Consider the following 57,671-nt stretch of genomic DNA (forward strand, 5'->3'; position numbering starts at 1 on the left):
CGTCGGTACGCATGCACTCTTTTCAGATAATGTTAAATTTCATAATCTAGCGTTAATCATTGTTGATGAGCAACATCGTTTTGGCGTACATCAGCGTTTATCGTTACGTGAAAAAGGCATTAGTAATGGTTTGGTTCCACACCAACTAACTATGACGGCGACACCGATCCCTCGAACATTGGCGATGACTGCTTATGCTGATTTAAGCGTGTCGGTTATTGATGAGTTACCACCGGGCAGAACACCGATTAAAACCGTTGCGTTAGCTGATACAAGACGCGATGAAATTATTCAACGCGTCTATAAAGCCTGTAAAGAGGAAGGACGCCAAGCTTATTGGGTTTGTACGTTGATTGAAGAGTCTGAAGTCTTAGAGTGCCAAGCTGCTGAAGATACTGCCAATGATTTACAACTCGCATTAACGGATTTAAGAATTGGTTTAGTGCATGGACGAATGAAAGCCGCTGAAAAACAATATGTAATGGATGCGTTTAAAGCGGGTGAATTAGATTTGTTAGTGGCGACAACGGTGATTGAAGTGGGCGTAGATGTGCCCAATTCAAGCTTAATGATCATCGAGAACCCAGAGCGTTTAGGGTTAGCACAGCTACATCAATTACGCGGACGAGTAGGGCGTGGAAAAGTGGCAAGTCATTGTGTTTTATTATACAAATATCCATTGTCAAAAACGGCGTTAAAACGGTTAAATGTATTACGTGAAAGTAATGATGGTTTTTATATTGCAGAACAAGATTTGGCGATTCGTGGGCCTGGTGAAGTATTAGGGACTAAGCAAACTGGAATAGCAGATATGAAAATTGCAGACTTATTAAGAGACCAAGCATTGATACCGCAAGTACAACAACTGGCACATACCTTGATACAAACACACCCAGAATACATCAGTCCTTTAGTGGAACGGTGGTTGGGGGACAAACCTGTGTATGCACAGGTCTGATAGGGATTAACTCAGAAAAAGGGGAGATATTACTTTTTTATCGTTCAGTGTATAAAAAATGATTGTTATACAAAAGCCAGTAATGTGACTGGCTTAGTGAATGGTTCATCTTATTTACAACCCTATTCCCGCTAAGGTAAATTCGGGTGGGCTGTCAAATAACACCTCCTGACGACTAGGTATTTCGCCTTTAATTAACCAAGTTGGAATATAATCAGATTCAAACTCTGGTACTTCTCCTGTTGTTTGGTAGTGAAGGGCTAATACGCCTAATAACCGCCTCAATAACATGGCTGACCCACGATAAAGCCCCATTGAATCTTTACCTACTGGCTCTCCAGGTTCTCGTGGTAATAAATCTGCATAATATTCATAGGATGCTTTAATGGCTTCTGTGGTTGCATCACTTAGGCTACTGCGCTGTAGTTTCCACATACTGGCCATTACACTGACAACTGAATACTCTAAAAAATGAAAACTAACTTCTGCTTCTATACTGGTGAGTTGCTCAATTTTACCGTGCTCTGCATATCGCATGACAGCTCTTAATGCGTCTGTTTGTTGTTGTTTGTCATGTGTATTTGAATAAAATAGCTTATAAAAATGAAAAAAGGCTTTATGAACCTCAAAGTTGCGATGGACTCCTGCCGCTTCATCTAAAAAATCGATGGGATAGGCCTGTAATTCATCTACAATAAACGACTCTTTACATAAGGTGGCCGCTATTGCCGCATCAAGCCATGTATGATCAGAGCTGTAGTGGTGTTTTCCTACGGGAGTTGGCGTTAATATAACAAGCTCACTAGCTAATTCCACCGGCGTTAATCTATTAGGGCTTAAATGCATCCGAAAATGCATACGGCCAAAATCAGTCGCCTGATAAAGCAGCCACATACAGTGTTTTTTGGGCCAATCTAACATCACTGCATCAGTAAATAAATCCCAATAATCGCTTAACATCAGTGGCGCGACACGTTGAATACGTTCCTCCGTAAATGCCTTTTTTGATCTTTTATTTGCACTATCAATGCTACTTAACAAGCGTTCACTATGCTGTTTTTTTTTATTTAACCAGTGGCGTTTATTATGATGTTGTGTGATATCCATGTTTTCTTAGCCTTATTGTGTGTTGATAGATTAAGCTAAAATACACATAGAGGGTTTAATTAAAGTCCTATCAACCTATTTTAGAATGGGATAGTTTTATTCTTTTTAGTTTTGTTATTTAATCAGATAAATTAAGTTCTTTTAGCTTACGAGTCAGGGTGTTTCTTCCCCAACCGAGTAGTTTAGCAGCTTCATGCTTTTTACCTTGAGTATGCTTTAAGGCACTTTGTAGCATTATTTTTTCAAACTCAGGTAATAACTGACCTAGAATATTGCTCTCGCCATTCTTGAGTTGTGCATCAGCCCATTTTTTTAAACTTTCTTGCCATATTACTGGCTCACCTTCTTGCTGTGGTGTTTCTTGTTCGCCTAATTCAGGTGGTAAGTCGCTGATATGAACTTCTTGACCACTAGACATGACGGTTAACCAACGGCAAATATTTTCTAATTGTCGAACGTTACCTGGCCATGGTAAATCACTAAGGTAATTGATCGTTGCTTTAGTCAGTACCTTACTTTCAACGGTTAACTCATTAGCAATGCTGTGTAAAAAGTGATTTGCTAGTAATGGTATATCTTCACGACGCTCTTTTAATGCAGGTAACTGTAAGCGAATGACATTTAAACGATGGAATAAATCCTCACGGAAATCACCACTGAGTACTTTCTTTTCTAAATTTTGATGAGTCGCTGCAATAATGCGTACATCAACTTTGATCGCTTGATGACCACCTACTCGATAGAATTGACCGTCTGCTAATACACGTAATAAACGCGTTTGTACGTCTAATGGCATATCACCGATTTCATCTAAAAAAAGTGTTCCGCCATCAGCTTGTTCAAATCGACCTTGTCGATTTGCGGCAGCACCTGTAAAAGCACCTTTTTCATGACCAAATAATTCTGCTTCTATCAATTCTTTAGGAATTGCAGCCATGTTTAGCGCGATAAATGTTTCGTTTTTACGTGGGCTATGTTTATGCAGTGCTTGAGCAACTAATTCTTTACCTGTACCTGATTGACCGTTAATTAATACGCTCATACTTGAGCGTGATAGACGACCAATGACTCTGAATACTTCTTGCATAGCGGGCGCTTCACCAATAATTTCTGGCGTTGCGATAGGTTGTTGAATTGGTTTTTTTTGTTGTTTTAATTCTTTACTATGGCTGATGGCACGTTTAATTAAATCTGTTGCTTCGTGAATATCAAAGGGTTTTGGTAAATATTCAAATGCACCACTTTGATAAGCATTAACTGCGCTATCTAAATCGGAGTGCGCTGTCATTATGATGATAGGAATTAATGGATAACGTTGATGGATTTTTTGCATTAACTCTAAACCATCAATACCAGGCATGCGCACATCTGAAATGATAATTTCAGGTTGCTCAATTAATAACTGTTGCCATAAGCATTCTGCATCAGGAAAACTTGCATATTCGATATTCTCTGCTTTTAACGTGCGTTCTAATACCCAACGAATGGCGTGGTCATCATCTACAATCCAAGCGGCCATTATAATTCCTTATTTTTTTTATTATTATGCATACATTAAAAATTAAATTGGTAAATAAACCGAAAACTCTGTGTGGCCTTTACAACTGTTGAACTCAATACGTCCATGATGTTGTTTAATCAATTCTTGTGCGATTGATAGCCCTAAACCAGTACCATCTTTTCGCCCCGTTACCATTGGATAAAATAATGTATTTCTAATATGCATTGGTATGCCTGGTCCGGTATCTATAATTTTAATTTCGGTTGCCAAGCGTTGCGGTAGTCCATTAATTGTTATTTGATTTGCAGTACGAGTACGTATTGTGATTGAGTGCTGTTCTGGCTGACTTTGTAATGCTTGTACTGCATTTTGAACAATATTTAAAAATGCTTGCTGTAATTGATCTGATTCCATTTCAAAATCTGGAATACTTGGATCATAATCAATATGAATTTTTACATTATCAGGTAAATCTAAGTTGACTAATTTACGGACGCTTTCTAATACTGAATGAATATTATGAATGCGTTTTTCACCTAGTTTTTGAGGCCCTAACAAACGATTTACTAATGCGCTTAATCTGTCGGCTTGCTCAATGATGATTTGTGTAAATTCTTTTAATTCTGGATCAGGTAATTCTGCTTCTAATAACTGAGCGGCACCACGTAATCCACCTAATGGGTTTTTAATTTCATGGGCTAATCCGCGTACTAATTCTTGTGCCGCTTTTTGTTGGTGCTCTTGATAATGAACTTGACTGATGCGTTTTTGTTGTTCGATACAACGCATTTCAATAATGATATATTGTGTCGATTTGTTATCTATATAACTGGCACTTAAATCAATTAATAATGGGTGACCGTCAATAAATAAAGTAACTTCATTTTCTGTAAAAGATGATTCTTCCAGTAGTAAGTTTTTAATCGACTCAGGTGAGAAGTGAAATTGTTCTGCAAGGGCGTGCAAGTTTTGACCATATAAACGTTGTTTACTTTGTGACAACAACTGCTCACTTGCAGGGTTCGCGTAGATTAGATTTAATGATGCATCTAACGCTACAAATGCAGTTTTAGCTTCTTCAAGAAAAGTAAAAATAAGATCGATACTAGGTTCTTTTGACATATTTTCTATAATCTACTTAATAACTGATATACGTTGTAAATGTATCGTAACAACTTGTGTTGTCGCTAATATGTTGTTTGCTTCGTCTAACAACTTGACTTGTATTTGGTGCGTACCACGGTCAACATTTAATGCACGAATCGTCGGTGATATCTGTGGTAAGCCTAATGATTGTCCATCTAAAAAAAGCTGTAAACGCTGGTTACTTTTCTTTTCTGGTGTTGTTTTTACATGGACTTCTAATGTGCCGTTATTGCTTCTTATTGCAATATCGTCTTTAGGTGTTGTTATTTCTGCTAAGTATTTAATAATCTCTTCTTTATTTCTATCCGTGTTATTTGCTCTATCAGGTTGTTGTTGAGGTGTTGATACTAAATTTTTATTCTTAACTATTATTTCAGCTGTACCTGGAGGTGCTGTGTCTGCAAAGTGACTTTTACCCTTTTCATCAACCCAATGATAAATTTTCGTTTCAGCAGAAGTTAAAGTCGCATAAAAACAAAGCAATATAGATAAAAAAAGTGAACACTTCATAATCAAAAACCTTAATATTAAAAAGCTCATTGTCGAACATATGAAAGGTTTAGACAATTAAAAACATACTGTAAACATGGTGGTTATATAAATATTAAACTTTTATCACTATATCAGGAGAGCAAAGGTTAATATTTTCTTTGTTAAAGAATATGAGTAAAACTATTACGGTTTTATATCGTTATAAATAATAAGGAGCAAGCAGTTACTCACTCCTTATTTAAGGTTATTTATTAATATTAATAACTATTTAATAAATAACATTTCAGAGTATTTAGGTAGAGGCCATAATTCATCTGCTACTAATAACTCAAGTGCATCAGCATGTTCACGAGCTTCACCCATTAATGGACAAATAATATCGGCGCTATGGCGCATATGAGCTTCTGTATCTGCAAAGTCATGTTTAGCAGTTTCAGTTTCAAGTTTCGCAACTGAAGCTAATAGACCATTAATATGTTCAGCGATTTGTTTTGCAATTGTTGAATCTAATTCAATACCTAGATCTAGCGTTGAAGCAGAAGCAAGCGTTAGCTCAGATACATAAGTGATCGCAGCTGGGTAGATTTTAGTTTTAGCAATGTCTATTACTAGTTTAGCTTCAACTTCAATCGCTAAGTTGTATTGTTCAGCATACACTTCGTAACGGCTTTCTAGTTCAACCGCAGTTAAAACACCTGTTTTTGTGAATAACTCAATAACTTCTTTAGATTTGAAAGCGGGTAATGCATCAGCAGTCGTAGGGATGTTTTGTAAACCACGTTCTTCAACAGCCGCTTTATGCCATTCTGAAGAATAACCGTCACCGCCAAATACAGCGTTACCGTGTAGTTCCATTAACTCTTTTAATACTGTGATAACAGCAGCTGTTTGATCTTGTGTTTTTAATGCAGCTTCTAACTTTTCAGCAATCCAGTTTAATGAATCAGCAAGCATTGTATTCATTGCAACTAATGGGCCTGATACAGATTGCTCAGAACCTACAGCACGGAATTCAAAACGGTTACCAGTGAATGCAAATGGAGACGTACGGTTACGGTCACCTGGATCGCGGTCAAAGTTAAGGATTTGAGAAAGACCAAGATCCATCTCCCCGCCTTGAGTACAAGTTGTTAGCTTACCTGTTTTGATCTCATCAAATACTTTCTCTAACTGGTCACCTAGGTAAACAGAAAGAATAGCCGGTGGAGCTTCATTGGCACCTAAACGATGGTCATTACCAGCAGAAGCAATAACCGCACGTAATAATGGACCATATTTATGTACACCACGAATAACGGCACCACAGAATAATAGGAACTGTAGGTTTTTATGAGGTGTTTTACCTGGGTCAAGTAAGTTACCTTGTGTGCTGTTACCAACAGACCAGTTAACGTGTTTACCTGAACCATTTACACCTGCGAATGGTTTTTCATGTAGTAGGCATAGGAAGCCGTGCTCTTTAGCCGTTTGCTTCATCATTGTCATTAGCAATTGTTGTTGATCTGCGCCTACGTTAGCTGCGCCGTAGTAAGGTGCAATTTCAAATTGTCCTGGTGCTACTTCGTTATGGTGTGTTTTAGCTGGGATACCTAACTTGTATAGTTTGTCTTCAAAATCTTGCATGAATACTTGTACACGTGCTGGTATTGCACCAAAGTAGTGATCATCAAACTGTTGACCTTTAGCTGGCGCTGCACCGAATAAAGTACGACCTGCTAGTAGTAAGTCTGGACGTGCATTTGCGAAGTTTTCATCAATTAAGAAATATTCTTGCTCAGGACCACAACTTGAATCTAATGCAGCAACTTCCTTTTCGCCCATTAATTTCAATACTTTTTGTGCCGCTTCATTCATTGCTGAATTTGAGCGAAGTAGTGGGATTTTTTTATCAAGCGCTTCACCAGTCCAAGACATGAAAACACTTGGAATCATTAATGTTGCACCATTTGCTGTTTGTTGAATATAAGCAGGGCTTGTTGGATCCCATGCTGTATAACCACGTGCAGCGTTAGTCATACGTAGGCTACCATTAGGGAAAGAAGAACCGTCTGGTTCACCTTTAATTAATAGACTACCAGTAAATTCATTGATCGCATTACCGTCAGAGTTTGTCAGAATAAAGGCATCGTGCTTTTCTGCGGTAATATTTGTCATTGGATAGAATACGTGAGAGAAAAACTTAGCGCCTTTTGCTAAAGCCCAATCTTTCATTGCAGCTGCAATGATATCAGCTGTTGCATTATCTAATGCTTCACCAGTCTTAACCGTTTTTTTAATTGCTTTAAATGCATTTTTTGATACCGCTTCTTCCATTTTAGCTAGATTGAATACATCAGTAGCCCAAATTTGATTTAGTGGTTCAGTTTGAGCGACCTCTTTTGGTGCACGGTTAGTAATTTGTTCAATTGCTTGAAGACGGACTTGATTTCCACTCATGTATTGCTCCTTGCTGCAGTAGTAGTACTGCTTGTTTAATAGTTTGGTTATTTTTATAGGATAATTATAAAAACATATGCTTGTAATAAGCAAAAAATAGGCCACTTTTATTTTTTGGTGTAAAGCAGTGAAAATGAAGGGGATAGAACGAAAAAAGGACCGCGTATGCGATCCTTTAGGAGTATTGGCTGTATTAAGTTTTTATATTATACGCTGTAGTATAAATCGAACTCTTTTGGATGCGTTGCTTGTGATACAGCTTGGCATTCCGCAGTTTTTAGCTCAATGAACGCATCAATAGCTTCATTTGAGAATACACCACCTTCAATAAGGAAGTCACGATCAGCGTCTAGTGCAGCAAGTGCTTCTTCAAAAGAAACAGCAACTTGTGGGATTGCATCAGCTTCTTCTTTAGGTAGGTCGTATAAATCTTTATCTAAAGAGTCACCAGGGTGGATCTTGTTTTTGATACCGTCAAGACCAGCCATCAACATTGCAGAGAAACCTAAGTAAGGGTTCATTGTTGGATCTGGGAAACGTACTTCAATACGTGCTGCGCGTGCAGTAGGTACAATTGGAATACGGATAGATGCAGAACGGTTACCAGCAGAGTATGCAAGCATTACTGGTGCTTCAAAACCTGGGATAAGACGCTTGTACGAGTTAGTTGACGCATTAGTGAATGCATTAAGCGCTTTAGCGTGCTTGATGATACCACCGATGTAATAAAGTGCCATTTCAGATAGGCCACCGTATTGGTCGCCTGAGAACAAGTTAACACCATCTTTACCTAAAGATTGGTGACAATGGTTACCAGAACCGTTATCGCCAACTAGTGGTTTAGGCATAAAGGTAGCAGTTTGACCGTATGCATGAGCAACGTTATGAACTACATACTTGTAAATTTGAATTTCATCTGCTTTCTCAACCATAGTATTGAAACGACAAGCGATTTCATTTTGGCCAGCAGTAGCAACTTCGTGGTGATGCGCTTCAACAACTAAGCCCATTTCTTCCATGATTAAACACATAGCAGAACGGATGTTTTGAGCTGAATCAACAGGTGCTACTGGGAAGTAACCGCCTTTGATACCTGGACGGTGACCCGTGTTACCTTCTTCATAAGAAGTACCTGAGTTCCAAGCCGCTTCTTTGGCATCTACTGAGTAGAATGCACCTGCAATGCTATTACCGTATTTAACGTCGTCAAATAGGAAAAATTCTGGTTCTGGACCAAATAAAACAGTATCAGCGATACCTGTTGAACGCATGTATGCTTCAGCACGTTTAGCAACTGAACGAGGGTCACGGTCGTAACCTAACATTGTTTTTGGTTCTAATACGTCACAACGTAAGTTTAACGTCGCATCGTCTGTAAATGGGTCCAGTACTGCTGTCGAAGGAACTGGCATAAGTACCATGTCAGAATCTTGAATGCCTTTCCAGCCAGCGATTGAAGAACCATCGAACATCTTACCTTCTTCAAAAAAGTCTTCAGTTACTTGGTGGTGTGGAACCGATACGTGTTGTTCTTTACCATGTGTATCAGTAAAGCGTAAATCAACGAATTTTACGTCTTGATCTTGAATAAGAGCGAGAACATCTTGAATTGTTTGTACAGACATGTTGTAGAACCTCATTTGACATCGAAAATTGTAGAGATGATAAAATAGAACTCATCAATGAAACTTACCATCAATCTAGATTTATTACACATTAAATTAGCTAATAATATGCCAAGTTAACAAAACCTATTATACCGAGGTTTTTGTTTTACGATATGGTGCAACATTTTATTTTTCGCACCAGCATGGTGCTTTGGTGCTCTTTTTTGGTGCCTCTGAAGGAAGGTGTCTGACTTAGCTCTATTTTTTCTTAGTTTTAAGCATTTAAGCTAACTGTGACAGACTTAAAACTTTCTATTTTTGAAATTATGTTTACAATGTGCGCACATTTGGCTATATCACTTTAAGTGCTTCCATAGTCTAAACCTTTTTGTACCAATTAAATAAAAATAGGACGTTTCTGTTTTTATTTAATTGGTATTTTTAATTAGTAGTTATTTTTGAGGCGCATCATGTCGTTAGATAAATTAAGAAATATAGCCATCATTGCTCACGTTGACCATGGTAAAACAACATTGGTTGATAAACTGTTAGAGCAGTCTGGTACTTTGGATTCACGTGGTGATAATGAAGAACGTGTAATGGATTCTAACGATCTTGAAAAAGAGCGTGGCATTACTATCCTTGCAAAAAATACAGCGATTGTATGGAATGATTACCATATCAATATCGTAGATACGCCTGGACATGCCGATTTCGGTGGTGAAGTAGAGCGTATTCTATCTATGGTAGACAGTGTTTGTCTTATCGTTGATGCAGTTGATGGTCCAATGCCACAAACTCGCTTTGTAACTCAAAAAGCATTTGCACACGGTCTCAAGCCAATTGTTGTTATCAATAAAATTGATAAGCCTGGTGCTCGTCCTGAATGGGTAATGGATCAAGTATTTGATTTATTTGACAACCTGGGCGCGACTGATGAGCAATTAGACTTCCAAGTTGTTTATGCTTCTGCATTAAACGGTTGGGCAAGTACTGATACGGACACTAAAAAAGATAACATGGAAGATTTATTCCAAACTATCGTTGATACTGTTGCTCCACCTGAAGCAGATCGCGATGGCGACTTCCAAATGCAAATCTCTCAACTTGATTACAACTCTTACGTAGGTGTTATTGGTGTTGGTCGTATTACACGTGGTCACGTTAAAGTAAATCAAGCGGTTACTATTATTGGTGCTGATGGTAAAGAACGTAAAGGTAAAGTAGGTCAAGTATTAGGTTACTTAGGTCTAGAACGTCATGATATTGAATACGGTCAAGCTGGTGACATTATTGCAATCAGTGGTTTAGGCGAACTTAAGATCTCTGACACTATCTGTGCACAAAACAATGTTGAAGCGATGACGCCATTAACTGTTGATGAACCAACGGTAACAATGACTTTCCAAGTAAACAACTCTCCATTCTGTGGTAAAGAAGGTAAATTCGTTACATCACGTAACATCCTTGACCGTTTGAATAAAGAGCTTGTGCACAACGTTGCGTTAAAAGTAGAAGAAACTGCCGATCCTGATAAATTCAAAGTATCTGGTCGTGGTGAGCTACATTTAGGTATCTTAATTGAAAACATGCGTCGTGAAGGTTTTGAGCTAGCAGTATCTCGTCCAGAAGTTATTGAAAAAATGATCGATGGTCAGTTACATGAGCCAATGGAAACATTGACAGTTGACTGTGAAGAAGAGCATCAAGGTTCTATCATGGAACAATTAGGTATCCGTAAAGCGGAACTAACTAACATGATCCCTGATGGTAAAGGTCGTGTACGTTTAGACTTTATGATTCCAAGTCGTGGTTTAATCGGTTTCCAAACTGAGTTCATGACAATCACATCTGGTTCTGGTCTTTTATACCATAGCTTTGATCATTACGGTCTACATAAAGGTGGTACAATTGGTCAACGTCAAAATGGTGTAATGGTTTGTAATCAAACTGGTAAAGCGGTTACATACTCACTATTCTTCTTACAAGATCGTGGTCGTTTATTCCTAGGTCATGCTACAGAAGTTTACGAAGGTCAAATCATCGGTATTCATAACCGTTCAAACGATTTAACAGTTAACTGTATTCGTGGTAAACAGCTTACTAACGTTCGTTCTTCTGGTACAGATGAAGCTCAAACACTTTCACCAGCAATCATTCTAACACTTGAACAAGCGCTTGAATTTATTGATGTTGATGAATTAGTAGAAGTAACGCCGTTAAGTATTCGTATCCGTAAGAAATTACTGGGTGAGAATGAACGTAAGCGTGCAGCTCGTCCATCTAAAGGTTAATTCGTTTTTTTAAACGATAAATAATCTATTATTAAGGTCTTACTTCGGTAAGGCCTTTTTTTTGTTTACGATTTACAGGTATAGTAATACCAATCACAATAAAGAGCTTATCTATTCTACTTGTTAAAAAAGCCCACTTCCTCGTTGTAAATTTCGTAAAGGGAACAGCCATTTACGTTAACTTACACCTCGAATTGAACTGTTTTTCCAGCGTGAAATTTAGATAACATATTTAATGTAATCGGTATAATACCAATAACACTTATCAACTGATCTATTTGATTGGTTAAAATAACTTATTTCATTATTGTAAGTTTCGTAAAGGAGACAACCATTTCCCTTAACTTACGGCTTAAACGAAGTCATTTTTCCGCGTGAAATTTAGATCGTTTAGCTAATGTAATTGGTATGAACATTCGGTAATAAACTTATTTAGGGATGCTATTTTGCAACTACAGCAGCAAGTTTTAGTAGAGAAAATAAAGCTATTTTATAACTACGGTATATTCTTATGGAAACGTAGTGAGGAAGATAATATTAAAGTGCCTGCGGGTCATCTTGCTTATGTAACCTTACTTTCAATCGTGCCTTGTCTTGCCGTTGTTTTTTATATGCTCTCTGCTTTTCCAATGTTCTCTGAGCTTAATAAAATCATTGAAAACCTTATCTATAATAACTTTGTGCCGACGGCTGGAGATGCGGTTAAAGAGCATATGACGGGGTTCATTGAAAATACTAAAAAAATGAGCATGATGGGGATCGCCTCATTAGTGGTGATTGCTTTATTATTGATTTCGACCATTGACCAAACCATTAATCGTATCTGGCGTTGTAATAATAAACGTTCACCTATACAAGCATTTACTATTTATTGGACCATTCTCAGTTTAGGCCCAATTATTATTGGTGGCAGTATTGCATTGAGCTCTTATATCTTTTCTATTGTAAAAACCGATGGCTTTTTATCAATCGGGCAGCAAGTACTCAGTTTTATGCCGTTTGTTTTTTCTTGGCTCGCTTTTGCTGGTGTTTATACCTTAGTGCCTCACCAAAGAGTGCGTTTACGTTATGCCATAATAGGTGGTTTTATTGCTGCTTTATTGTTTAGTTTAGCAACAGATTTATTTACTTTATATATTACTAATTTCCCATCACAACAGATTATTTATGGCGCATTAGCGGTCATCCCTATTATGTTTGTATGGATCTACTTTAGTTGGTTAATTGTATTAATTGGTGCTGAAGTAACGGCAACTTTAGATGAATTCTTTTATCCCGAAGCAGGGCTCGTTGAAGAACCTGAGGAAGTGTAATGATTGCGATGATTCAGCGTGTAACGAATGCCTCAGTCGTTGTTGAAGGTGATGCTGTTGGAAAGATTGACCATGGATTATTGGTTTTACTGGGTGTAGAAAAAGGCGACACCGATGCACAATGCAAGCGCTTAGCTGAGAAAGTGTTAGCGTATCGTATTTTTGCTGACCAGCAAGGTAAAATGAACCTTAATGTACAACAAGTTGCAGGTGACTTATTAGTTATTTCACAGTTTACGTTGGCTGCGGATACTAAAAAAGGTAATCGTCCCGGGTTCAGTAATGGTGCAGAGCCAATAGAAGCAAAACGACTTTATTTAGACTTCAGTGAGCAATGTCGATTGTTAGGTTGTCACGTTGAAAACGGTATTTTTGCAGCAGATATGCAAGTGACTTCAACGAATGATGGGCCGACAACTTTTTGGTTACAGGTTTAGAGGTTTCAATAATAAAAGTGAAATTACATCGGACTTATATTTAAGTGCGATGGCCTTTTTGATAAACACATTTAATGAAAGTTAGAACCAACGAGTGATCTCTGGTGTTGATGTTGAATTAGCGTCTCCAACCGTTGTGTCGCTTATATTTTCATCAAAATGAACGCCTGCACCTCCTGTTACATTTAAATAATTACTACGTAACGACCCAAAAATATCTCCCCCCCCTGATACGTTAATCGATGCTTTCGGCGCGTAAGCCGTAAAAGTGCTGTCATTACCGCCTGCAACACTTATTCCGTAATCGTTATTGCTGGCTGAGTCATAACCTGAATATATAATTGTTGAAATTTCATTATTACTGTTTACTGCAGTTGTCGACTCAAACTCATACTCTCCATCTCCATTTAAGTCGAGTACATTAATGATGGTACCATTACTTCCCATGTTAACTTCACTTTCTGTAATGATGGTTAATGATGCACCGTCCTCGACTTTAATACTTCCATTAAGCGAAGTGTCACCACTTAAATAGATAGTAACATCACTACCACTTTCAACTGTAAGGCTTCGATTCGCATTTGTGAAATTTTTTATATTTAATACATAGACAGATGTTTGCTCATCTAGAAAATCTACTGTTTCTACTTGAGCATCAACATCAACCCAATCTTTAACATTGTATGTTTCATCATATGCTTTTAACCCTGAATCACTAATAATATACTTATTTGTAGGGTAGCCAAAAGATATATCACTCGCCTCAACACTTGCTAAACTACCTATACCATCTACTGTATTATCAAATTCGTCGGCGAGACCTACAATATCACATTCTTGAGTGCCCACGTCATTGACATGGTCACTAGTCATCATTGTTGTACTTGAAAAAGTTGATGTATCTCTTGATGATGTAAGTGTGCCTCCATCATCACCACCATAAGTGATGTCTCCAGTAAAACTGCTATAGCCTATACTCACGTCACCATTTGAACTAATACTCTCAGTAATGTAGGAATTTCCTGTATAAGTATAAGAAACATCACCCGTTGCTTGAATGCTACCCGCTACGGATGCAGCTCCACTGTTTGCCACTGTGACATTGCCAGAGACCTGCGCGTCTCCATAAACATAACCATTGGAGATTGATAAATCTCCGTTGATAGATACATCACCACTGATTTTTGTTCCACCTGTTAGGTTTAATCCACTTGCATCTACATTTAATACAGTTACATCGCCCTTATTACCCGCATTATTTGCATCGTACTCGCCATTAAAGCTATCAACTTTACCTGCACCGCCTAAGGTTGCACCATCACAAGTGGTAATTGCGTTATTAAAAACGTTATTACCACTACCAGAAGCGAGTGAGATTGAAGCACGCATTTCGTATTGACCTTCGTAGTGAAAACCTGAGCTATTAATTGTTTTGATGTTGGCATCAGTTTCAACACTAACGGTATGACCAGAGTCATTCGTATTGCTTAATGTTGATGCCATCACATCATCAGATATACCCTGATTATCAGGATCAGAAAGCAGATTATAGGCTTTAGCAATCCCATTTTCTGATTGTAAGTGAGCATTCAGCTCTTTAGCATAATTACCTGCCATACGTTCTTGGTTCACATTTTCTTTCACGGTATCAAACACAATTAATCCACCTAGTAGTGAAATGACCATTACAGTCACCGCTGCAAAACCATCTTCAGAATGTTGTATTGTCGATGCTTTCATTTTTATATCCTTATACTTATTCACTACTAATTACTTAGGCCTAATATTTTTTGACGAAGAGCAAACATCATTTTTATTTCATCATTGGTACTTGATACGGTATTCGTGATTATTGATGGTGTAATTGTGACTTTTAATAGTTCACCAACTATCGAAAAACTTAATGCTTCAATATTGGATCCGATAGCACTAAAAGCTTCAACAGAGGTACTATCTATTTTTGTTGTACAAATAAGCTCATCGTTTTCTAAACTATAAGTTTCAGTATACTTTTCATTTAATCCTTTTTCTTCACCTCGACAATCAATAAATTTTTCATCTGTATCTAAATTATCTAAGTTAAACGTCAGAGTTAAAGTTGAACCGCCACTCATTTCATCAGCTCTATGTACTGCCCGACTAAAAGTCGAGTTGGTAAAACGCAATACTTCTTGTGTGTTTTCTAATTGTTGAGAATAAGAAGAAGTATTTTTTAAACTAGAGAATACAGTCGCTATACCCAGTATAAGGAGTAGAGACAGCGACATTGCAATCATTAACTCAATTAAACTAAACCCTGATTGTGAACCGAAATTTTTATTCATGACACCACCGGTGGGCAAAGCGTTGTATCAGCGCTGATATTTGGAAAAACAACTTCTACTTTCACTTCATTATCGGCATCAGTTAAGCGATTATCGCCCCATGCAATAGTGATGATCATTTCATTATCGAAAGAGGTAGGGGCAAAAGTACGTGTAAAACCATCTGCAAGAGCTAAATCATCTAATGCTTTTCCATTTTGAAACTCACACAGCGAAGCCCATATTTCCTCTACTGTATTACTGGCTTCAATGCTAGCTCGCGTATATTGGCTACTACTACGTGCGTATTGAAGGCTTTTAGTTTGTGTGTAAGCTAATCCTAATACAGAGATACTTGCGATAACAACCGCGATTAAAAGCTCTAGTAGTGTGAAACCTTGTTGTTTATTCTGACGATGCTTACGGTTGATTAATCGATTCATTAAGCACAATCTCCACTTTCTGAACTGATTTTAGTTTGACCACTACTGTAAATTACTAAACAGCGATATTCATCTTCCCAACTAAAAGCTATTTTATTTGTTTCAGCAAAACCAGTATTCTGAACTGTTATAGTTATTTCATCTGTACTGCCATCAGCTAAACCGATAGATACTTGATTTGTAGAAATAGTCATTGTTTTTAATGCTGAACTTGCACCTTGTTCTTTCAGTGTCCAAGTTCGTCGGCTATTTTCAGAGGTTAAAATAATTGATTCATGACGCTTAAGTGCCTCAGAACGGGTTAATTGGTAAATACTTTGTACTTGATTAACGGCGCTAGCCACACTGTTATCTTGAATAAGCTTAGTCCAGCTTGGCAATGCTATGGTTGCTAAGATAATAACAATGGCAACAGTAACCATTAATTCTATTAGCGTGAATCCTTTATTTGCATTTAATTTCATTTCCAACACCCTGATGTCGAAGGCGTTGTATCGCCACGGTAATCTAGAGTTAACGTACCGCAGTCATCGTTGGTTTGGCCACCTGTTGGTGTCGCCGAAATTGTAAACTCATCATCTTGTAATGTACTAAAAGCCAATGTGTAGTGTGTATTGCTATAGATGCCTACTGTTGCATTTGAGCCTGAATAAACGCCATTACGTGAATAATAACGTTCTAATTGCTGGCTCAATTCGATCATTGATTGCTGAGCTTCGTAACGATAGCTTTGTTGTATGGTATTTAAATACGAAGAATAGGCAACTTGAACCAAAATAGCGACGATAGCAATCGTTATTAATAGCTCTATTAATGTGAAACCTTGCTTATAACAACTAGTGTTATGACTATTTTTTTGAATGTTAAATGGGGAGCATTTCATCATATTTAATATACCGACTCACGTTGGAATGTTTTAATTTAATATTTGTAAAAATCAGAATGTATATATTAATGAGTATTTTAGCTTAGTATGTTAAATATACACAATACTATCGTTTTTTTATTAATGGACGAACACTTTTATTTTCACTGAACTTGTAGCATAGTGTTCAGTCTTAATTATTGACTTCCACCTACAATTGAAAGAGCTCATCTAATGCCGCCTATTAAGCCTATCTATCTATTATTTAATTGTGTTTGTTTATGCTTTTCTACGTTTCTACATGCTGCCCCTAATACATCACCTGAGTCCACTATGAAAAATTTTGAAATAGTTAATAATTCCATAATACAGAGTCCAAATGACACTCGAGAATACCAAGTGATTCGCCTTTCAAACGATCTGGAAGTATTACTCATTTCTGACCCCGATTTACAAAATAGTGCGGCTTCTTTATCTGTTCCTATTGGTAGCATGCACAACCCCGACTCTCAATTGGGCTTAGCACATTATTTAGAGCATATGTTATTTCTTGGCTCAGAAAAGTACCCTGTAATAAACGAATACAGTAAATTTATGAGCCAAAATGGTGGGTATACCAATGCTTATACTGCACAGGATGCAACGGTATATGGCTTTGAAGTCAATGATAGTGTATTTGGTGAAGCATTAGACAGATTAGGCGATGTGATGCATGCACCTCTATTAGATGAAAAATATGCAGATAAAGAACGACATACCGTTAATGCTGAAAATGAAACCTATGTTGATAATGACATGCGTAAATTATATGCATTACAACGCTATTCACTGAATCCTGAACATCCAATGGCTCGTTTTAGTACCGGTGATTTAACAACGCTTGTTGATAAGCCAGGAAGTGTTTTACAGCAAGAGTTAGAGTTGTTCTTTAAGCAACACTATTCCGCGAATACAATGAAGGTGGCCTTAACAAGTCCTCGTTCAATTGAAAATATGCAAAAAATAGCGGTGAAATATTTAACGCAAATTCCCAATAATAATGTCACTAAACCCGTCATAATGACACCGCTATTAACAGATAAGCAGTTAGCATTAGAAGTGCAAATGAAGCCCACTGCAGAGCTTAAGTTATTACAAGTTAACTTTTTAGTGCCTAGCGTTAAAGATGAATATATGTATCAGCCTGGTGGTTATATTAGCCGCTTATTAGGATCTGATCATAAAGGTGGTTTATCTGATTACTTACAAAAGCTTGGATTAGCTGAATCAGTTTCTGCTGGATTTTATGGTGCACACAGCGATCAGTATTCACAGTTTAGTATGACGTTTAAATTAACCAATAAAGGGTTAACTCAACAAGATACCGTTATTGCGAGTTTATTTGCTTATATCAACTTAATTAAAGAACAGGGAATTAACCAATTACAATATTCTGAGCAGAAGAAAAGCTTGGATAACTATTTTCAATTCCTTCCTAAGCAAGCCAGTTTTAACAATGTCATGTCTTTGGCTGCTAATATGCAAAATTACCCTTTACAAGATCTATTAGCTTATTCATATCGTTTAGATGGATTTAACCCTACGTTTATCACTCAATTAATGGATTATTTAACACCAGAAAATAGTCGATTATTTGTCGTATCGCCAAACGCAGTGGTTAATAAGGATATCCCATATTACGAAGGGAAGTATTCACAAGCAAAAATTAAAAAGTCACGTTTACAACTATGGCTTAATAAAGCAAAAACAATTCAACCAAAGTTGATTTTGCCTGTTCGTAATGAATGGTTACCTGAGAATTTGGTACTTGTTGAACAAGAAAAAAATAAAAAGGCAATACAACTTGTAAAAGAATCAGGTCTCTCTGTTTGGTTCAAACAAAGCCAACTAAAAGAACCTAAAGGCATCTATAAGCTACAGCTTAATAATGACCTTAATGACCAAAACCCAGCTGCTAGAGTGAAAATGAATCTGTTATTAGATATTTTACAAAAGCAATTAGCAGAACTAAGTTTTGTCACTCAAGAAGCAGGGTTAGGGTTCTCCATTAGCAGCAGTGATGGTTTACTGATTAGCACAAGTGGTTATAGCGATAAACAGAGCAAATTATTATTGATGTTATTAACACACATCGAAAATATGACGTTTGATGAACAATCCTTGAGACTGGCGAAACAAGAATTAACACGTCGCTTAAATAACCAATCTAAAAGTAAAGCGATGGATTTAGGGTTAGGTGGTTTTAGAAAAGTTATTCGCCAGCCATCTTGGTCTGATCAAACTTTATTAGCACAGATTGATGGTGTAACAAGTGATGATTTGAGCGAATTAACAAAACAGATATTCTCAACATCTAGTTTACGCTTATTAGCCTTAGGTAATTTTTCCACATTAGATGTTTTGCAGTTAACAGCAAAGCTTAAAGTTAAAGTGAAAATTCAACCTAATGCTTTTTATACGACGAAACGCTTGCACGCAGATCCTCAGCAGGGGGCTTTAAATTATGTCCGTGAATCTGAGTTAGAAGATGATGCGTTAGTGAGTCTTTATTTAGCCAAGAACCAAGACATTATTTCATTAGCTAAAGCTGAATTACTTAATAAATTACTTAAGCCTGCTTTTTATGATCAAATACGTACACAAGAGCAATTAACGTACTCTCCCTTTACAGCAACAGTACAAGTAGATAAAAGTGTTGGTTTTGGTCTCTTCACGCAAAGTCCTGCGGTTGGAAGTGCGACACTATATGAACGCTTCCAAGTATTTTTGGATAATTTTAAAATGACTTTAGCGGAAACAAAAGAAAGCGATTTTGATGAAATAAAAAAAGCGCATATTGCTAATTATCTCGCTAAGCCAAGCAACCTTGGTACTGAGTTTTCTTATTTAACCGGTGAATGGATGAGTAACAAAGAAAACATTGATACTAAATTAGAACATGTTGCTAGATTGAAGTCTGTTTCACTAAAACAAGTACAACAGTATTACACTGACTTATTCTTTAATGATCAGCAAACACAGCAAATAATCGTGCAAGTGAAGGGGAAAAAGTTCAGCGAAGAAAAGCCTTTAATGTTAACACCTCAAGTATCGATCTCAAATGTAGATCAATTACCTAAGCGATAAAAAAACGCTACCAAGTAATACAAAATAATATAAAGCGCTACAGAATAAAAAGCATTGATATTTGATTGAATATCAATGCTTTTTTATTTTAATTTTTCTGATCTTACCCCTCTGGCTTAACGTAATGTTTTTAGGCATTATTCCGTTTACTTTATTTTTCCTAATCTAAAAGTTAGGATAATAATGTTACTTAGTTCTCATTTTTAAATTTTGTTAATGAAGTAATATTATGTGTGAAATTAAGAAAGCATATCGCCACATTAGACTTTCGTAAATCGTAAAAAGGATAAACATTATGAATAAATTGCTACTCACTGCTGCGATTGCATTGACAGTGCCCATGACTGTACATGCAAAAAGTGAATTCGTAGAAGGAGATGCAACACTAGCTGGTGAAGCTGAATTAGGTGCCTCTTTAACGACAGGTAATACTGATACATCGTCATTTAAAGCGAGCCTTGCATTGAAGCAAGAATTGGGTAATTGGGAAAATGAATATGTATTTCAAGGCTTATATAAAGAAGATGAAGATGAAGTAACAGCAAAACGTTTCTATGCTGGATTACAAGGTAACTATCAAATTGATGATACGAGTTATTTGTTTGCCAATACTGGTTATGAAAGAGACCCATTTACTGGTTACGACTTTACTTCGATAACTGCTGTTGGTTATGGCCATCACTTTATTGAGAATGAAACAATGTCTTTAAATGCAGAAATTGGTCCTGGTTATATTTACCAAAAATTGGATGATGATTCTGCTGAAACTGAAGGCGAAAACTATGATAGTAGTGCAGTCGCTCACTTTGTTATTGATTTTCAAACTAAGATTAGTGATTCTGCTAAATTTCAGCAAAAGTTTGTTGCTGATTGGGGAAGTAAGTTAGATGGTCGTTCTGAAACGTCATTATCGACCAAGATTATTGGTGCATTATCTATGAAATTTGCCGTTGTTGTTCGTTATAACAGTAAACCGTTGGATGAGAAAAAAAGCACAGATACGGCAACGAATATGACGTTACTTTACGCTTTTTAAGTCTCCGTTTGTTGTCATTACTCGTTAAGTATTAACTGTCATATTCGTATAATAAAAGCTGGTTTACTGGCTTTTTATCGACTGACTTAGTAAAAAAGTAAATTCAGCCATTATTATGTTTTTTGCCTTGAGCTTAAATATGACACGTATGTATTAGTGTGAATATAATGCAGGATCAGACGGATGAATAAATTATTTTAAATGCCAAGTAATGGCTTATTGTTGGAATAAATATTGTTTCAATAACAGAGATAACGTTAATTTTTTACCTATTTCTTTTTATTAGCACTCCCTTCATAAATAGCTGCTTTATTGGCCCGTACTGATGAGCGTAGCGATACATTGATCACAGTAAGCTAGTTATATTTTGTCTTTTTTTTTAAATAACTACTTTAACCAAGTACGTTTGATAAAGTCTCAAGTTTTAAATAAAGGGTTAATATTTATGCGGTTATTTATGACCCCACTCTCTATTATTTTATGTCGCATTTTCAATGTTGCTGTGATGCTTTTTTTCAGCAGTACTTTAGTACTGGCTAATTCTGTTGCAGTCGAGCTTACCCCACAAGAAAAAGAATACATTCAACAACACCCGTTAATAAAGGTACACGCAGAAAAGAATTGGCCTCCATTTAACTTTGTTCAAAATGGTGAAGCCTCTGGTTATAATAATGATTTAATGCGATTAGTTGCAGATAAAGTAGGCTTAAATATTGAGTTTGTTATCGGTTACGAATGGTATGAATATTTAGAGAAATTAAAAAATAATGAAATAGATATTATTTCTAATATGAAAATCACACCAGATCGACAGAAATTTACTGCTTTTACTCACTACCAGTCTTTAACTTCAATGGATGGTTTGCTAACACGAGAAGGAGAGGTTTTTGCTAATGACTTTAGTGATATTCAATCAATTGCTGTTATTAAAGGTTTTTTCTATCAAGAAGTACTCGAGAAGAACTTCCCTAATATAGATTTAATGTTAACGAGTAGTACTGAAGCATCTATTGAGCAATTACGACTAGGTAATGTTGATGCTGTTCTAGATGCTTATGACGCTATTAATTATCATTTACACCGTTCCCTAGAACAAGGCTTCGTTAATACACCATTAATTAATAATAAAATTTTTCATTATTTGCCGAGGTTTATGGGCGTTAATAAAGATAATATTATTTTACGCAATATTTTAGATAAAGGGTTATTAGCATTAAATAAAAAAGAGACAGATAATTTACATCACAAATGGGCAACTCAGATAGGTGTTGCCAAGACAAGTGAAGAAGCTGCTTACCAAGATAGAATGCCTATTTTATCTAATACACAACAACAATATTTAAAAGGTCATGGCCCTCTTTATATGTGTGTTGATCCTGATTGGCTACCTATTGAAGCAATTAAAGAAGGGAAATATGTTGGTATAGCATCTGAATTCGTCAATCTATTTTCTCAGCGTATTAGTAACACTATTATTTTATTAGAAACTGCGACTTGGTCTGAAACAATTAAATCATTGAAAGAAGGGCGTTGTGATTTCATTCCCGTAATACACAAGACTCCTTATCGTAATAAATACTTCTCTTTTACCTCTGCTTACTTACACTTTCCATTAGCCTTGGTAACTGATGGAAAAAATCAAGCTTATAAGTTAGATCAAGTTCTACACAAACCGCTGGGGGTGCTAAAAGAAGGATCATACACAGAGTTTTTGAATGCGTTATATCCTAATGCCGATTTATATGAATATGATTCTCTAAAGTCAGGGCTTGATGCTGTAAGTAATGCCGAGATTTATGGCTTTATTGATGTGTTACCTGTCATGGTTAATCAAATTCAAACGCTTTACCCAGAATTGAAAGTTGTTGATAAATTTGAGCATAAGTACCCATTCTCACTAGCAGTATCAAAAGATAATACGATGTTATTGAATGTTTTTGATAAGGTCGTTACTTCAATCGATTTACAACAAAAGCAAAAAATATTGAATCGTTGGTTACCTGTTATCTATGAAAAAAAGGAGGATAACTCTGGTTATTGGATCATCATTTCACTGATGTTTGTCGCGCTTACTTTAATTTGTTTATTGTTATATTTTTCAAAAAAACATAATCAACAATTATCTTTAAAAAATAAAAATCTTGAAAAGATAGCAATGCGTGATTATTTAACTGGTTTGCCTAATAAGTCTTACTTTAATGAACAGTTTAAAAAAGAGTGGGCGCGAGGAAGACGCTCAGGTGAAAAGTTATCATTATTAATTATCGATATTGATAACGTTAAACGCTTCAATGAACAATATGGGAGGCAAGCTGGAGATGATTGTATTATTGAACTTGCTCGTCGTTTACAGAATATTGTTCAACGCCCTGCCGACTTATTAGCTCGTCTTGAAGAAGATGATTTTATGATACTTTTACCTAATACTTCGGAAGAAGGCATTAAGACATTAGCCGCTGAAATATTCTATATGGTTAATGGATGGGGAATGAAATTTGAGAATGCGCCAACAGGAGATGCTATCTCAGTGAGTATTGGTGCCGCTTGTATGGCTCCTACTAATACCAATACAGAAGAAGAGCTCAACAGGCGAGTAGAGCAAGCTTTATATCAAGCACAAGATAAAGGTTTTGGTCAGTTAGTTATTTATAAAAATGGGCATCATCAACATTCTGGGCATTAATATTCCGAAGATTGACAGGAATGTTGTGAACCTTCGTATTTAAACCCCATATTATATTTATTGGCTCCTTCCTGAGTTTTGCTCCTTGCTGGTTAATGGGTATAATTAGTGCTCATTTATTGACAAGGTTTTTTAACTTATGCGCCCAAGTAATCGAACACCCGAACAAAACCGTGAGATTAAAATTACTCGGCACTACACTGACTATGCAGAAGGTTCTGTACTGATTGAAGTCGGCAATACTAAAGTGTTATGTAACGCAACGGTCTCAGAGTCAGTACCACGTTTTTTAAAGGGCAAAGGTAAAGGCTGGGTAACGGCAGAATATTCCATGTTGCCGCGTGCGACACATAAACGTAATCAACGAGAAGCAGCAAAAGGTCAACAAGGTGGTCGTACCTTAGAAATTCAACGTTTAATTGCCCGCTCTTTACGTGCAGCAGTAGATTTAAATGCCTTTGGTGAGAATATGATTACTGTTGATTGTGATGTAATACAAGCGGATGGTGGTACACGTACCGCATCAATTACAGGTGCTTGTATTGCGTTAGCTGATGCATTGAACTGGATGGTTGTAAAAGGTAAGTTGAAAAAAAGTCCATTAAAGCAAATGATAGCGGCTGTTTCTGTTGGTATTTATAAAGGGACGCCTGTTTGTGATTTGGATTACGCAGAAGATTCAAATGCACAAACCGACATGAATGTTGTCATGACAGAAAGTGGCGGTTTAATTGAAATACAAGGTACAGCTGAAGAGGGTGCTTTTAGTCATCAAGAATTATTAGCAATGTTAGCTTTAGCGAATACCGGTATTAATAACTTAGTAGTAGAACAAAAAAAAGCATTAAATGTGGAGTAAGAAATGAAAGCGTATCAAAAAGAGTTTATTGAATTTGCGATTGAAAAACAGGTTTTAAAATTTGGCGAATTTACTTTGAAATCAGGGCGTATTAGCCCTTATTTTTTCAATGCAGGTTTATTTAATACAGGTCGAGATCTTGCGCGTTTAGGGCGTTTTTATGCTGCTGCATTACAAGATTCTGGTATCGATTATGATCTTTTATTTGGCCCTGCGTACAAAGGCATCCCGATTGCAACAACCACTGCTGTCGCGTTATCAAATGATTATGACCTAGATGTCCCGTATTGCTTTAACCGTAAAGAAGCAAAAAAACACGGTGAAGGTGGTAGTTTAGTGGGCTCTGAGCTAACAGGTAAAATCATGTTAGTTGATGATGTTATTACTGCGGGTACAGCTATTCGTGAATCGATGGATATCATTAATGCACATAATGCAGAGCTTGCAGGTGTGTTAATTGCATTAGATCGCCAAGAGAAAGGTAAAGCTGAATTATCTGCGATTCAAGAAGTAGAGCGTGACTATGATGCAAAAGTTATTTCGATTGTAGAGCTGGCAGACGTAGTGAGCTATCTTGAAACGTTACCAGAAATGCAGCAACATCTTGAGTCTGTACAAACATATCGTCAGCAATACGGTGTTTAAGCTTTAATTTATTTTTTAGCATAAAAGACCGTAAAATAAAAAAGCCAAAGGCGAATCATCGTCTTTGGCTTTTTTTGTATCTGTTAATAGTACTGTGTTAGTGCTTTGTGATAGAAAATAATTACTTTATCAGTCTATTAACTTCTTGGTTTCAGTAACTTAGTTTATAAGTATCTTAATTTATTGTTATAAACGTTTAATAAATCAATTTCGAGAAGAATAAAGTAACGCTTATTAAATTAATGTTAAGGCTACTTTTAATTTTCTTCTTTATCTTATGACTCTGTACTATTTACTTTTAATGCTTGTTCTTCATCAAATTCAGGAAGTTTTTTATGCTCACTGGCAATGAATGAATAGATAACAGGTAAGATAAATAACGTAAATAACGTACCGATTGATAAACCAGCTACGATAACAATACCAATACCAAAACGACTCACTGCGCCTGCACCGGTTGCAAATAATAGTGGGATAAGACCCGCTACCATTGCAGCTGTTGTCATCAATATTGGACGTAAACGCACGGTGGCTGCTTTTTTAACTGCGGCAATTTTATCTAGACCATGATGTAATTGCTCTTCTTTTGCTACTTCAGCAATCAAAATACCATGTTTAGTAATCAATCCCACCAAGGTTATCAAACCAACCTGAGTGTAGATATTCATAGTTGCAAAGCCCCAAGCAAGTGCGAGTAAAGCACCACTAATGGCCAATGGTACGGTCATGATAATAACCAATGGATCTCGAATACTTTCAAACTGACTTGCGAGTACTAAAAATATAATAAATAACGCAAGAATAAAGGTCACGTATAACGCACCACCTTCCGTTACAAATTGACGCGCTTCCCCCAAGTAATCATGACTATAACCTTGTGGTAATTTAGTTGTTGATAGCCCTTCAAAGAAGGTAATTGCTGTCCCCATCGTGACACCAGGCGAAAGTACTGCGCCTATTGTTGCACTGTTAAGTTGGTTAAAGTGGGGTAATGAACGAGGTTCCGCGACAACATTGACAGTAATCAGTTCGCTTAATGGCACCATGTCATTATTTTTAGCACGCACATAAAAATCACCTAATTGTTCAGGCGCCAAACGATATTTACGTTCTACTTGTGCAATCACTTCATAACTACGGCCATTTAAGTTAATACGGTTTAAGTACCCATCACTTAACAATGTACCCAAGGTAATACCGATATCTTGCATGGTTACACCATAAGCACCTGCTTTGTCACGATCAATGCTGATATTCATGGTCGCAGAATCAAAGGCTAAATCTAACTCTGAATAAACAAAGCTTGGGTTGGCTTGTGTTTCTGCTAATACATCGGCAGCGATACTCACTAAACTTTGGAATGGATTAGAGGTAGTAATAACAAATTGTACTGGTAGACCACCCGATGAACCCGGTAACTCAGGTCTTTGGAAAGTAACCGTTGCCACAGAAGGGATCATACTAAATGCTGGTGTTAATGTTTTAGATAGCTCATCTGGGCTTTTTTCTCGTTGGCTCCATGGTTTCATGATGGCGATACCAAAGGCTTGGTTAGCATTCGGAATACCAGACATCGCTAAGCTACTTTCTACTTCTGGTTGTTTCGCTATTTCACTAGTGACTAAACGCATACTATTTTCAACAAAATCCAAGTTGGCATTAGCAGGGGCTTTAGATAACATCATGAGAACACCTTTATCTTCTTTTGGTGCTAACTCTGATGGGATAAATTTAAATAGAAACGGTAGTGAAATAAAGACTAATAAGGCAAAGATAATAATGGCAGGACGTCGCAACATAATAATATTGAGCGCATTGCTATATTTATTCGTTAAGCCGGTTAGCGTTCTATCAACAGCACGTTCGAATCTATTTGGCTGATGATTGATGGTCAACATTTTACTACACATCATCGGAGATAGTGTAAGTGCCACAATACCTGATACAAATACTGCACCTGCTAACGTTAAAGCAAACTCGGTAAAGAGTGATCCTGTAATACCGCCCATTAATGCAATAGGTGCGTATACAGCTGCTAAGGTGATGGTCATGGAAATAACTGGTACTGCAATTTCACGCGTACCAATAATCGCTGCTCGGAAAGGTTCTTCACCTGCTTTAATATGGCGGTCGATATTTTCCACTACAACAATCGCATCATCTACTACCAAACCAATCGCTAATACCATGGCTAATAGTGTCATTAGGTTGATAGTAAAACCAAACATTTGCATCACAACGGCCACACCAATCAGTGATAACGGGATAGTAATAATTGGAATGAGCACTGCACGCCATGATCCTAAAAATAGAATCATTACAATGAGTACAATTAAGCCTGCTTCTGCAATAGTTTTAATGACTTCATAAATAGACTCTTCAATAGCAATGGTCGAATCATAAAGTACTTTCATTTTAATTGAGCTAGGGTTGTTTTTTTCTAAATCAGGTAGCATTTTCCTTACATCTGACGTTATATCCAATGGATTTGCACTTGCAGTTGCATCAATCGCAACAACAACTGCATCATTACCATTAGCCATTGCTCGGTAGATGTCATGACTTTTTTCAAGAGAAACGCGTGCAATATCCTGTAGATGTATTGTTCTACCGTCATCGCGTGTTGCAATGATAAGGTTTTCTAACTCGCTTGCATTCTTAACCTGGGTCTGTGCACTGCCATTAAACAGAGTGAAATAACCCATCGCTTGGCCTGAAGCTGACTGAATATTATTAGCTTGTAAAATAGTAATAACATCCGCGGTATTAAGCCCAAAAGCAGCCATACGTTCAGGATCTAACCAAATACGCATTGCAAATTTAGTACCGCCATAAAGGTTAACTTTTGCAACGCCATTAATACTAAACAATTGCGGTTTAATAACGCGTTCTAAATAGTCGGTAATTTGACTAGAGTTTAATTGCTCACTTGAAAAGGCAATGTAGATAACAGACGTCGTTGAGCCAGTACTGACATCAATCGTAGGATCTTCTGCATCACTTGGTAGCTGAGAGCTGACACTGTTTACTTTTGCAAGAATATCCGCCACAGCACCACTTGGATCAGTGTTTAGTTTCATATTCACAGTAATGGTTGAACTGCCCATAAAACTTTGTGAGCTGATAAAGTCGATATTATCGGCTTGTGCAATCGCTTGTTCAATTGGCTGAGTAATAAACCCTTGAATTAAGTCTGCACTTGCTCCGTAATAGCTGGTGGTTACCGTCACTACGGTATTAGTCATGGTCGGGTACTCTCGTACCTGCATTTTTGTAAGCGCTTGTATCCCTAATAATACAATCAGCAAACTCAACGAGATTGCTAAAATGGGGCGCTTTATAAAGATATCTGTAAATTTCATAACGTCGCCTACAGTGCTGGAAGAACAGAAGGAGTATCAAGCGCGTTTGATTCAACGATTTTAACGTGTGAACCGTTGCTTAATCTAACTTGTCCGCTAGTGGCAATCACATCATTTTCATCTAAGCCAGATAACACATGAACACTATCGTCCTTTGTTTTACCTAATGTGACGATTCTTTGTTTCGCTTCTAAAAACGTTTTACCCTCATCAGTTTGTTGTTCAGTTAATACATAAACTGTTTCACCGTAAAGTGTGTAGTTAACGGCAGTAACAGGAACGATGATTTGTTTTTTAACGGTCGGCAAAATGATATTTGCTTTAGCAAACATACCTGAACGTAGCTTTTGTGCTTCATTTGGAATCGATGCTTGAATGAGGATAAGTCCGCTTTCAGAGTTCACAGCGGGTTCAATAGCAGTAATCACACCAGTAAATGTCGAATCAGGCTGGGCATCAATAAAGACATCCATTGCTTGGTTTATATGTACTTTATTAATATCGTTTTGAGCAATAGTAAAACGCATTTGCATGCGGCTAATATCTTCTAAACGGACTATTTCAGTACCATTTGCTAGATATTGCCCCAAAAACACATTTCGTAAACCTGTTACACCTGAGAATGGTGCACGAATAGTACGTAAGCTAATGGTTGCTGCGTAACCTTCAATTTCACCTTGAAGTGCTAGGTATTCTGCTTGTGCATCATCAACATTACCCTGAGAAACAGAGCCTTTTTTAAGTAAAGAGTTTAAACGTTTATAGTTACGCTCAACGGAAGGTAAACGCGCTTTAGCTGCTTTTAAGTTTGCTTGTTCTACTTCGCTGTCTTGGTAAACAATTGGATCACCTTTTTGTAATTTTTGACCGGATACAAAATTAATTTTAGACACTTTACCGGCGACTTCGTTAGTAATCGTAACGCCTTGCATTGGCTCAATAAAGCCAATAGCACGCAAATGAGGAGTCCAATCTTCCAATTTTACAGTCGTTGCTGTAACTGGGAATTCAGGAATAGGACGCGATGAAAGGTATTCATTTATTTTTTTAGCTTTAAACATATTAAAGCCAATCACAGTACCAAATACAAGTATTGCTAAGATGATTGCCGAAGCTATCCATTTTTTCATTGAATTATTCCTGTTGGTTTAAAGTGTGGGTTTTGAATGATGTTCCATGAAGCGTCTCTGACTTGATCTAACTGTTTTTGATCAGGTGCAACTCGCTCTCGTATTACTTGTTTTGCTAATGAAATGGCAGTGTCGATGCTAACCGCTATTAATGCAAATAATTGCCAATTTAAGAATTGTTTTGTATTGATACCCTGTTGGTAAAAGAAGATAAGCGGTTTAAAAGCTTCATTCTCGAATAAGGTGATATCGGCTTGATCTACATTAGGTATGCAATGAAGTACTTCGATTAACGTTAAGCGCCTAGGATTGGCTATGACGTAATCAAATATATTCTGCCATACTAAATCGTATTTGTTTTTTGTCGTTGAACATTCATTAAAGCCAGCTAAAATAATATTAGCAGACTGCTCTCGAATAAATTTTTGCAGTTCATTCATTAATGCTTCTTTGCTATCAAAGTAACGATAAAGAGTGCCAGCAGCTACTCCAGCAGTATCTGCGAGGTTTTGCATAGAAAAAGCGTAAAAACCTCGTTCTGCTAAAACGGATTCTGCAGCGATTAAAATTTGAGTTCGCTTATCCATAAGGCCACTTTAAAATGAATGAACGTTCATTATCGTTTAATGTGAGGTGATTGCAATCTTAAAACGATAATTTATATAAATATTATTGTGATCTACAATATAGGCTTTTTTGATATTAAAAATAAAAACATCTTTAAGTTAATGCATTCATTCTTTAATCAACTCTATCTACCTTTCTACGCTAGCTTTCAATTAAAAGATCAGTAAAATCGAATGGCTTTTTCTTTTTAAATTTAGGACACAATATGAAGCTAAATCCTGGACAAGATGCCGCGGTTAAAACTATTTCTGGCCCTTGTTTAGTACTGGCAGGTGCTGGCAGTGGTAAAACGCGCGTGATCACGAATAAAATCGCTTATTTAATACAACATTGTGATTATCTAGCGAAGAATATCGTCGCGGTAACATTTACCAACAAAGCTGCTCGTGAAATGAAAGAGCGTGTGAGTGAAACCTTAGGTAGAAAAGAATCTCGTGGCTTAATGGTCTCTACTTTCCACTCATTGGGTTTAGAAATCATTAAGCGAGAAATAAAAACCTTAGGCATGAAAGCCGGTTTTACGTTATTTGATGATCAAGATACCTTGGCATTATTAAAAGAATTAACAGAAAAACAATTAAAAGAAGATACTGATTTATTAAAAGCGTTAGTGACGCAAATTTCTAATTGGAAAAACGCGCTTATTCTTCCTCCTCAGGCAAAAAAACAAGCTAAAGGTGAGCGAGATGTCATTTTTGCTCATTGCTATGACTTATACCAACGCCAATTGAAAGCTTATAACGCCTTAGATTTTGATGATTTAATCGTTTTACCCACTTTATTACTAAAATTTAAAGAGGAAGTTCGTTTACGTTGGCAGAAGAAAATTCGTTATTTATTAGTGGATGAATACCAAGATACTAATACTAGCCAATATGAGTTGATTAAATCTTTAGTGGGAGAAAGAGCACGCTTCACCGTGGTAGGAGATGATGACCAATCGATCTATTCTTGGCGCGGTGCCCGACCTGAAAACTTAGTCTTGTTACAAAGAGATTTTCCACAACTCAAAGTCATTAAATTAGAGCAAAATTACCGTTCTAGCCAACGTGTATTAAAAGCAGCGAATGTACTCATTGCGAATAATCCTCATGAGTTCGATAAACGTTTATTTAGTGAATTAGCTTATGGTGAATCACTTAAAGTATTGTTGGCTAAAAATGAACAAAATGAAGCAGAAAGAGTTGTTATGGAAATTTCTGGTCATAAATTCATGAATGGTGCTAATTTTAAAGATTACGCTGTTTTATACCGAGGCAATCATCAAAGTCGTTTATTAGAAAAAGTGATGATGGAAAATCGTATCCCTTACAAAATAAGTGGTGGAACGTCATTTTTTGCTCGTAGTGAAGTAAAAGACATCATGGCTTATTTAAAATTGTTAGTGAATCACGATGATGAGAATGCATTTATTCGTGTGGTTAATAAACCTCCTAGAGGGATCGGGGCAGTGAGCCGTGAAAAGCTAGGTAATTATGCTAATTTACGCCATATCAGTATGTTTTCGGCTAGCTTTGAGCTTGGCTTAGAGCAAACCTTAAATGGTAAATCGTTACATACACTGCAAGCGTTTACTCGTTGGTTAGTTGAATTAAATGATCGCTTAAAAAAAGAAGATGATATTGATGTAGTAAGGGACTTAATTCGTGATATTGGTTATGAAGATTGGTTATACGAAAATAGTCCAAGTCCTAAAGCTGCCGAGATGCAAATGAAGAACGTTTCTACACTCTTTAAGTGGGTGACTGAAATGCTGAAAGGCGATGACTTAGATGAGGAAATGACATTAGAACAGGTAGTTGCACGATTAACATTACGTGATATGTTATCTCGTAATGAAAGTGAAGAAGAATTAGATCAAGTGCAATTAATGACATTGCATGCATCGAAAGGGTTAGAGTTTCCTTACGTTTATATGATTGGTATGGAAGAAGGTTTATTACCGCATCAAGTCAGTATTGATGAAGATAATGTCGAAGAAGAACGACGTTTAGCCTATGTTGGTATTACACGCGCACAAAAAGAATTAACATTTACTTTAGCTAAAGAGCGTAGCCAGTATGGGGAAACAATTAAACCGACTCCAAGTCGTTTTTTAAATGAGTTACCACAGGAAGATGTGGAGTGGGAAAGTGGCCCTAAAAAACGCACGGAAGATCAAAAGAAGCAATTAGCAGATAAAGGCATTGCAAACTTGAAAGCATTATTTGATTAACAATAAAAATAATGTGAATCAATAGCTAAAGGCTATTTCTAGAAGTGATAGATGATGTTAATTTTAATTAATTATCATTTGTGATTTCGCATAATAACGCCACCGCAACAAACGCGTGTTTGTTAGCAAACTTAACATAAATAATTGAAAATTTTTAGGAGCAATACATGTTAGATAATATCGAAGGTCAAAGCGTACCATCAGCAACTTTCCCAACTCGCCAGGGCGATGAATGGGTTAATGTGACAACCGACGAATTATTCAAAGGTAAAACAGTGGTTGTATTTGCATTACCAGGTGCATTTACACCAACTTGTTCTTCTACACATTTACCTCGTTATAATGAATTAGCAGGTGTATTAAAAGAAAATGGTGTTGATGAAATCATTTGTTTAAGTGTTAACGATACTTTTGTTATGAATGCATGGCTTGCAGATCAAGAAGCTGAAAATATCACAGTGGTACCTGATGGTAGCGGTGAATTTACTGAAGGCATGGGTATGCTAGTTAATAAAAATGACATTGGTTTTGGTAAGCGTAGCTGGCGCTACAGTATGCTGGTTAAAGATGGCGTGATTGAAAAAATGTTCATCGAGCCAAATCAACCAGGTGACCCGTTTGAAGTGTCTGATGCAGATACTATGCTAAATTATGTCAACCCAAATGCTAAAGCGCCTGCTGCAGTTGCTTTGTTAACTAAGCCTGGTTGTCCTTTTTGCGAGAAAGCGAAAGCTGCATTGAAAGATAACAATATTAGTTTTGAAGAGATTGTGTTGGGTAAAGATGCAACTAGTATTAGTTTGAAAGCAATGACAGGTCAAACGACTGTGCCACAGCTTTTTGTTGATGGTAAACATATCGGTGATAGTGACGCAGCGGTTGCTTATGCTAATAGCTAATCATCATTAATGATTAGCTAAAGCGTATGTTCTTCTGAGAAGGCATACGCTTTTTTTTATTCAAAATTCACAAAACAAACCATAGCGAGAAGCAATATGAAGCAAGTTAATGTACAAGTTGCCATTATTGGTGGTGGAACTGCAGGTTTAGCTGCTTACCGAGCAGCTAAACATAAGACAGACTCAGTGTTATTAATTGAGGGTGGAAAATTTGGGACCACTTGTGCCCGTGTGGGATGTATGCCGAGTAAGTTGTTAATTGCAGCCGCTGAAGCCGCACATAGTGCTGCACACACAGAACCTTTTGGCGTTTTTGTTGATGGCAATGTTCGCATTGACGGTAAAAAGGTCATGCAACGTGTTCGAGATGAACGTGATCGTTTTGTAGGGTTTGTGGTTGAAGCTGTTGATGAAATCGATATTGAAGATAAGTTAATTGGTAAAGCCACTTTCATTTCTGAAGCTCAGTTACAAATCGATGATCATACTATCGTTAATGCTGAACGTATTGTTATTGCAACGGGATCTCGTCCAAGTTACCCACCTGTTTGGAATGATTTAGGCGATAAGCTGGTGGTTAATGATGATGTGTTTGATTGGCTCGATTTACCAAAGTCAGTGGCTGTATTTGGTCCTGGTGTGATTGGTTTGGAGCTAGGTCAATCCTTACATCGTTTAGGGGTTGAAGTCTTAATGTTTGGTATGGGAGGGCAAGTCGGTCCTTTTACTGATCCTGAAGTGATGGCCTATGCAGAAAAAACATTCAGCGATGAATTCTATTTAGATGCCGATGCAAACGTAAAAAATATAGAGCGTAAAGGTAATTCAGTTGAAATTACTTATATCGATAAGCAAGGCATTGAACAAATTAAAGACGTTGAATATCTATTAGCAGCTACTGGACGTCGTCCAAATATTGATCATTTAGGTTTAGATAATATTCCGTTAAAAAGTGACTACCGTGGTGTACCGATTGCAGACCCATATACAATGCAGACCTCAGTGCCTTCTATTTTTATCGCAGGTGATGCAAGTAATCAAATTCCATTATTACATGAAGCCGCTGACCAAGGTAAAATAGCAGGTAGTAATGCCGGTGTTTATCCAAATATTCGTGTTGGTTTACGCCGCTCATCGATTGCTGCAGTGTTTACTGATCCGCAATTAGCGATGGTAGGGTTAAGCCACAAACAAGTTTCAGAGAAGTTTGGTGGATGTGGTTGTTTTGAAACGGGTAATGTTTCTTTTGAAAATCAAGGTCGTAGCCGTGTCATGTTGAAAAATAAAGGGTTATTAAATCTTTATGGAGAACAGGGGACAGGACGTTTCTTGGGAGCTGAAATTGTTGGCCCACAAGCAGAGCATCTTGCACATCTCTTAGCTTGGGCGCATCAAAACCGTATGACTATTTCTCAAATGCTAGAGATGCCTTTTTATCACCCAGTGATTGAAGAAGGAGTAAGAACAGCATTGCGTGACTTGAATGCGAAATTAAAATTAGGTTCAGTAATGATCAGTGAGTGCATGGAATGTGGCCCTGGTTGTTAGTGTGTATTAACTAAATGAATTTGGCTAAGCTGTTGGTGAAAATTAACAGCTATTTTTATGTCTTTAAAGAAGGAAAACTTAAAAGAGTTCACAACAATCCGAGTAAGGTATATCGATTGAGCCTATTAAAATAACAAATATATTATTGTCTTTTTACCAAGTTAATGACATTTTAATCATTTATAAGTAAGCTAAAATAAAACCAATAAAGATAACAAAACCTACATAATTATTATCTAAAAAAGCTTTAAAGCAGGCACTTTTATCACGATCTTTAATACGACGTTGTTGCTGTGAAAATAAAAATCCTGCAATGGCTAACCCTGCATAATACAACCAAGTTAGCTGCTCTAAGATACCTACAGTCATTAATAGAAGTAATGTGGCTAGCTGTAATAATCCGATAATTAATTTATCATTTTTTCCAAATAAAATAGCAGTAGATTTAATGCCTATTTTTAGATCATCTTCCTTATCGACCATGCCGTACATGGTGTCGTAGGCAATAGTCCACGTAATATTAGCAATAAATAGCAGCCATATAGAATTAGAAAGGGTGTTCGCTTCTGCTGCATAAGCCATCGGAATAGACCAAGAGAAAGCCAGGCCTAATACAAACTGAGGCAAGTGCGTAAAACGCTTCATAAACGGATATGCAAAGGCTAATAATAGACCGATCACTGAAAGCTGAATAGTCAGATTATTTTGTGTCAAGACTAATAAAAAGGATGATATTGCTAAGCCTAAAAACAAATAAATAGCTTCTTTGCTGGTGGCTCTACCCGATGGTAAAGGCCTATTTTTAGTGCGAGAAACGAAACCATCTACTTTCCTATCGGCAAAGTCATTGATTACACAACCTGCACTACGCATTAAAAATACACCTAAACAAAAAACAATTAATACACTGATTTTAGGCAAGCCTTGTGCAGCAATCCATAATGCCCACAATGTTGGCCATAGTAATAATAAAGTACCAATAGGCTTATCCACTCGCATTAATTCCAATAAGGCTTGGCGTTTAGGTGCATTTAAATAGACCATTATTTATAAATTCCAGATGCAGGTAAAAATACTTCACTGACTAATAAAGGCTTATTTTCGATATAAAACAATGAACGTCTTGCCCAAAGAGAGTGATCACAAGGTTGTTTTAATGAATCGCATAATTCATGTACCGATGAACCAATAAGAAATTCTGCGATTTCAATTTTTCCGCGTTGTAATGTTTTATCTTTAAACAAAAACTTACCTAATGACTCAGAACCGATGTTAGCTAAGTTTTTTTGTTTATCAGCGAGTGTATGATAAGGGATTTCCGTTTGTGCAAATATATTTGCAACCCCATCACAATGTAAGAACACTTCACGCACCAATATTTGTTCTGATTTAGGAAATAACAGAGAAAGTACTGACTCATTAGCATTGGTATTTAATTGTTGTTTGACCTCCACAGTAAATTTTTCACATTGTTGTTCCAGTTTTTTAGTTAAAGAAGTTTCATCCAATAACCAAGAGAGTATTTGCTTAGAACAGTTTTGTGGGTGACTATTTTCTTGCCAATACGCAGATGACACAATATTAAGTAACGGATTAAACATACAAACCTTTTATTTCAAATCATTTTATTTATTGCAGTTAAGTCATCGATATTTCACTAAATTCCCATTTAAATACTATTAAATCAGTTACTTTATCTTAAGTAAAAAATATTAATTTAAGACAAGTCTAGATAGAAATTTACATATTTATAAATTATTTAACTAATCAATGCTTTTTTTATGCATAATATTGGGTAGAGATTGATATCATATGATCCAAAAAATATTAACGTCTTAGTTGAAGGAATGGATCATGTTTAAAAAAATACTTTTTTGTATATTTTATTTAACGCTATTTTCACCATTTAATCTTGCATCAGCTGAAGAAGAAAATGCAGAACCAGTGGCGGATTACCAATATTATGCATTAGAACCAGACATTATTACTAATTATATTAAACCTGGTAAACACTTGGGTTATATTCGTTTGGGCATTGATTTAATGGTTAAATCGACAACAGCTTATCAAGCGGTAGAAACGCATGAGCCAATTATTCGCGATCGTATTATTACGATCCTTGGTGAGCAAAGTGAACAACAAATAAAATCCATAACAGAACGTAAAATAATTAGAACTCGTTGTTTAAATGCTGCGAATGATGCCATTTTTGAAATTACTGGCACCAGACCTATTGAAGATTTATTATTTACTAAGTACTTAGATCAATAACTTATTCGCTTTATTTATTTTTATAGTTTCAATTTGCTGCAAGTGGCTGCTAAAAGAAGACCTGCTAATAAACCAACTAAGTGTGCGTAGTTGGCAATGTTAACAGGCAATATATCTATAAAACCTAATACTAACCAACCTAATAGAAACGAAAACATACTATTTGGTAAATGTACTTGGCTGCCTTTATTCATCAAGCCGTATAACCAACAGTAGCCAACTAAGGCATAAACCACACCACTCAAGCCTCCAAAGTAAGGGCCGACTAAAAAAAACTGTGCTAAGTTAGAAGCAATCGCTGAAAATAAAAAGAGTATGAATAATCGTTGTTTACCTTGTTTTTTTTCAACCATCCCCCCTAGTTGCCACCACCATAATGAATTAAAAACGATATGTAATAGACTGAAATGCAAAAAAGCAGGTGTGATAAAACGCCAACTTTGAAGGTAATCAAAAGGTTGTTTTACAAAAAATGAAAAAATGGAATTTATTGGATTGAAAAAACCTAATGCTGATACTCCGTAAATAACCAAGCAAATAATAAATACACTATGTGTAATGATCCCACCATGTTGTTTAAAGTTACTTAATAAACTGGAATTAGCATAGGCGAGACTCGTTGAATTTGCTTCAATATTACCTGATTCCCAGCTAGCGGAAAGATATTTGCTTTTAGTTGGGTTTGCTAAAAATAGAGCGAGTTCTGATTCTGCCAGTATTAACTGAGTTTCATTTTTAATAATAATTTGGTGTTGGAATTCACTTTGCTGAATAATATTATGAATTTTTTTACTATTTAAATAATCTGAAAAAGCTTGTGCTAAACGTAAATGCTCAAAGCTGTGTAATACTGTCATAATATACCTCTGAAAATTTATGCCATCATATTTAATAATTTATCTTATTAATTAACACGTTATAAAGGATCATCTTGCCAAGAAATTAATGCTTTTTGTTGTTTTTACTCTAAATAAAACCATTCAACTTTGAATTCACTTTATTGTTTTTTGTATTACGTTGAATCCTATAAGAACGTGATAGAAAACTATTTTGTAGTGTAATGAATAACTAAGGATGAATCGAATTAAATAAATTAACTATTTATTCCATAAACTTTATTTGTGATATTTTATTGACACAGCGGAAGAGTAAACTAAATTTAGTATTCCCAATAATAAAAGAAAGGAATGTTATATGATCAATAAATTTATACGTGGATTAACCCTCGCTGCGTCTTTAGTTTTATTACCCACTAGTTTATTTGCCGCAGATCTTAACAGTCTCACTTCCTCTAGTGTTGAAAAGGTTAGCTCAGCAACCACTAGTGTTAAAAAAGCGAGTACGACGGCTGCTGCTGCTACAAAAATATCGAGTATTGATGTTAATAGTGCGAGTCTAGACCAATTGACTTCTATTTCAGGAGTTGGGCCTAAAACCGCACAGTCTATTATTGACTACCGAGACCAATATGGTGATTTTACAGATTTAAAAGATCTTGTGAATGTTAAAGGTATTGGTGCGAGCACGTTAGAGAAAATAATGCCTTACTTGAGTTTGTGATTATTTCTAAGTCCCTTCGATAATGCAGGGACTTATACCTCTTTTAATTTTTCTATTTGGCTAATTGTTCTAATCACTTCAACTTTCATTTCTACAGTTGCTTCCATACTTGTTATTCCCTCTCTTTAAACGTTAAAATGTGAGAACAAATTTAATTTCTTTATTTTTCCTTTATATTTTAATTTATAGATCAATAGGCAATTTATGACAATTTTAGTTACTGGCGGTGCAGGTTATATTGGTTCTCATACTGTGGTAGAGCTTTTAGAGGAAGGACTGCAAGTTATTATTATCGATAATTTATGTAACTCTTCATTAGAGTCTCTTTCTCGTGTTAAAAAAATAACTGGTAAAGCCCCTATTTTTTATCAAGGCGATATTTTAGATAAAAGTTTTTTAGAAACAGTATTTAAACAACATCAAATTGATTCTGTTATTCATTTCGCAGGTTTAAAAGCGGTAGGCGAGTCGGTTGCTAAACCTATTTCTTACTATCAAAACAACGTTCAAGGAACATTAACATTACTTGATGCGATGAAAGATGCAGGAGTGTTTAAACTTGTTTTTAGTTCTTCTGCTACGGTCTATGGTGATCCTGCTGCGTTGCCTATTCGTGAAGATTTTCCTGTTGGTGGCACAACAAACCCTTATGGTACATCGAAGTTAATGGTAGAAATGGTGTTAGCAGATGTGGCGAAGTCAGATCCTCGTTGGGCATTTGTTATTTTACGCTATTTCAATCCCGTTGGTGCGCATCTATCTGGCTTAATTGGTGAAGATCCTAATGGTATTCCAAATAACTTATTACCCTACATTTCTCAAGTTGGCGTAGGAAAACTAAAAGCACTCGCTGTTTTTGGTGATGACTATGATACGCCTGATGGAACCGGTGTTCGTGATTATATACACGTAGTTGATTTAGCGGTTGGCCATTTAAAAGCCTTAAAAAGAATTGAGAACGAAAAAGGTGTATTTATTTATAACTTAGGCACGGGTAATGGTTATTCTGTTTTAGATATGATTAAGGCATTTGAGGCTGCTAGTAAAAAAGCCATCCCTTACAATGTTTCACCACGTCGTGAAGGCGATATTGCAGCTTGTTATGCTGCACCAGAAAAAGCATTAACAGAGTTAGATTGGAAAGCGGAACGTGGTTTAGAAGATATGATGCAAGATACTTGGCGCTGGCAGTCAAATAACCCTAATGGCTATAAAGATTAGTCATAAATATTAAGATTTAATTATAGGGTTCCTAAGGAGCTCTATGAGTTTATTGATATAGCTAAGATATAAGTAAAGTACATCTTCTTTTGTTCATTGCAGCTCTAAATAGAAAAAGCATATCGGACGCAGTCGAATAAAAATCAGTAAATATTAATAAATTATTCTGTTTCAGTACTTATACGGACATGTACTTTATTTTTACCTTGTTGCTTTGCTTTAGATAAACATTGCTCTGCGCTGTTAATAAGTTCACTACTTTTTAATTCATCTTTGTAAGTCACAGCACCAATACTGACCGTGATATTAATAATATCTTGATCATATTCTACACATAATAATTCTGTGTTTTTTCGTATCATTTCTGCCACTTGCTTAGCTATTTCATCATTACTATTATTCAGTAAAATAATAAATTCTTCACCACCCCAACGCGCTATGGTATCGGTTTTACGCACACAATCTCTTAATTTATTAGCGAGTCGTTTTAATACAATATCACCAGCTGCTTGGCTGTAGCGTTCATTAGTGAGTTTAAAGTTATCAATATTAATTAATAGGATAGAGAAGGTTTCAATACGAGGGGAAATTAATAAGTTAGTCAGTTGATAATTAAAGTGGCTACGTGTAAATAATTGGGTAAGGTCATCGGTTTCAGAAAGTTTTTTTAATTTAGAAGAATTAGCATTATTTTGTGCTATCCATTTACCTATTCCGTATGTCACTAAAACAAACCCGATTAATTGTCCTGTATCTTCAAATAAAGCCCCTAATAACCAAGGTTGAACAAATATTTCATCTAATGTGTCGGTTAACATCGCAACAAATAGAAAGAAAAAGCCACTCATCAGATATTTATAGACATCAGGGTTATATTTTACTTTTTGCATATTAACAAATGAAAAAAGCAAAGTGGCAGTAATCATGACACCAAAGAATAGACTATAGAGGTCTATTTGATAGGTAATCGGAAATAACCACGTTTGTAGTGCTACATATGCAATAACAAAAAAGTAAAGTGAGCTGGCTGCTGTGCTTTTAATCAAGTGGTTTTATCTCTATTAACTGAATTGTCGTCAATTTTATGTGAACATGATGACAAATAAATATTTAACTACAACTTACTACAATTATATTTCTGAGTAAATAAATGAACGACTAAATAGATCATTTTTGAATAATGTGATTAATGCTTTATTTATGCCGACTATCTCTTTATCATTAACGATCCGTTTTTTAGATGGTTTTTTTCCGATGCCTAAAGTAACTCAGCAAGATATTTCAACAAGTTTTGGTCGTAACATTATTGATCGAGGTACCCTTTATTTTAAAGAAAGTCGTGTATTAGCCTGCGATTATGATGAATCGAGTAACGCCCTTGTTGGGCTAGTTAAAGGGAGCCATGATACTCCTTATAAAACTAAAGCATCAATAAAACCTTCTAATAAAGGTGGTTATATAATTCATAGCACTTGTTCTTGCCCTGTGGGTTGGAACTGTAAGCATGCTGTGGCTTTATTATTAGCTTATCAAGCAGATACACCGAATTATAACGTCGAAAATAGTTATCAAACTTGGTATGAAATTTTAAATGGTAAAGCGGCTGCTCCTGCAAAAGTAAGAGCCTCTGCTTATCAAGGTTATTTCCGCTTTTCATTTGATAAAAAAATACTTAATCATGAGCACCGTTATATAAAAGTCGAATATGGCACGGTACGTTTTTTAAAAAGTGAAAATACACATGTCTTTAGCGAAAAAGATTTAGTTTCAGTTGCTGATAACGAAAGCTGGATGGAAAGCTTCAAGTGGGTTGAAGATGTCGATGTAGAAATACTACGTCTTTTATTAACCAAAGAAGGGCGAGCGGCTAAATTAGGCAAAACCTATATAAAAACGGAACTTGATTTACTGGCATTACAAAAAATATTAGAGACGGGACGTTGTTTTTGGGAGCATTTAGAACAGAAAATAACAGTTTCTGAATCACGACCAATGAAACTTGAGTGGCAATCAATAGAAGATGACTTAAAACAATTAACTGTTAATTTAGATGACTGTGAAGAATGGTTGTTGATCCCTACTCCTAAACCTTATTTTTATGATTTAACGCGTCATCAAGTTGGTGAAATTGAAACACATTTTAATCGTGATTGGTTACTTTCTCTACTACAGACTCCGCCATTAGGTGAAGTACAATGTGCTCATTTCACCCAAGAGGTTTCATTAGGCTTTTCACAGGATGTATTACCTAATCCACAACATTACGATATTCAGCCTATCGATGAAAAACTCCAGGTTATTTTTAAGTTAGATGTACAAACAATTAAGTCTCAAACTTTATTTTTAGGGCGTTTATATTTCAAGTATGGTGATTTGCTACTAACACCAAGTATTCTAGAGGATAAAGAACGTAACCAGTACATGCATAAAAGCCAGATCGTGAGTATTTCTCGAAATATTGAAGCTGAACTCGCGGGGCTTAAAGAGTTCAATGACTTATGTCTTCTTGATGTCTATATGTATGATCCAAAATACCCTATTACCAAAGATCTACAGGGTATTTTACCGCCAGAGTTAGGTGGTTCTCAAGAATTCCAATGGTTATCTCTATTAACTGCGCATAAAGCACGTTTAGAAGTGTTAGGTTGGCAGTTTGATATTGCTAAAGATTTAGCACTGCAGAGCCAACAAGTTGATAGCATTGATATTGCGATCGATGAAAAAGGTAACTGGTTTGACTTAGGGGTGTCGATTGAAGTTGAGGGTAAACGTATTGAGCTATTACCACTGTTATTAGAGTGGTTGCGCAGTAACGAAGATTGGCAGCAGAATAATTACGATATCTTGTTAGCGCAAGGCAATGGGCGTCCGCTGCGTGTTAAACGAGAATCTATCCAGCCTATTTTGTCAATTTTACAAGAGCTCGGTGAAGTTAATGAAAGCAAAATTAACTTACCGCAAAACCAAGCTGCATTATTAGCTCAGTTACCGGAAATTAATCGTTGGGTTGGTGGTGAGCATGTACAAAATCTAGCGAAAAAATTAGCTAATTTTAGTGGTATCCAAGAAATTACTAAACCTGAAGGTCTAGCAGCAGAATTACGTGACTATCAAAAAGAAGGTCTTAACTGGTTAATGTTCTTAAATGAATATGGCTTTTCTGGTGTGCTTGCGGATGACATGGGTTTAGGTAAAACCGTGCAAACGTTAGCTTATTTGTTATATAAAAAGCAGCATCAATTACTAACATTACCTGCAATGGTTATTTGTCCTACCTCGTTGGTAGGTAACTGGTTAAACGAAGCGATTAAATTTACGCCTGATTTAAAAGTATTAGTATTGCACGGTGTTAGCCGTCATCAATTCTTTAAAGATATTAATGATTACGATCTTGTGATCACGACTTATCCTCTTATTGCTCGTGATTTTAAAGAGTTTGCTGATTTTTCTTTTTCTGATTTAATATTAGATGAAGCACAAACGATCAAAAATCCTCTCGCAAAAATGACTAAAAGTATTAAATTGATCGACGCTAAACAACGTCTATGTTTGACTGGTACACCAATGGAAAACCATTTAGGTGAATTGTGGTCTTTATTCGATTTCCTAATGCCTGGGTTCTTAGGTTCATATAGCACTTTCAATCGCGTTTACCGCAAAGGTATTGAAGGTGAGGGTAATCAACAAATTCAACATTGGTTAATTCAAAAAACCAAACCTTTTTTATTACGTCGTACAAAAGATGATGTTGCTAAAGAGTTACCTGCTAAAACTGAAATCATTCATAAAATTGCACTACAAAATGACCAACGTACATTATATGAAAGTATTCGTATTACGATGGAAGCAAAAGTACGTGATTTATTACGTGAAAAAGGCATGGCAAGAAGCCGCATTGAATTTTTAGATGCATTATTAAAACTACGCCAAGCCTGTTGTGACCCACGACTAGTAAAACTAGAACATGCACAGCAAATCAAGAGCTCTGCTAAATTGGATTTCTTAATGGATATTGTGCCTGAGATGGTTGAAGAAGGTCGTCGTATTCTTATTTTCTCTCAATTTGCACAGATGTTAGGGTTAATTGAAGAAGCATTACTAGAAACTGGGATTGATTTTGTTAAATTAACTGGGCAAACACGTAATCGTAGTGAAGTGATTGAAAAATTCCAAACAGGTGATGTACCTGTCTTTTTAATCTCCTTAAAAGCGGGTGGTGTAGGGCTTAATTTAACAGCAGCCGATACAGTGATTCATTATGACCCATGGTGGAATCCAGCAGTAGAAAATCAAGCGACTGATCGTGCATATCGAATTGGCCAAGATAAGCCTGTATTTGTTTATAAATTGATTTGTGAAGAAACCGTTGAAGAGCGTGTTTTAGCATTACAGTCTCGTAAGCAAAAGTTAGCTGATAGTGTGTACGGTAAAGAGCAAGAAGAGAACTTTGCCCCTGATAACAGCGATGCATTATTAAAACTATTTGAGCGTTATTAAATGCAAGCAGATGATCAACTATTAGCACCGATTAAGCAGTTTTTGCATGTAGAAACACCACAAGCTTGGGTAGATAAAGCTAAGCTTGTTGAAAACCAATCGGCGTTATTAGTTGATCATATGATTTGCGAACTAAAAGCGGCACAAACAGCGATGTTATTGGTTCGTCGTTATGCTGTAGATAAACAAAGCGGTGATGCGCTTATGGCTTGGCTAACACCTTATAATGACTTTGTTTATCGTAAGCAAGGTGATTGGAAAACGTTAGCGAGGAATAGTTTATCTAAAAAAATAGTCGTAAAAGAAAATACTGCTTATGGGCAGAATTTGATTGATAAAATGGTCTTGTTAATTAAAGAAGAATTGCACCATTTTTATCAAGTTGTAGAAATTATGCAAGCACGCGATATCACCTTTGATTTTGTTGGTTCAAGTCGCTATGCAAGAGAGTTATTGAAGCATGTTACTACACATGAGCCTGATACATTAATTGATAAACTTATTTGTAGTGCCTATATTGAAGCGAGATCTTGTGAGCGATTTGCTAAAATTGCCCCACATTTAGATCCTGTTTTAAATAAATTTTACCTTTCGTTGTTACGTTCAGAAGCTCGTCATTATCAAGATTATTTATCATTAGCTGAGCAAATTGCAGGTAAGGATATCTCTGAGCGAATTCAATTTTTTGGAAAATTGGAAGGGGAGTTGATCAGTAGTTATGATGATGACTTTAAGTTTCATAGTGGATGCCCTATATAGTTGCTATGAAACCTAATCACTATTCTATTCATTTATTCTAATCACTCCCTAATCGATATAAAGTATTAAAGAGTGATTAAATTTTTAAGTATTAATGCTCGATACTAATATCTGACATCGGAATACAACTGCAAGCTAATACATAACCCGCTGCAATGTCTTCTGCAAATAAACCTTGGTTATTTAACACATCAACCTCACCGGACAATAATTTCGTTTTACAACGACCACATTTACCACCTCTACATGAAAATGGAATGTTAATACCAGCAAGCTCAGCTTGGTCTAATAAAGGTTGTTGAGTATCACCAGTTACTTCAATATCGCTAACAGAAAAGTGTATCTTCACTTCTTTTTTGTCGCTTTCAAGATCGCTTAGCATCGAGTGATATATAGGACCCTCTTTAGTCTCTAGTACTTGCACTGGATCACCACTGCGGATAATCCCCTCATTTAAGGGTATTAGGTTTTGTCCAAAATCGATTTCACCTTCATGGAATCTAAATTGTGCTAATGTTTTAAGTGGCTGTTCAATATCTGCAATACCTGTTTTAGGGTCAACATTAGTAAAAATACAGCGAGAACAAGGCTTACTAACCTCAAACACTACTTCCCCAATTTTAATACGAGCCCAATTATCTTCAATAAAAGGAGCCTCTCCTTTAACGATCAAATTAGGTCGAAAGTGCAAAGCACTAACAGGTTTTTCTAAGTGAGTGTTTAGTTGATCAACCGATGCTTGGTTAATGATTAATAGTGGATAACCATCAGCAAAACTAACTTGAGTTTGTTTGTTTTTAACACAACGCATACTGTTATCGGAAAAATAAACAAGTTTGCAATCTTGCTTCAGAAACGTTGAAAACCAACGGTCATAATCTGCATGGCAATGTTGTGCCTGTAAAGTGTCAGACCAAATATCAACGGTTAATGTTTGTTCTGTAAATTGGTCTTGTTGGATATAAAAACTTGTTTGATTAGGCGCACTAACAAATAAGCCTTTTCTGGAAAACTCTATGTTCACCTGAGTTAATTGAGGGTGAGTACGTCCAGTGATAAATTGACCATCAAGACCCACTAACATGTAACGTCTATCATCCTTCAAACCTTTCTCTTCAACAAACGTTTGAGGTAACTGAACACCTTTAGTGGATTTTATTGGGTAAATATAAATATCTGTTAAGCTTTGCACGTCAATCTCCAAGCCCTATTGTGTACGTTCAAGCAAGTAACCTTGGTAATCAGGAATACGTGTTGCGTAGTCTTTATCAATATGAACTGAGTCCATAATAAAGTCGGCTGTTGCTATATTAGTCGCAATAGGAATATTCCATACTGCTGCTAAGCGTAAAAGTGCTTTCACATCTGTGTCATGTGGTACTGCATTCATTGGGTCCCAGAAAAAAATCAGTGCATCGAGTTTCCCCTCTGCTATTTTAGAACCAAGTTGTTGATCTCCGCCCATCGGACCCGATAAAAGACACTCTATAGGTAAGCCTGTTTGCTTTGTTAATAAGACACCTGTGGTGCCCGTTGCAAATAGCTCATGCTGTTTTAATTGTTCTGTTCTTTTCGAAGCCCAGCTAATTAATAACTCTTTCATATGATCATGTGCAACTAAAGCGATCTTCTTAGATTTTGGTATATTGCGAGTAATATAATCCATTTTTTTACCTTTTAGAGAATAATTACGCAGAGTAATGTTTGTCGCCAAACATCAATTTGTACATTAACCAAATAGCCAAAACCAGTGCGATAGTGATAGATATAAAATTTGAGCCCAGCTCTGGGTATAAAGCACTAGTGAAGGCAGAGTAAGAAAATAATCCTATGAAAAATGCAGCCCATGCAGGTCTGATGCTTCCTTCGTTATTAGCTTCATGAATATATAAACGGTAAAAGTGACTAATCGCAAAAAATAGCGTAAAAAATGGAAAAAGAGAAAAAGTCACTTGGGAAATAGTTAAAATAGAAAAACACGCATTTGTTGATAGCCCTATTAAGAAAGCATAAATTAACCATTTTACAGATATATCGTTATCCTGCTGTGAAGAGATGTTGCTGTCTTGCATTGTCATTACTCCTGTAGTTTGACTGGTTTAAAATTTAAACCTTAAAAATAACACGAACTAATACCTATTTCTTACATTTATAGTGTATGTGAGAAGTTAAAGATACTTAAACAATAACAATAGACTATTTATAAAAGGTTTACAGCTAACTTTGTTGTAAGAATGTGTGACAAATGCTATCAAATTGTTAAGATAAGTTACTTTCCAACTTGAGGTCGTCTAATGTCAACTCCAAAGAATCAAAAAATTGCTCCTGTAAATTACGATTATGATGTCATTGTTATTGGTACTGGTCCAGGTGGAGAAGGTTCGGCGATGAAGCTTGCAAAAGCGGGTAAGCGTGTCGCAGTAGTTGAAAAATATCGAGATATAGGCGGCGGTTGTACTCATTGGGGAACTATTCCTTCCAAAGCGCTTCGTCATAGCGTGACGCAATTGATTGAATTGAAGAACAATGCATTATTTACAAATAATTACCCTCAAAAACAAGAATTTACTTTTGCAGATGTACTTCGTCACACCGCACAAGTGATCGGTAAGCAAGTTAAGATGCGCAGTAGTTTTTATAATCGCAATAACTGTACTTTACATTTTGGTGAAGCATCTTTTGTTGATAACCATTCTGTAAAAGTAAAGAATGCAGATGGTTCTGTGGAAGTTATCACTGCCAAAGATATTGTTATTGCAACGGGATCTCGCCCTTATCATCCTGATGATATCGATTTTAATTCTGCTAATGTTTACGACAGTGATACGATTTTATCGTTAGATTATCAACCACAACATATTGTTATTTATGGTGCAGGTGTTATCGGATGTGAGTATGCGTCTATTTTTAGAGGGTTGAGTGTTAAGACTGATTTGGTGAATACTCGAGACCGATTGCTCTCATTTTTAGATGCAGAAATGTCAGATGCTTTATCTTACCATTTTAGAAATTCAGGTATGATTTTACGTCATGATGAAGAGTATGAAAAAGTAGAATCATCATCTGATGGGGTTGTTATTCATTTCAAATCAGGCAAAAAAATGAAGGCTGATTGTCTGTTGTATGCCAATGGAAGAACAGGTAATACTGATTTGCTGAATTTACAAGCAGTAGGCTTGAAACCAGACAGTCGTGGACAACTAGCGATTAATGAACATTACCAAACATCGGTTGATAATATTTATGCCGTAGGTGATGTTATTGGTTACCCAAGCCTGGCAAGTGCGGCTTATGACCAAGGTCGAATTGCGGCTAATTTAATTATCACTGGTGAAGGTAAAAGAAAGCTTATTAAAGATATTCCTACTGGTATTTATACGATTCCTGAAATTAGTTCGGTAGGTAAAACAGAGCAAATGCTAACTCAGCAACAAGTACCGTATGAAGTTGGTCGTGCACAATTTAAAGATTTAGCGCGATCACAAATTTTAGGATCTGATGTGGGTAGCTTGAAAATCTTATTCCACCGTGAAACAAAAGAAATATTAGGTATTCATTGTTTTGGAGAACGAGCGGCGGAGATTATTCATATCGGACAGGCGATCATGGAACAAGAAGGTGAAGGCAATACGATTGAATATTTTGCGAATACGACCTTTAATTATCCAACCATGGCAGAAGCATATCGAGTCGCTGCATTAAATGGTTTAAACCGTTTATTTTAAACTGCCGATTTTAAATAGGGTAAACGTTGTTTTTAAAGTAATGAGCAGTCTAGAAATACTGCTCATTACTTTTTGAACGCTTTTTACGTGTCGTTTTTTAATACCCACAATAAAGCACTAATACTACGTGCTTCTTGGAAATCATCTCGATTTAATAATTCATCGGCTTTATCTAACGGCCACTTGATTACTTCTAATGGTTCCGGTTCATCACCTATTAAGCTTTCAGGATATAAATCCTTAGCCATAAAAAGTGTCATTTCACTACTAAAATAGCTCGGTGCCATCACTACTTTTTTTAATTCTATAAATTCTTTAGCACCAAAACCAACTTCTTCTTTCAATTCACGGTTGGCTGCTTCTAAGGGTGTTTCACCTGGGTCAATAAGCCCTTTAGGAAAGCCTAATTCATAGCTATGTGTACCTGCTGCATATTCGCGTATCAATAAGATTGTCTCTTTATCATAAAAAGGAACAACCAAAACAGCACCCTGATTACTACTCTGCATACGTTCAAATTCGCGTTGTTCACCATTACTAAATTTTAGTTGTAGTGTTTCAATTTTAAAAAATCGACTACAGGCTGCAACACTTTTATTTAAAATTTCAGGTAACGTTTGCGAAGAGTTGCTCATAAGTGCCTCATAGTTTTATTAGTATATATAAATGTTATCTTACAATGCTTATTGTCTCTACGATACTGTATTATGCCAATCCAAATGAATATCTGGCCTATTCAGTGAATTGAAATAACTTATTGCTACTATGTGAGTTATGTAAAAGTATCAATTATTTACACTGGCTTCCATGAGCCGACATAAAGTATTAAATCCATTTGAATAAATTTATTAACTTTCTTCCATGAACCTTAGACATTTTTAGGAAAAGTATGTTGTTAGAAAAAGATATTGATCTTGTATTACTAGATATGGATGGAACGTTATTAGACTTGCACTATGATTCTTATTTCTGGATGGAGTTAGTACCAGAACAATATGCGAATATTCATCGCACCTCTCTTGAACAAGCAACTGAAATTGTATTTTCGGAGTGTAAAAAAGTATCTGGGACGTTATCTTGGTATTGTTATGATTATTGGACCAATACTTTAGGTTTAGATATTCATCAACTACAGCATCAATGCAAAGATAAAATTCAATGGCGTGAAGATACCTTATGGTTTTTAAAAACGCTAAAAGAGCTCAATAAAAAAATTGTTATTTTAACTAATGCACACCCTAGCGGTATTAAATTAAAAGATCAGCAAACTCAATTGTTATCATATGTCGACTTAGTCATTTCTAGCCATGAAATTGGTCATGCAAAAGAGAGCCAAGGTTTTTGGTCTGCAGTAAAAAAGCAGCTTAATACTGATTTCTCAAGATCTGTTTTTATTGATGATAGTGAAAAGATATTAGTTGCAGCTGAGTCTGCTGGCGTTGAGCATTTAATGGGTATTAATAAACCAGATAGTAAAAAGCCCGCACAACTAATGCAAGGCTTTTCATCTATCTGTCAATTTAATGAATTCTTTTAGTTTGAATATTAATCGTTAAAATAATTCATCCCCAAAAATAGAACCACCTTCTTGAGAATCAGAGCCACTGAACATTGGCTCTGGCACATAGTTAGCTGGTATTGTACCGGCTCTGAAGAACTCAAACCGTGTAGTTTCATCTCTTGCTGTAGTCAATAAGCCGGTTGCTGCATCGATACGCACACTAGAAATGGTTTGTGGTCGAGCAGGTTGATAAACGGGTTGATCAGTCATTGTTTTACTCATAAAGTAATCCCAAGCTGGTAAAGCTGTTCGTGCACCAAATTCACCGCCAGCCACTTGGTTTTTACCTAAATTGTTATTGTAAGTTGCACGACCTAACTCTCGACTAAAATCATCGAACCCAACCCAAGAGGTTGCGACCATGTTGCCAACAAACCCTGAGAACCAAGCATCTTTGGAATCATTTGTAGTACCTGTTTTTCCTCCCATATCCTGTCGGCCTATAGCACGTGCTGCTCTCCAGCCTGTTCCGTTCCAGTTAGTTTTGTTTTTTCTATTTCCACCACCCCAAACTGCTGTTCTTAACATTTCTCGTGTTAAAAATGCTGTCTCTGGTGAGATTGCAGATGGTGCAATTTGAGCTATATCAATCGGTGAAATCGCACAGACTTCCGCTTCTCCATCAATAATAGTATTGGTTGCTAACGGATCATCTTCGGCATTTTGCATGTTGTATGTGTTAATACACTCAGGACATACAATTTTAGGCTCTGCTTGATACAGTACTGTTCCATAAGCGTCCTCAATACGCTCTATAATATAAGGATCTACTTTATATCCACCATTAGCAATAACAGCATAACCTGTCGCTAACTCAATTGGTGTCATTGCTGCAGAGCCCAAAGCTAAAGAGTTACTTTTTGGCATGTCATCTTCATTAAAACCAAATTTAACAAGTTGATCGATAACTTTAGTAAGACCCAAGTCTTCTACTAGACGCACTGATACAACATTTTTAGATTGGCCTAATGCTTGACGTAAACGGATTGGACCTGCGTATACTGCGGGCGAATTTTTAGGACGCCAAGCTTCATCTCCACTCCATTGACTAATTGGTGTATCACTAACTAATGTTGCCAGTGTATAACCATTATCAAGGGCAGCTGAATATATGAAAGGTTTTATATTAGAACCCACTTGTCGTTTTGCTTGAGTTGCACGGTTAAATTTACTTTGTGCAAAATTGAAACCGCCGACCATTGAAGTAATAGCACCATCTTGTGGGTTTAAAGAAACAAATGCTGCACTTACAGCTGGATATTGAGATAGCTGTAATTGTTTGCTGGTAGTTGAATTATCTTTATCTTCTACTTCAACTTCTCGCACCCAAATTTGTTCACCGACTTTAACAATATCTTTAGCTTCTTTAGGTGGATACCCCTGTCTTAAATCTGTTTTAAATGCACGAGCCCAACTTAAGCCATCCCATTCAATGGTTGATTTCTTTTGTTGCTGACCTTTAATGATGACATCAATGCTTTTTTTATTAACGCCAACGACAACTGCAGCATGTAAATCTGCTATATCGTTTTCTTTTGATAGTGTGTTAACTATTTTTTCTGGTGTCCATGGTGTTTCATCTTCTTTCCATAATACTTTGCTAGCACCACGGTAGCCATGTCGTATATCGTAATTATATAAATTTTCAATGACCGCTTGGTTTGCTGCTTCTTGATCACTTTTAGTAACAGTGGTGTAAACGTTAAAGCCTTCATTATAACTTCTGTCTTCACCGTACAACTCGATTAATTTATTACGGGCTATTTCTGCTACATAGTGTGCAGAAAGGGTTATTTCAGCACCGTGGTAATTACTTAATACAACTTCATCTCGCGCATCTTGATACTCTTTATCTGTAATGTAACCTTCGTCTAACATTCGTACTAATACGATATTACGGCGTTCAGTTGCATTTTTGAGAGAGTAAATAGGGTTTAGACGTGATGGCGCTTTTGGAAGACCTGCTAACACAGCCATTTCTGATAACGTGAGGTCTGAAACTGCTTTACCAAAATAAACTTGTGCTGCTGCACCAACACCAAAAGAACGGTGGCCCAGTGAAATTTTATTAAGATAAAGCATTAATATTTCATCTTTTGTTAAAATTTGCTCAATTTGAATGGCAATGAAGATTTCTCGCACTTTACGAAGAATTGTTTTTTCATTTGTTAAAAAGAAGTTTCTAGCGACCTGTTGTGTAATCGTACTCGCACCTTGTTTAGCGCTGCCTGACATAATATAAACACTGGCTGCTCGCATTATACCAATAGGATCCATACCAACATGTTGATAAAATCGACTATCTTCTGTTGCAATAAATGCATTAGCTAACTGGTCTGGTATCTCTTTACGTACTAATGGGATACGCCTTTTTTCACCAAATTGTGAGATCAACTCACCGTCTTTGCTGAGTACCTTCATTGGAACTTGTAACGGTATATCTTGAATACTTGTTACATCAGGCAAATCAGATTTCAGCTGATAATAAATAACTATTACAGTTGCTGCACCTAATAGTGCCAAGATAATAGCTACTATAAAAAGTCGCTTGATCCATTTCATCATATTTAAATAATTCCATTGATAGTGTGACTACGTCACTTTTATGTTAGATATATTGAGTATGTAGTATATAGTTATAAATCATGAGTTAAAGAGTGAACTGTGACTTATCAGCTTGGAAATTGTCGAATTTAAACTTATTATTGTATATTAATTAAAAAAACTTATTAATGCTTTATGCAGCAAGGAAATTATGTTTTTTGGATTTAAAAAATTAGGTTCGAGTAGTGTTATTGGTATTGACTTTGGTTCGAATTCAATAAAAGCAATTGCAATCTCAAAAGGACAAGGAACGTATCATGTTGATGGTATAGCAGAAGCGCCTTTAGCAAAAGGGCTCATCGTCGATAATCGATTTGAAGATATTGATAAAATAACCGCGATCATAAAACAATTACGTAAAAGTTTCCCTTCAAATTATAAAAACGTTGCTATCGCTGTAACAGGCTCTGATGTCATCACAAAAGTGATGAAAATGAATGCTTCTCTGAGCGAGTTGGACTTAGAATCGCGTGTTGAAATTGAAGCTGAAAACAGTATTCCTTTTCCACTAGATGAAATCTTTATTGACTTTGAAATAATTGGGCCCAATAGTATTGATTCATCATTAAATGATGTTTTAGTGAGTGCGGCTCGAAAAGAACGTGTATTATCTCAAGCTCAATGTGTTGATGAAAGTGGTCTAAATACTACGATTGTTGATATTGCTAGCCATGCACTTGCCCGTTCTGCAGAACTCGTTATTACATCAGATGATTACGATAAAGGCGTTGCAATTGTAGACATTGGCGCTTCTCAAATGATGCTCAATATCCTATATCAGGGTAATGTCATCTTCACTCGAAGTAAGAGTCATGGCGGTGCAGTGTGCACTCAAATGATTGCTGAACGCTATGGTATATCGGGACCAGAAGCGGAGAGAGTAAAAGTTGAGAATGACTTACCTATTGATTGTGATGTTGATGTCATTACTCCGTTTGTGAATATGACAATTAATCATTTGCGCTTTGATCTACGTATGTTTACTAATGCACCTAACAAAGTGGATATTAGTAAGCTTATATTAACGGGTGGTGGGGTGCTAATGGCAGAGTTAGCTAAACAACTACAAGAAGAGTTAGATATTCAAGTGGAAGTTGCAAATCCCTCTCTAAGCCTGGAATGTAAAAACGAAGCAGATAAAAATGTATTAAAAGAATCTGGTCCTAAATATATGATGGCGTTAGGTCTGGCATTAAGGAGCTTTTCATAATGTCGAATATTAATTTATTACCCTGGCGCGAAAATTATAAACAACAAAAAAAAATCGCTTTCTTTATTTTATTAGGTTGTAGTTGTTTGGTCGCATTGGGGCTGTCTTTTGCCGGAAAAATGTATGTGGATTCTTTAATTAATGCTCAAAATGAGCGGAATCAATATTTACAAACCCAAACTATCATTTTGGATAGACGCATTGCTGAAATAAAAGAGATTAAAAAAGAAAAAGCGGAGCTAGTGCGTCGAATAGATCTTATTCAGGAACTTGAGCAGCAACGTAATACCGTTACTCGTTTTTTTAATACTTTGCCTGCCGTTACTCCTCCTGGTGTTTATATAAATTCAATTAACTTTAATAAAAGTACTATTAGTGTAAAAGGCCTTTCTGATTCAACAGGACATGTCAGCAATATGGTAAGAAATGTTGATGCATCTGGTTGGTTAGGTGACACGTCATTACCTTCTATTGTTAGCGGTCCAACAACACCAATCAAGTTATATAATTTCTCTATGAACTTTATTGTTCTACCTGAAGATAGGAAATAATCATGCATATTAATGATATGGACCTAGAAAACATAGGTAGTTGGCCGAAGCTTCATAAGTCGATTGTTGTGATCATCACTTGTTGCTTTTTAATTGGTGGTTTTTACTATTACGTTATTGAAGATCAACTTAAGCAATTAGAGAAAGTAGAAGGAAAAGAATTAACACTAAAAAATGAGTTCAAAGTCAAAGCTGCATTGTCTTCAAATCTTGAAGCTTATCGCGAACAAATGACTGAAATTTCAGTAATATTAAATGGGCTAGTTAATAAATTACCGAGTAAAAAGGAACTTGCTAGTTTATTAGATGATGTCGGTTTTATTGGCGCTAATAATGGTTTGCAGTTTAAAAGCCTTAATTGGGGAGTCAAAAAGCAGTTAGAGCTTGCTGAAGAAGTACCAATTAGTATTAAAGTGATCGGTACTTATGAGCAATTAGGGAAGTTTTCTGCTGATATTGCTGCTTTACCTCGAATTGTTATATTAGATAATTTACGTTTGAAACATAACGATAAAGAGACGCTAATGTTAGATATCGTTGCTAAAACATATCGTTATAAAGGGAAGAAATAATGAAGCAACTGTTGCCTTTATCATTAGTTTTTTTATTGTTTTCTTGTGCGGAAGCAGATCTTGATGATTTAGAAGTATTTGTTGTGGATACCAAATCTAAAGTCTACCCTGTGAAAAATGAAGTACCTACACTGAAAAAAATTGATACGCTTAATTTTACGCAAGAAGGAGAAAGAAATCCTTTTTCGCAACCACAACTTGAAGTCGTTACAGAAGTAAAGGATACTCCTAAAAGTTGTCCCCAACCTAATTTTGACCGTAAAAAACAAGCCCTAGAATTGTATTCTCTTGGATTATTACAGATGAAAGGCACGCTATCAATTAATGGTGAACTGTGGGCGCTTGTTCAAGTTTCAGGCAGTGAAGTACATAAAGTTAGACCCGGTAACTATCTTGGTTTAAATTATGGCAAAGTACTAAAAATAAGTAAAAATAAAATAGATTTATTAGAGTTAGCACCAGATAGAAATGGTTGTTGGGAAGAGCGTGTTACTCAAATGACATTAGTATCGGAATGAAGTTAATCAGGGATGAAATGGAAAACATGAAATTTAGAAATATTAAACAAATAATATTGTTGAGTGTCGGTGTTGCTTTGCTATTTGTATCTTCTTTTTCAGTTGCTGAATCACAATTAATTAAACTCAATGTCAATCCTCTTTCGGAAGGGAAATTTGAGTTAAATTTTGAGTTCAATGATGAAATTGCCTCTTATACTGAGAAATTACATTATCGTCCGAATAAGCTGGTCATCGATGTTAAAGATGCAAGCTCATTACTTGAATTAAATCCTATTGGTATCAATAAAAGTGGTATAGACAGTGTAGAAGCTATACGTATGAATGGCGGTTTACGCTTAGTCATTATGATTGATGAGTTAATGCCTTATTACATTTCTGAACAAGGTAAGAGTTTAGTGGTTCGCTTCGGCGATACTGAGAAAAGATCAGTTGCAACTGAAGCTGAGTCTGCTGTGGCAGCTGCAATTATTCAGAATACAGGCGATCAAACGGCACAAAAAACATTAAATGAAGCGGCTGAAAAAGCACGTAAAGCAGCATTGATTGATAGACCAAAAGGTTACGTTAATACTATTTCTGATATCGACTTTAAACGCGGTTCAGAAGGTCAAGGCAAGTTGTTTGTTTATTTAGATAATTCAAGTGTTGCTGTTGATATAAAACGACGTGATCAACAGTTAATCGTTGAATTTCAAAGTACTTACATTCCTGATGATTTTTTATATATAATGGATGTCGTTGATTTTGCCACTACTGTAGAAAAAATAGAAACATTTAGAGACAATGGCAAAACACGTTTCATTTTTAATATAAAAGATGAATATAATTATCGTTATGATCAACTAGATACTTTATTTATGGTTGAAGTATCTAAAAAACCAGAAGATGAAGAGAATATGCCTTACGAAGGTAAAGCTATTTCTCTTAATTTCCAAGATATTCCGGTACGTACCGTATTGCAGTTAATTGCTGACTTTAATGGTTTGAACTTAGTTATCACTGATTCAGTAAGTGGTAATATCACATTGCGTCTTGATGACGTTCCTTGGGAACAAGCATTAGATATTATTCTTAAGGTGAGAGGTTTAGGCAAACGCATGGATGGCAACGTTCTTCTGATAGCACCTGCTACTGAACTTGCAGCAAAAGAGCGTGAACAACTAGAGTCTAATAATGAAGTTGCTGCTTTATCCCCTTTGTATTCTGAGTTCATTCAAATCAATTATGCAAAAGCGGCTACGATTGCAACTATGCTTTCAAGTCAAAATGCAAGTTTACTATCTGAGCGTGGTAATGTGACAGTGGACACTCGTACTAACACATTGTTAATTAAAGATACTGCAGCGGTCATTGACTCTGTTAAAGAAATTATTGATGTCTTAGATATTGCAGTTCGACAGGTTGTGATTGAAGCTCGAATGGTAACGGTTAGCGACTCTGTTGGTGAAGATTTAGGTATTACTTGGGGGCTTTCAAATAGTACAGGGCAAGATACCACCTTGAATACCTTAGATGTTAATTTACCTCTTTCTACATCAGCTGGTACACTTGGGTTTCAAGTTGCTAGACTAGCTAATGGTAATATTC

At 36.2% G+C, this 57,671-nt stretch carries 47 protein-coding genes (2 of these 47 running past the window's edge); 24 read left to right on the forward strand and 23 right to left on the reverse strand.

The annotated features are described in order from the left end of the window. A protein-coding gene (gene recG / locus V6255_RS00320) for an ATP-dependent DNA helicase RecG (RefSeq protein WP_341626346.1) crosses the window boundary here: on the forward strand, positions 1-958 show its 3' portion. 1,115 nt of this gene lie to the left of the window's left edge; only the last 958 of its 2,073 coding nucleotides appear in the window; its start codon lies beyond the left edge, outside the window; the stop codon is at positions 956-958. A 114-nt stretch (positions 959-1,072) separates the two neighbouring features. Here recG and V6255_RS00325 read toward each other — a convergent pair whose 3' ends face one another. The 6 genes from V6255_RS00325 to glnA all read right to left on the reverse strand — a co-directional run bounded on the left by V6255_RS00325 (position 1,073) and on the right by glnA (position 9,265). Next, a complete protein-coding gene (locus V6255_RS00325; RefSeq protein WP_341626347.1) occupies positions 1,073-2,065 on the reverse strand; it encodes a hypothetical protein in 993 nt (330 codons plus the stop codon). Between the two features lie 118 nt (positions 2,066-2,183). Next, entirely contained in the window at positions 2,184-3,584 is a 1,401-nt protein-coding gene (gene glnG / locus V6255_RS00330; protein ID WP_341626348.1) for a nitrogen regulation protein NR(I), read from the reverse strand. 42 nt (positions 3,585-3,626) lie between these two features. After that, a complete protein-coding gene (glnL, locus tag V6255_RS00335; RefSeq protein ID WP_341626349.1) occupies positions 3,627-4,688 on the reverse strand; it encodes a nitrogen regulation protein NR(II) in 1,062 nt (353 codons plus the stop codon). Positions 4,689-4,700: 12 nt separating this feature from the next. Next, entirely contained in the window at positions 4,701-5,222 is a 522-nt protein-coding gene (locus V6255_RS00340; RefSeq protein ID WP_341626350.1) for a DUF4124 domain-containing protein, read from the reverse strand. Between the two features lie 246 nt (positions 5,223-5,468). After that, a complete protein-coding gene (locus V6255_RS00345; protein WP_341626351.1) occupies positions 5,469-7,640 on the reverse strand; it encodes a glutamine synthetase III in 2,172 nt (723 codons plus the stop codon). Between the two features lie 206 nt (positions 7,641-7,846). Further along, complete coding sequence (gene glnA / locus V6255_RS00350) at positions 7,847-9,265, reverse strand: glutamate--ammonia ligase (RefSeq protein ID WP_341626352.1); 1,419 nt, start codon at positions 9,263-9,265, stop codon at positions 7,847-7,849. Between the two features lie 452 nt (positions 9,266-9,717). Here glnA and typA point away from each other — a divergent pair, with 452 nt between their 5' ends. The 3 genes from typA to dtd all read left to right on the forward strand — a co-directional run bounded on the left by typA (position 9,718) and on the right by dtd (position 13,291). Beyond that, a complete protein-coding gene (gene typA / locus V6255_RS00355; protein ID WP_341626353.1) occupies positions 9,718-11,541 on the forward strand; it encodes a translational GTPase TypA in 1,824 nt (607 codons plus the stop codon). Between the two features lie 446 nt (positions 11,542-11,987). Further along, positions 11,988-12,854, forward strand: a complete 867-nt coding sequence (locus V6255_RS00360; protein WP_341626354.1) for a virulence factor BrkB family protein — start codon at positions 11,988-11,990, stop codon at positions 12,852-12,854. Next, on the forward strand, positions 12,854-13,291 hold the full coding sequence (gene dtd, locus V6255_RS00365; RefSeq protein WP_341626355.1) for a D-aminoacyl-tRNA deacylase: 438 nt from the start codon (positions 12,854-12,856) through the stop codon (positions 13,289-13,291). The genes V6255_RS00360 and dtd overlap by 1 nt, the downstream gene beginning before the upstream one ends. Positions 13,292-13,372: 81 nt before the next feature. Here dtd and V6255_RS00370 read toward each other — a convergent pair whose 3' ends face one another. The 5 genes from V6255_RS00370 to V6255_RS00390 are packed head-to-tail and all read right to left on the reverse strand — an operon-like array spanning position 13,373 to position 16,923. Further along, positions 13,373-15,031, reverse strand: a complete 1,659-nt coding sequence (locus tag V6255_RS00370) for a hypothetical protein (protein WP_341626356.1) — start codon at positions 15,029-15,031, stop codon at positions 13,373-13,375. Positions 15,032-15,057: 26 nt separating this feature from the next. After that, positions 15,058-15,615 carry a PilW family protein gene (locus V6255_RS00375; RefSeq protein ID WP_341626357.1) on the reverse strand — a complete coding sequence of 186 codons (558 nt, stop codon included), beginning with the start codon at positions 15,613-15,615 and terminating at the stop codon, positions 15,058-15,060. Further along, positions 15,612-16,037 carry a type IV pilus modification PilV family protein gene (locus V6255_RS00380; protein WP_341626358.1) on the reverse strand — a complete coding sequence of 142 codons (426 nt, stop codon included), beginning with the start codon at positions 16,035-16,037 and terminating at the stop codon, positions 15,612-15,614. The genes V6255_RS00375 and V6255_RS00380 overlap by 4 nt, the downstream gene beginning before the upstream one ends. Beyond that, positions 16,037-16,501, reverse strand: a complete 465-nt coding sequence (locus V6255_RS00385; RefSeq protein ID WP_341626359.1) for a GspH/FimT family pseudopilin — start codon at positions 16,499-16,501, stop codon at positions 16,037-16,039. The genes V6255_RS00380 and V6255_RS00385 overlap by 1 nt, the downstream gene beginning before the upstream one ends. After that, the gene (locus V6255_RS00390; RefSeq protein ID WP_341626360.1) at positions 16,498-16,923 is read right to left on the reverse strand and encodes a type IV pilin protein; all 426 of its coding nucleotides are present in this window, start codon (positions 16,921-16,923) and stop codon (positions 16,498-16,500) included. Before V6255_RS00390 ends, V6255_RS00385 begins: the two co-directional genes overlap by 4 nt. Before the next feature lie 213 nt (positions 16,924-17,136). Here V6255_RS00390 and V6255_RS00395 point away from each other — a divergent pair, with 213 nt between their 5' ends. The 5 genes from V6255_RS00395 (at position 17,137) to pyrE (ending at position 25,251) form a co-directional block, all read left to right on the forward strand. Then, entirely contained in the window at positions 17,137-20,028 is a 2,892-nt protein-coding gene (locus V6255_RS00395; protein ID WP_341626361.1) for an insulinase family protein, read from the forward strand. Positions 20,029-20,323: 295 nt separating this feature from the next. Next, positions 20,324-21,064, forward strand: a complete 741-nt coding sequence (locus V6255_RS00400; protein ID WP_341626362.1) for a DUF481 domain-containing protein — start codon at positions 20,324-20,326, stop codon at positions 21,062-21,064. Between the two features lie 445 nt (positions 21,065-21,509). Next, positions 21,510-23,747, forward strand: a complete 2,238-nt coding sequence (locus V6255_RS00405) for a transporter substrate-binding domain-containing protein (RefSeq protein ID WP_341626363.1) — start codon at positions 21,510-21,512, stop codon at positions 23,745-23,747. A gap of 139 nt (positions 23,748-23,886) precedes the next feature. Beyond that, on the forward strand, positions 23,887-24,606 hold the full coding sequence (rph, locus tag V6255_RS00410; RefSeq protein WP_341626364.1) for a ribonuclease PH: 720 nt from the start codon (positions 23,887-23,889) through the stop codon (positions 24,604-24,606). Positions 24,607-24,609: 3 nt separating this feature from the next. Continuing rightward, on the forward strand, positions 24,610-25,251 hold the full coding sequence (pyrE, locus tag V6255_RS00415; RefSeq protein ID WP_341626365.1) for an orotate phosphoribosyltransferase: 642 nt from the start codon (positions 24,610-24,612) through the stop codon (positions 25,249-25,251). A gap of 275 nt (positions 25,252-25,526) precedes the next feature. Here pyrE and V6255_RS00420 read toward each other — a convergent pair whose 3' ends face one another. From V6255_RS00420 to V6255_RS00430, 3 genes are read right to left on the reverse strand one after another with little or no spacing between them, the layout of a single operon-like run. Then, complete coding sequence (locus V6255_RS00420; protein WP_341626366.1) at positions 25,527-28,613, reverse strand: multidrug efflux RND transporter permease subunit; 3,087 nt, start codon at positions 28,611-28,613, stop codon at positions 25,527-25,529. An 8-nt stretch (positions 28,614-28,621) separates the two neighbouring features. After that, entirely contained in the window at positions 28,622-29,743 is a 1,122-nt protein-coding gene (locus V6255_RS00425; protein WP_341626367.1) for an efflux RND transporter periplasmic adaptor subunit, read from the reverse strand. Next, a complete protein-coding gene (locus V6255_RS00430) occupies positions 29,740-30,330 on the reverse strand; it encodes a TetR/AcrR family transcriptional regulator (RefSeq protein WP_341626368.1) in 591 nt (196 codons plus the stop codon). Before V6255_RS00430 ends, V6255_RS00425 begins: the two co-directional genes overlap by 4 nt. Positions 30,331-30,575: 245 nt before the next feature. On the opposite strand from V6255_RS00430, the gene rep reads away from it, so the two are divergent. The 3 genes from rep to V6255_RS00445 all read left to right on the forward strand — a co-directional run bounded on the left by rep (position 30,576) and on the right by V6255_RS00445 (position 35,032). Then, positions 30,576-32,585 carry a DNA helicase Rep gene (rep, locus tag V6255_RS00435; protein ID WP_341626369.1) on the forward strand — a complete coding sequence of 670 codons (2,010 nt, stop codon included), beginning with the start codon at positions 30,576-30,578 and terminating at the stop codon, positions 32,583-32,585. Between the two features lie 167 nt (positions 32,586-32,752). Further along, complete coding sequence (locus V6255_RS00440; RefSeq protein WP_137297938.1) at positions 32,753-33,484, forward strand: glutathione peroxidase; 732 nt, start codon at positions 32,753-32,755, stop codon at positions 33,482-33,484. 96 nt (positions 33,485-33,580) lie between these two features. After that, complete coding sequence (locus V6255_RS00445) at positions 33,581-35,032, forward strand: dihydrolipoyl dehydrogenase (protein WP_341626370.1); 1,452 nt, start codon at positions 33,581-33,583, stop codon at positions 35,030-35,032. A gap of 180 nt (positions 35,033-35,212) precedes the next feature. Here the strand turns inward: V6255_RS00445 and ubiA are convergent, their stop codons facing one another. Further along, positions 35,213-36,076, reverse strand: coding sequence for a 4-hydroxybenzoate octaprenyltransferase (ubiA, locus tag V6255_RS00450; RefSeq protein ID WP_341626371.1), 864 nt, complete (start codon positions 36,074-36,076; stop codon positions 35,213-35,215). Continuing rightward, positions 36,076-36,633: a chorismate--pyruvate lyase family protein gene (locus tag V6255_RS00455; RefSeq protein ID WP_341626372.1), complete on the reverse strand. Its 558-nt coding sequence runs from the start codon at positions 36,631-36,633 to the stop codon at positions 36,076-36,078. The genes ubiA and V6255_RS00455 overlap by 1 nt, the downstream gene beginning before the upstream one ends. Before the next feature lie 253 nt (positions 36,634-36,886). Between V6255_RS00455 and V6255_RS00460 the strand changes: the two genes are divergently transcribed. Continuing rightward, complete coding sequence (locus V6255_RS00460) at positions 36,887-37,303, forward strand: flagellar basal body-associated FliL family protein (protein WP_341626373.1); 417 nt, start codon at positions 36,887-36,889, stop codon at positions 37,301-37,303. A 20-nt stretch (positions 37,304-37,323) separates the two neighbouring features. On the opposite strand, the gene glpG is transcribed toward V6255_RS00460, so the two are convergent. Further along, on the reverse strand, positions 37,324-38,160 hold the full coding sequence (gene glpG / locus V6255_RS00465; protein ID WP_341626374.1) for a rhomboid family intramembrane serine protease GlpG: 837 nt from the start codon (positions 38,158-38,160) through the stop codon (positions 37,324-37,326). Positions 38,161-38,497: 337 nt separating this feature from the next. Here glpG and V6255_RS00470 point away from each other — a divergent pair, with 337 nt between their 5' ends. Together V6255_RS00470 and galE are read left to right on the forward strand one after the other, a co-directional pair. Then, positions 38,498-38,863 carry a helix-hairpin-helix domain-containing protein gene (locus tag V6255_RS00470; RefSeq protein ID WP_341626375.1) on the forward strand — a complete coding sequence of 122 codons (366 nt, stop codon included), beginning with the start codon at positions 38,498-38,500 and terminating at the stop codon, positions 38,861-38,863. Between the two features lie 204 nt (positions 38,864-39,067). Continuing rightward, positions 39,068-40,084: a UDP-glucose 4-epimerase GalE gene (gene galE, locus V6255_RS00475; protein ID WP_341626376.1), complete on the forward strand. Its 1,017-nt coding sequence runs from the start codon at positions 39,068-39,070 to the stop codon at positions 40,082-40,084. 161 nt (positions 40,085-40,245) lie between these two features. On the opposite strand, the gene V6255_RS00480 is transcribed toward galE, so the two are convergent. Then, complete coding sequence (locus tag V6255_RS00480; RefSeq protein ID WP_341626377.1) at positions 40,246-41,130, reverse strand: GGDEF domain-containing protein; 885 nt, start codon at positions 41,128-41,130, stop codon at positions 40,246-40,248. 136 nt (positions 41,131-41,266) lie between these two features. On the opposite strand from V6255_RS00480, the gene V6255_RS00485 reads away from it, so the two are divergent. After that, positions 41,267-44,581 (forward strand): DEAD/DEAH box helicase, encoded by a 3,315-nt coding sequence (locus tag V6255_RS00485; protein WP_341626506.1) that lies wholly within the window; start codon positions 41,267-41,269, stop codon positions 44,579-44,581. Further along, complete coding sequence (miaE, locus tag V6255_RS00490; protein WP_341626378.1) at positions 44,582-45,340, forward strand: tRNA isopentenyl-2-thiomethyl-A-37 hydroxylase MiaE; 759 nt, start codon at positions 44,582-44,584, stop codon at positions 45,338-45,340. Positions 45,341-45,431: 91 nt separating this feature from the next. Here the strand turns inward: miaE and V6255_RS00495 are convergent, their stop codons facing one another. Genes V6255_RS00495 through V6255_RS00505 form a run of 3 tightly spaced genes read right to left on the reverse strand, consistent with a single transcriptional unit; the run spans position 45,432 to position 47,412 of the window. Next, positions 45,432-46,532 (reverse strand): YcbX family protein, encoded by a 1,101-nt coding sequence (locus V6255_RS00495; RefSeq protein WP_341626379.1) that lies wholly within the window; start codon positions 46,530-46,532, stop codon positions 45,432-45,434. Between the two features lie 15 nt (positions 46,533-46,547). Continuing rightward, on the reverse strand, positions 46,548-47,006 hold the full coding sequence (locus tag V6255_RS00500) for a methylglyoxal synthase (RefSeq protein WP_341626380.1): 459 nt from the start codon (positions 47,004-47,006) through the stop codon (positions 46,548-46,550). Between the two features lie 22 nt (positions 47,007-47,028). After that, positions 47,029-47,412 (reverse strand): YijD family membrane protein, encoded by a 384-nt coding sequence (locus V6255_RS00505; protein ID WP_341626381.1) that lies wholly within the window; start codon positions 47,410-47,412, stop codon positions 47,029-47,031. Between the two features lie 222 nt (positions 47,413-47,634). On the opposite strand from V6255_RS00505, the gene sthA reads away from it, so the two are divergent. Beyond that, positions 47,635-49,065, forward strand: coding sequence for a Si-specific NAD(P)(+) transhydrogenase (sthA, locus tag V6255_RS00510; protein WP_341626382.1), 1,431 nt, complete (start codon positions 47,635-47,637; stop codon positions 49,063-49,065). An 83-nt stretch (positions 49,066-49,148) separates the two neighbouring features. On the opposite strand, the gene nudE is transcribed toward sthA, so the two are convergent. Continuing rightward, positions 49,149-49,700, reverse strand: coding sequence for an ADP compounds hydrolase NudE (gene nudE / locus V6255_RS00515; protein WP_341626383.1), 552 nt, complete (start codon positions 49,698-49,700; stop codon positions 49,149-49,151). Positions 49,701-49,954: 254 nt separating this feature from the next. Here nudE and yrfG point away from each other — a divergent pair, with 254 nt between their 5' ends. Then, positions 49,955-50,602: a GMP/IMP nucleotidase gene (gene yrfG, locus V6255_RS00520; RefSeq protein WP_341626384.1), complete on the forward strand. Its 648-nt coding sequence runs from the start codon at positions 49,955-49,957 to the stop codon at positions 50,600-50,602. Between the two features lie 15 nt (positions 50,603-50,617). Here yrfG and V6255_RS00525 read toward each other — a convergent pair whose 3' ends face one another. Next, the gene (locus V6255_RS00525) at positions 50,618-53,191 is read right to left on the reverse strand and encodes a PBP1A family penicillin-binding protein (protein WP_341626385.1); all 2,574 of its coding nucleotides are present in this window, start codon (positions 53,189-53,191) and stop codon (positions 50,618-50,620) included. 190 nt (positions 53,192-53,381) lie between these two features. Here V6255_RS00525 and pilM point away from each other — a divergent pair, with 190 nt between their 5' ends. The 5 genes in view from pilM to V6255_RS00550 are tightly spaced (at most 26 nt apart) and all read left to right on the forward strand, a layout consistent with a single transcriptional unit that may run on beyond the window. Continuing rightward, positions 53,382-54,440: a type IV pilus assembly protein PilM gene (gene pilM, locus V6255_RS00530; RefSeq protein WP_341626386.1), complete on the forward strand. Its 1,059-nt coding sequence runs from the start codon at positions 53,382-53,384 to the stop codon at positions 54,438-54,440. Then, positions 54,440-54,991 (forward strand): PilN domain-containing protein, encoded by a 552-nt coding sequence (locus V6255_RS00535; protein ID WP_341626387.1) that lies wholly within the window; start codon positions 54,440-54,442, stop codon positions 54,989-54,991. The genes pilM and V6255_RS00535 overlap by 1 nt, the downstream gene beginning before the upstream one ends. Positions 54,992-54,993: 2 nt before the next feature. Further along, on the forward strand, positions 54,994-55,563 hold the full coding sequence (locus tag V6255_RS00540; protein ID WP_341626388.1) for a type 4a pilus biogenesis protein PilO: 570 nt from the start codon (positions 54,994-54,996) through the stop codon (positions 55,561-55,563). Next, positions 55,563-56,081, forward strand: coding sequence for a pilus assembly protein PilP (locus V6255_RS00545; RefSeq protein ID WP_341626389.1), 519 nt, complete (start codon positions 55,563-55,565; stop codon positions 56,079-56,081). Before V6255_RS00540 ends, V6255_RS00545 begins: the two co-directional genes overlap by 1 nt. A 26-nt stretch (positions 56,082-56,107) precedes the next feature. Beyond that, on the forward strand, positions 56,108-57,671 hold the 5' portion of the coding sequence (locus V6255_RS00550) for a type IV pilus secretin PilQ family protein (RefSeq protein ID WP_341626390.1). It continues 512 nt past the right edge of the window; only the first 1,564 of its 2,076 coding nucleotides appear in the window; it begins with the start codon at positions 56,108-56,110; its stop codon lies beyond the right edge, outside the window.

The organism is Psychromonas arctica (assembly GCF_038155225.1).
Taxonomy (GTDB): Bacteria; Pseudomonadota; Gammaproteobacteria; order Enterobacterales; family Psychromonadaceae; genus Psychromonas; species Psychromonas arctica_B.

Coding starts and splice junctions, on each gene's coding strand:
- V6255_RS00375 (WP_341626357.1), bottom strand. CDS start 15,615: ATGAATAAAAATTTCGGTTCACAATCAGGGTTTAGTTTAATTGAGTTA.
- V6255_RS00395 (WP_341626361.1), top strand. CDS start 17,137: ATGCCGCCTATTAAGCCTATCTATCTATTATTTAATTGTGTTTGTTTA.
- V6255_RS00500 (WP_341626380.1), bottom strand. CDS start 47,006: ATGGATTATATTACTCGCAATATACCAAAATCTAAGAAGATCGCTTTA.
- V6255_RS00470 (WP_341626375.1), top strand. CDS start 38,498: ATGATCAATAAATTTATACGTGGATTAACCCTCGCTGCGTCTTTAGTT.
- dtd (WP_341626355.1), top strand. CDS start 12,854: ATGATTGCGATGATTCAGCGTGTAACGAATGCCTCAGTCGTTGTTGAA.
- V6255_RS00345 (WP_341626351.1), bottom strand. CDS start 7,640: ATGAGTGGAAATCAAGTCCGTCTTCAAGCAATTGAACAAATTACTAAC.
- pilM (WP_341626386.1), top strand. CDS start 53,382: ATGTTTTTTGGATTTAAAAAATTAGGTTCGAGTAGTGTTATTGGTATT.
- V6255_RS00405 (WP_341626363.1), top strand. CDS start 21,510: ATGCGGTTATTTATGACCCCACTCTCTATTATTTTATGTCGCATTTTC.
- ubiA (WP_341626371.1), bottom strand. CDS start 36,076: ATGGTCTATTTAAATGCACCTAAACGCCAAGCCTTATTGGAATTAATG.
- miaE (WP_341626378.1), top strand. CDS start 44,582: ATGCAAGCAGATGATCAACTATTAGCACCGATTAAGCAGTTTTTGCAT.
- V6255_RS00445 (WP_341626370.1), top strand. CDS start 33,581: ATGAAGCAAGTTAATGTACAAGTTGCCATTATTGGTGGTGGAACTGCA.
- V6255_RS00390 (WP_341626360.1), bottom strand. CDS start 16,923: ATGATGAAATGCTCCCCATTTAACATTCAAAAAAATAGTCATAACACT.
- nudE (WP_341626383.1), bottom strand. CDS start 49,700: ATGAGCAACTCTTCGCAAACGTTACCTGAAATTTTAAATAAAAGTGTT.
- V6255_RS00340 (WP_341626350.1), bottom strand. CDS start 5,222: ATGAAGTGTTCACTTTTTTTATCTATATTGCTTTGTTTTTATGCGACT.
- V6255_RS00430 (WP_341626368.1), bottom strand. CDS start 30,330: ATGGATAAGCGAACTCAAATTTTAATCGCTGCAGAATCCGTTTTAGCA.
- V6255_RS00460 (WP_341626373.1), top strand. CDS start 36,887: ATGTTTAAAAAAATACTTTTTTGTATATTTTATTTAACGCTATTTTCA.
- sthA (WP_341626382.1), top strand. CDS start 47,635: ATGTCAACTCCAAAGAATCAAAAAATTGCTCCTGTAAATTACGATTAT.
- typA (WP_341626353.1), top strand. CDS start 9,718: ATGTCGTTAGATAAATTAAGAAATATAGCCATCATTGCTCACGTTGAC.
- V6255_RS00525 (WP_341626385.1), bottom strand. CDS start 53,191: ATGATGAAATGGATCAAGCGACTTTTTATAGTAGCTATTATCTTGGCA.
- V6255_RS00380 (WP_341626358.1), bottom strand. CDS start 16,037: ATGAATCGATTAATCAACCGTAAGCATCGTCAGAATAAACAACAAGGT.
- V6255_RS00455 (WP_341626372.1), bottom strand. CDS start 36,633: ATGTTTAATCCGTTACTTAATATTGTGTCATCTGCGTATTGGCAAGAA.
- V6255_RS00325 (WP_341626347.1), bottom strand. CDS start 2,065: ATGGATATCACACAACATCATAATAAACGCCACTGGTTAAATAAAAAA.
- V6255_RS00385 (WP_341626359.1), bottom strand. CDS start 16,501: ATGAAATTAAATGCAAATAAAGGATTCACGCTAATAGAATTAATGGTT.
- V6255_RS00420 (WP_341626366.1), bottom strand. CDS start 28,613: ATGAAATTTACAGATATCTTTATAAAGCGCCCCATTTTAGCAATCTCG.
- glpG (WP_341626374.1), bottom strand. CDS start 38,160: ATGACAGTATTACACAGCTTTGAGCATTTACGTTTAGCACAAGCTTTT.
- yrfG (WP_341626384.1), top strand. CDS start 49,955: ATGTTGTTAGAAAAAGATATTGATCTTGTATTACTAGATATGGATGGA.
- V6255_RS00400 (WP_341626362.1), top strand. CDS start 20,324: ATGAATAAATTGCTACTCACTGCTGCGATTGCATTGACAGTGCCCATG.
- V6255_RS00505 (WP_341626381.1), bottom strand. CDS start 47,412: ATGCAAGACAGCAACATCTCTTCACAGCAGGATAACGATATATCTGTA.
- glnG (WP_341626348.1), bottom strand. CDS start 3,584: ATGGCCGCTTGGATTGTAGATGATGACCACGCCATTCGTTGGGTATTA.
- V6255_RS00535 (WP_341626387.1), top strand. CDS start 54,440: ATGTCGAATATTAATTTATTACCCTGGCGCGAAAATTATAAACAACAA.
- rep (WP_341626369.1), top strand. CDS start 30,576: ATGAAGCTAAATCCTGGACAAGATGCCGCGGTTAAAACTATTTCTGGC.
- galE (WP_341626376.1), top strand. CDS start 39,068: ATGACAATTTTAGTTACTGGCGGTGCAGGTTATATTGGTTCTCATACT.
- V6255_RS00540 (WP_341626388.1), top strand. CDS start 54,994: ATGCATATTAATGATATGGACCTAGAAAACATAGGTAGTTGGCCGAAG.
- pyrE (WP_341626365.1), top strand. CDS start 24,610: ATGAAAGCGTATCAAAAAGAGTTTATTGAATTTGCGATTGAAAAACAG.
- V6255_RS00425 (WP_341626367.1), bottom strand. CDS start 29,743: ATGAAAAAATGGATAGCTTCGGCAATCATCTTAGCAATACTTGTATTT.
- V6255_RS00545 (WP_341626389.1), top strand. CDS start 55,563: ATGAAGCAACTGTTGCCTTTATCATTAGTTTTTTTATTGTTTTCTTGT.
- glnA (WP_341626352.1), bottom strand. CDS start 9,265: ATGTCTGTACAAACAATTCAAGATGTTCTCGCTCTTATTCAAGATCAA.
- V6255_RS00370 (WP_341626356.1), bottom strand. CDS start 15,031: ATGAAAGCATCGACAATACAACATTCTGAAGATGGTTTTGCAGCGGTG.
- glnL (WP_341626349.1), bottom strand. CDS start 4,688: ATGTCAAAAGAACCTAGTATCGATCTTATTTTTACTTTTCTTGAAGAA.
- V6255_RS00440 (WP_137297938.1), top strand. CDS start 32,753: ATGTTAGATAATATCGAAGGTCAAAGCGTACCATCAGCAACTTTCCCA.
- rph (WP_341626364.1), top strand. CDS start 23,887: ATGCGCCCAAGTAATCGAACACCCGAACAAAACCGTGAGATTAAAATT.